The organism is Bradyrhizobium sp. AUGA SZCCT0182, assembly GCF_018130185.1.
Classification (GTDB): Bacteria; Pseudomonadota; Alphaproteobacteria; order Rhizobiales; family Xanthobacteraceae; genus Bradyrhizobium.
In genome coordinates this window covers 112,999-168,312 of record NZ_JAFCLY010000011.1, presented here as the reverse complement: position 1 = coordinate 168,312, position 55,314 = coordinate 112,999, and the positions used below count along the sequence as shown (strand labels likewise).

59 protein-coding genes (2 of these 59 cut by a window edge) are annotated in these 55,314 nt (G+C 61.9%); 12 read left to right on the top strand and 47 right to left on the bottom strand.

Annotated features, from left to right (window positions below; translation table 11 throughout):
* From JQ611_RS14830 to JQ611_RS14805, 6 genes are all read right to left on the bottom strand, one after another.
* Positions 1 to 128, bottom strand: partial view of a L,D-transpeptidase gene (locus tag JQ611_RS14830; protein WP_249133189.1) — the beginning only. 658 nt of this gene lie to the left of the window's left edge; 128 of the gene's 786 nt are visible here — the first part of the coding sequence; the start codon lies at positions 126 to 128; the stop codon falls past the left edge of the window.
* Positions 129 to 341: 213 nt separating this feature from the next.
* Complete coding sequence (locus JQ611_RS14825) at positions 342 to 1,103, bottom strand: ABC transporter permease (protein ID WP_212465839.1); 762 nt, start codon at positions 1,101 to 1,103, stop codon at positions 342 to 344.
* Complete coding sequence (locus JQ611_RS14820; protein ID WP_212465852.1) at positions 1,100 to 2,023, bottom strand: ABC transporter ATP-binding protein; 924 nt, start codon at positions 2,021 to 2,023, stop codon at positions 1,100 to 1,102. Before JQ611_RS14820 ends, JQ611_RS14825 begins: the two co-directional genes overlap by 4 nt.
* A 149-nt stretch (positions 2,024 to 2,172) precedes the next feature.
* A complete protein-coding gene (locus JQ611_RS14815; RefSeq protein WP_249133188.1) occupies positions 2,173 to 2,802 on the bottom strand; it encodes an OmpA family protein in 630 nt (209 codons plus the stop codon).
* 1,901 nt (positions 2,803 to 4,703) lie between these two features.
* Positions 4,704 to 4,910: a hypothetical protein gene (locus JQ611_RS14810; protein WP_212270330.1), complete on the bottom strand. Its 207-nt coding sequence runs from the start codon at positions 4,908 to 4,910 to the stop codon at positions 4,704 to 4,706.
* Between the two features lie 368 nt (positions 4,911 to 5,278).
* On the bottom strand, positions 5,279 to 6,589 hold the full coding sequence (locus JQ611_RS14805; RefSeq protein WP_212465838.1) for an adenylate/guanylate cyclase domain-containing protein: 1,311 nt from the start codon (positions 6,587 to 6,589) through the stop codon (positions 5,279 to 5,281).
* Positions 6,590 to 6,993: 404 nt separating this feature from the next.
* Between JQ611_RS14805 and JQ611_RS14800 the strand changes: the two genes are divergently transcribed.
* Entirely contained in the window at positions 6,994 to 8,205 is a 1,212-nt protein-coding gene (locus JQ611_RS14800; RefSeq protein ID WP_212465837.1) for an NAD(P)/FAD-dependent oxidoreductase, read from the top strand.
* Here JQ611_RS14800 and JQ611_RS14795 read toward each other — a convergent pair.
* Positions 8,202 to 9,866, bottom strand: a complete 1,665-nt coding sequence (locus tag JQ611_RS14795; RefSeq protein ID WP_212465836.1) for a thiamine pyrophosphate-binding protein — start codon at positions 9,864 to 9,866, stop codon at positions 8,202 to 8,204. The two genes, JQ611_RS14800 and JQ611_RS14795, sit on opposite strands and share 4 nt — an antisense overlap.
* A 203-nt stretch (positions 9,867 to 10,069) precedes the next feature.
* Between JQ611_RS14795 and JQ611_RS14790 the strand changes: the two genes are divergently transcribed.
* Entirely contained in the window at positions 10,070 to 10,327 is a 258-nt protein-coding gene (locus JQ611_RS14790; protein ID WP_212266353.1) for a hypothetical protein, read from the top strand.
* Between the two features lie 798 nt (positions 10,328 to 11,125).
* Here the strand turns inward: JQ611_RS14790 and JQ611_RS14785 are convergent.
* Positions 11,126 to 11,371, bottom strand: a complete 246-nt coding sequence (locus JQ611_RS14785) for a hypothetical protein (RefSeq protein WP_212389967.1) — start codon at positions 11,369 to 11,371, stop codon at positions 11,126 to 11,128.
* A 192-nt stretch (positions 11,372 to 11,563) separates the two neighbouring features.
* Between JQ611_RS14785 and JQ611_RS14780 the strand changes: the two genes are divergently transcribed.
* Positions 11,564 to 11,761, top strand: a complete 198-nt coding sequence (locus JQ611_RS14780) for a hypothetical protein (protein ID WP_212266357.1) — start codon at positions 11,564 to 11,566, stop codon at positions 11,759 to 11,761.
* 92 nt (positions 11,762 to 11,853) lie between these two features.
* On the opposite strand, the gene JQ611_RS14775 is transcribed toward JQ611_RS14780, so the two are convergent.
* Positions 11,854 to 12,693 (bottom strand): universal stress protein, encoded by an 840-nt coding sequence (locus tag JQ611_RS14775; protein WP_212465835.1) that lies wholly within the window; start codon positions 12,691 to 12,693, stop codon positions 11,854 to 11,856.
* Positions 12,694 to 12,939: 246 nt separating this feature from the next.
* Complete coding sequence (locus JQ611_RS14770; RefSeq protein WP_212465851.1) at positions 12,940 to 13,236, bottom strand: c-type cytochrome; 297 nt, start codon at positions 13,234 to 13,236, stop codon at positions 12,940 to 12,942.
* A 132-nt stretch (positions 13,237 to 13,368) separates the two neighbouring features.
* Between JQ611_RS14770 and JQ611_RS42715 the strand changes: the two genes are divergently transcribed.
* Positions 13,369 to 13,536 carry a hypothetical protein gene (locus tag JQ611_RS42715; protein WP_212266361.1) on the top strand — a complete coding sequence of 56 codons (168 nt, stop codon included), beginning with the start codon at positions 13,369 to 13,371 and terminating at the stop codon, positions 13,534 to 13,536.
* 61 nt (positions 13,537 to 13,597) lie between these two features.
* Here the strand turns inward: JQ611_RS42715 and JQ611_RS14760 are convergent, their stop codons facing one another.
* The 11 genes from JQ611_RS14760 to JQ611_RS14710 form a co-directional block, all read right to left on the bottom strand.
* Positions 13,598 to 13,816 (bottom strand): DUF6894 family protein, encoded by a 219-nt coding sequence (locus tag JQ611_RS14760; protein WP_212266363.1) that lies wholly within the window; start codon positions 13,814 to 13,816, stop codon positions 13,598 to 13,600.
* Positions 13,817 to 14,244: 428 nt separating this feature from the next.
* Entirely contained in the window at positions 14,245 to 14,469 is a 225-nt protein-coding gene (locus JQ611_RS14755) for a response regulator (protein ID WP_249133169.1), read from the bottom strand.
* 872 nt (positions 14,470 to 15,341) lie between these two features.
* Complete coding sequence (locus JQ611_RS14750; RefSeq protein ID WP_212266365.1) at positions 15,342 to 16,022, bottom strand: Crp/Fnr family transcriptional regulator; 681 nt, start codon at positions 16,020 to 16,022, stop codon at positions 15,342 to 15,344.
* Between the two features lie 83 nt (positions 16,023 to 16,105).
* On the bottom strand, positions 16,106 to 16,324 hold the full coding sequence (locus JQ611_RS14745) for a hypothetical protein (RefSeq protein ID WP_212465834.1): 219 nt from the start codon (positions 16,322 to 16,324) through the stop codon (positions 16,106 to 16,108).
* A 223-nt stretch (positions 16,325 to 16,547) separates the two neighbouring features.
* On the bottom strand, positions 16,548 to 16,919 hold the full coding sequence (locus JQ611_RS14740) for a nuclear transport factor 2 family protein (protein WP_212465833.1): 372 nt from the start codon (positions 16,917 to 16,919) through the stop codon (positions 16,548 to 16,550).
* Positions 16,920 to 16,962: 43 nt separating this feature from the next.
* Positions 16,963 to 17,520 carry a hypothetical protein gene (locus JQ611_RS14735; RefSeq protein ID WP_212465832.1) on the bottom strand — a complete coding sequence of 186 codons (558 nt, stop codon included), beginning with the start codon at positions 17,518 to 17,520 and terminating at the stop codon, positions 16,963 to 16,965.
* Between the two features lie 120 nt (positions 17,521 to 17,640).
* Entirely contained in the window at positions 17,641 to 19,230 is a 1,590-nt protein-coding gene (locus JQ611_RS14730) for a M48 family metallopeptidase (RefSeq protein ID WP_212465831.1), read from the bottom strand.
* Between the two features lie 290 nt (positions 19,231 to 19,520).
* Positions 19,521 to 20,186 (bottom strand): lytic transglycosylase domain-containing protein, encoded by a 666-nt coding sequence (locus JQ611_RS14725; RefSeq protein ID WP_312011966.1) that lies wholly within the window; start codon positions 20,184 to 20,186, stop codon positions 19,521 to 19,523.
* Positions 20,187 to 20,938: 752 nt separating this feature from the next.
* Positions 20,939 to 21,421, bottom strand: coding sequence for a hypothetical protein (locus tag JQ611_RS14720; RefSeq protein ID WP_212465830.1), 483 nt, complete (start codon positions 21,419 to 21,421; stop codon positions 20,939 to 20,941).
* Between the two features lie 455 nt (positions 21,422 to 21,876).
* Complete coding sequence (locus JQ611_RS14715) at positions 21,877 to 22,296, bottom strand: hypothetical protein (RefSeq protein WP_249133168.1); 420 nt, start codon at positions 22,294 to 22,296, stop codon at positions 21,877 to 21,879.
* A gap of 6 nt (positions 22,297 to 22,302) precedes the next feature.
* On the bottom strand, positions 22,303 to 22,524 hold the full coding sequence (locus JQ611_RS14710; RefSeq protein WP_212465829.1) for a hypothetical protein: 222 nt from the start codon (positions 22,522 to 22,524) through the stop codon (positions 22,303 to 22,305).
* A 372-nt stretch (positions 22,525 to 22,896) separates the two neighbouring features.
* On the opposite strand from JQ611_RS14710, the gene JQ611_RS14705 reads away from it, so the two are divergent.
* Positions 22,897 to 23,529, top strand: coding sequence for a LysE family translocator (locus JQ611_RS14705; protein WP_212266379.1), 633 nt, complete (start codon positions 22,897 to 22,899; stop codon positions 23,527 to 23,529).
* Between the two features lie 85 nt (positions 23,530 to 23,614).
* Here the strand turns inward: JQ611_RS14705 and JQ611_RS14700 are convergent, their stop codons facing one another.
* The 5 genes from JQ611_RS14700 to JQ611_RS42460 all read right to left on the bottom strand — a co-directional run bounded on the left by JQ611_RS14700 (position 23,615) and on the right by JQ611_RS42460 (position 29,990).
* Positions 23,615 to 24,091 carry a VOC family protein gene (locus tag JQ611_RS14700; protein WP_409411272.1) on the bottom strand — a complete coding sequence of 159 codons (477 nt, stop codon included), beginning with the start codon at positions 24,089 to 24,091 and terminating at the stop codon, positions 23,615 to 23,617.
* Positions 24,092 to 24,298: 207 nt separating this feature from the next.
* Positions 24,299 to 25,777, bottom strand: coding sequence for a UbiA family prenyltransferase (locus JQ611_RS14695; RefSeq protein ID WP_212465827.1), 1,479 nt, complete (start codon positions 25,775 to 25,777; stop codon positions 24,299 to 24,301).
* Between the two features lie 10 nt (positions 25,778 to 25,787).
* On the bottom strand, positions 25,788 to 27,467 hold the full coding sequence (locus JQ611_RS14690) for a hypothetical protein (protein ID WP_212266383.1): 1,680 nt from the start codon (positions 27,465 to 27,467) through the stop codon (positions 25,788 to 25,790).
* Positions 27,468 to 27,657: 190 nt separating this feature from the next.
* Entirely contained in the window at positions 27,658 to 29,415 is a 1,758-nt protein-coding gene (locus tag JQ611_RS14685; RefSeq protein ID WP_249133167.1) for a Spy/CpxP family protein refolding chaperone, read from the bottom strand.
* 440 nt (positions 29,416 to 29,855) lie between these two features.
* Entirely contained in the window at positions 29,856 to 29,990 is a 135-nt protein-coding gene (locus JQ611_RS42460; protein WP_283816754.1) for a hypothetical protein, read from the bottom strand.
* A gap of 66 nt (positions 29,991 to 30,056) precedes the next feature.
* Between JQ611_RS42460 and JQ611_RS14680 the strand changes: the two genes are divergently transcribed.
* Both JQ611_RS14680 and JQ611_RS14675 read left to right on the top strand, forming a co-directional pair.
* Positions 30,057 to 30,446, top strand: coding sequence for a hypothetical protein (locus JQ611_RS14680; protein ID WP_212465826.1), 390 nt, complete (start codon positions 30,057 to 30,059; stop codon positions 30,444 to 30,446).
* A 93-nt stretch (positions 30,447 to 30,539) separates the two neighbouring features.
* Positions 30,540 to 30,767 carry a cysteine rich repeat-containing protein gene (locus tag JQ611_RS14675; RefSeq protein ID WP_212266387.1) on the top strand — a complete coding sequence of 76 codons (228 nt, stop codon included), beginning with the start codon at positions 30,540 to 30,542 and terminating at the stop codon, positions 30,765 to 30,767.
* 70 nt (positions 30,768 to 30,837) lie between these two features.
* Here JQ611_RS14675 and JQ611_RS14670 read toward each other — a convergent pair whose 3' ends face one another.
* The 9 genes from JQ611_RS14670 to JQ611_RS14630 all read right to left on the bottom strand — a co-directional run bounded on the left by JQ611_RS14670 (position 30,838) and on the right by JQ611_RS14630 (position 41,126).
* Positions 30,838 to 31,257 (bottom strand): hypothetical protein, encoded by a 420-nt coding sequence (locus JQ611_RS14670; RefSeq protein ID WP_212266389.1) that lies wholly within the window; start codon positions 31,255 to 31,257, stop codon positions 30,838 to 30,840.
* 157 nt (positions 31,258 to 31,414) lie between these two features.
* Positions 31,415 to 32,443, bottom strand: coding sequence for an ABC transporter ATP-binding protein (locus tag JQ611_RS14665; protein WP_212266391.1), 1,029 nt, complete (start codon positions 32,441 to 32,443; stop codon positions 31,415 to 31,417).
* Complete coding sequence (locus JQ611_RS14660) at positions 32,436 to 33,416, bottom strand: ABC transporter ATP-binding protein (RefSeq protein ID WP_212266393.1); 981 nt, start codon at positions 33,414 to 33,416, stop codon at positions 32,436 to 32,438. The genes JQ611_RS14665 and JQ611_RS14660 overlap by 8 nt, the downstream gene beginning before the upstream one ends.
* Positions 33,413 to 34,234, bottom strand: coding sequence for an ABC transporter permease (locus tag JQ611_RS14655; protein WP_212266395.1), 822 nt, complete (start codon positions 34,232 to 34,234; stop codon positions 33,413 to 33,415). The genes JQ611_RS14660 and JQ611_RS14655 overlap by 4 nt, the downstream gene beginning before the upstream one ends.
* Positions 34,235 to 34,400: 166 nt before the next feature.
* Positions 34,401 to 35,336 carry an ABC transporter permease gene (locus JQ611_RS14650; protein WP_212266397.1) on the bottom strand — a complete coding sequence of 312 codons (936 nt, stop codon included), beginning with the start codon at positions 35,334 to 35,336 and terminating at the stop codon, positions 34,401 to 34,403.
* 95 nt (positions 35,337 to 35,431) lie between these two features.
* Positions 35,432 to 37,021, bottom strand: coding sequence for an ABC transporter substrate-binding protein (locus JQ611_RS14645; protein ID WP_212266399.1), 1,590 nt, complete (start codon positions 37,019 to 37,021; stop codon positions 35,432 to 35,434).
* 379 nt (positions 37,022 to 37,400) lie between these two features.
* Entirely contained in the window at positions 37,401 to 37,550 is a 150-nt protein-coding gene (locus JQ611_RS41730; RefSeq protein WP_212266644.1) for a type II toxin-antitoxin system HicA family toxin, read from the bottom strand.
* Positions 37,551 to 38,180 carry a L,D-transpeptidase gene (locus JQ611_RS14635; RefSeq protein WP_212266647.1) on the bottom strand — a complete coding sequence of 210 codons (630 nt, stop codon included), beginning with the start codon at positions 38,178 to 38,180 and terminating at the stop codon, positions 37,551 to 37,553.
* Positions 38,181 to 38,429: 249 nt separating this feature from the next.
* The gene (locus JQ611_RS14630; RefSeq protein WP_212266401.1) at positions 38,430 to 41,126 is read right to left on the bottom strand and encodes an ATP-dependent helicase; all 2,697 of its coding nucleotides are present in this window, start codon (positions 41,124 to 41,126) and stop codon (positions 38,430 to 38,432) included.
* A gap of 280 nt (positions 41,127 to 41,406) precedes the next feature.
* On the opposite strand from JQ611_RS14630, the gene JQ611_RS14625 reads away from it, so the two are divergent.
* A complete protein-coding gene (locus JQ611_RS14625; protein WP_212266403.1) occupies positions 41,407 to 41,580 on the top strand; it encodes a DUF1328 domain-containing protein in 174 nt (57 codons plus the stop codon).
* 22 nt (positions 41,581 to 41,602) lie between these two features.
* On the opposite strand, the gene JQ611_RS14620 is transcribed toward JQ611_RS14625, so the two are convergent.
* Positions 41,603 to 42,088, bottom strand: coding sequence for a thioesterase family protein (locus JQ611_RS14620; protein WP_212266650.1), 486 nt, complete (start codon positions 42,086 to 42,088; stop codon positions 41,603 to 41,605).
* Positions 42,089 to 42,215: 127 nt separating this feature from the next.
* Between JQ611_RS14620 and JQ611_RS14615 the strand changes: the two genes are divergently transcribed.
* Positions 42,216 to 43,628, top strand: coding sequence for an FAD-binding oxidoreductase (locus JQ611_RS14615; protein ID WP_249133182.1), 1,413 nt, complete (start codon positions 42,216 to 42,218; stop codon positions 43,626 to 43,628).
* Between the two features lie 105 nt (positions 43,629 to 43,733).
* Here the strand turns inward: JQ611_RS14615 and JQ611_RS41725 are convergent, their stop codons facing one another.
* Positions 43,734 to 44,081: a hypothetical protein gene (locus JQ611_RS41725; protein WP_249133166.1), complete on the bottom strand. Its 348-nt coding sequence runs from the start codon at positions 44,079 to 44,081 to the stop codon at positions 43,734 to 43,736.
* A gap of 3 nt (positions 44,082 to 44,084) precedes the next feature.
* Between JQ611_RS41725 and JQ611_RS14610 the strand changes: the two genes are divergently transcribed.
* Entirely contained in the window at positions 44,085 to 45,146 is a 1,062-nt protein-coding gene (locus tag JQ611_RS14610) for a Spy/CpxP family protein refolding chaperone (protein WP_249133165.1), read from the top strand.
* Positions 45,147 to 45,314: 168 nt separating this feature from the next.
* Entirely contained in the window at positions 45,315 to 45,707 is a 393-nt protein-coding gene (locus tag JQ611_RS14605; RefSeq protein ID WP_212389952.1) for a hypothetical protein, read from the top strand.
* 8 nt (positions 45,708 to 45,715) lie between these two features.
* On the opposite strand, the gene JQ611_RS14600 is transcribed toward JQ611_RS14605, so the two are convergent.
* The 10 genes from JQ611_RS14600 to JQ611_RS14555 all read right to left on the bottom strand — a co-directional run bounded on the left by JQ611_RS14600 (position 45,716) and on the right by JQ611_RS14555 (position 55,075).
* A complete protein-coding gene (locus JQ611_RS14600) occupies positions 45,716 to 46,705 on the bottom strand; it encodes a hypothetical protein (protein WP_249133164.1) in 990 nt (329 codons plus the stop codon).
* Positions 46,706 to 46,766: 61 nt separating this feature from the next.
* Complete coding sequence (locus tag JQ611_RS14595; RefSeq protein ID WP_212465824.1) at positions 46,767 to 47,549, bottom strand: DNA-binding domain-containing protein; 783 nt, start codon at positions 47,547 to 47,549, stop codon at positions 46,767 to 46,769.
* Positions 47,546 to 48,448, bottom strand: a complete 903-nt coding sequence (locus tag JQ611_RS14590; RefSeq protein ID WP_212465823.1) for a DUF692 domain-containing protein — start codon at positions 48,446 to 48,448, stop codon at positions 47,546 to 47,548. The genes JQ611_RS14595 and JQ611_RS14590 overlap by 4 nt, the downstream gene beginning before the upstream one ends.
* Before the next feature lie 122 nt (positions 48,449 to 48,570).
* Entirely contained in the window at positions 48,571 to 48,828 is a 258-nt protein-coding gene (locus tag JQ611_RS14585; protein ID WP_249133163.1) for a hypothetical protein, read from the bottom strand.
* Between the two features lie 219 nt (positions 48,829 to 49,047).
* Positions 49,048 to 49,311, bottom strand: a complete 264-nt coding sequence (locus tag JQ611_RS14580; RefSeq protein ID WP_212465822.1) for a hypothetical protein — start codon at positions 49,309 to 49,311, stop codon at positions 49,048 to 49,050.
* 427 nt (positions 49,312 to 49,738) lie between these two features.
* The gene (locus JQ611_RS14575; protein WP_212465821.1) at positions 49,739 to 50,617 is read right to left on the bottom strand and encodes a tetratricopeptide repeat protein; all 879 of its coding nucleotides are present in this window, start codon (positions 50,615 to 50,617) and stop codon (positions 49,739 to 49,741) included.
* Positions 50,618 to 50,672: 55 nt separating this feature from the next.
* Positions 50,673 to 51,722: a hypothetical protein gene (locus JQ611_RS14570; RefSeq protein WP_212465820.1), complete on the bottom strand. Its 1,050-nt coding sequence runs from the start codon at positions 51,720 to 51,722 to the stop codon at positions 50,673 to 50,675.
* A gap of 104 nt (positions 51,723 to 51,826) precedes the next feature.
* Positions 51,827 to 53,620, bottom strand: a complete 1,794-nt coding sequence (locus tag JQ611_RS14565) for a thioredoxin domain-containing protein (protein WP_212465819.1) — start codon at positions 53,618 to 53,620, stop codon at positions 51,827 to 51,829.
* Between the two features lie 111 nt (positions 53,621 to 53,731).
* Positions 53,732 to 54,196, bottom strand: a complete 465-nt coding sequence (locus tag JQ611_RS14560; protein ID WP_212465818.1) for a DoxX family protein — start codon at positions 54,194 to 54,196, stop codon at positions 53,732 to 53,734.
* 147 nt (positions 54,197 to 54,343) lie between these two features.
* The gene (locus tag JQ611_RS14555; protein ID WP_212465817.1) at positions 54,344 to 55,075 is read right to left on the bottom strand and encodes a cytochrome c biogenesis CcdA family protein; all 732 of its coding nucleotides are present in this window, start codon (positions 55,073 to 55,075) and stop codon (positions 54,344 to 54,346) included.
* A gap of 146 nt (positions 55,076 to 55,221) precedes the next feature.
* On the opposite strand from JQ611_RS14555, the gene JQ611_RS14550 reads away from it, so the two are divergent.
* Positions 55,222 to 55,314 carry the start of an adenylate/guanylate cyclase domain-containing protein gene (locus tag JQ611_RS14550; protein ID WP_312011964.1) on the top strand. It continues 2,013 nt past the right edge of the window, so 93 of the gene's 2,106 nt are visible here — the first part of the coding sequence; it begins with the start codon at positions 55,222 to 55,224; the stop codon falls past the right edge of the window.

Here is a 55,314-nt window from a genome sequence, read left to right as displayed (position 1 = left end):
CGCTCGACGCCGTCGACGGCGACGGTCATCTGCTGGCTATCCTTGTCGACGGTGATGGCGACTTTGGCCTGCGCGGCGCTGGTCATGAACAACATCAGGCCGGTGACGGCAACGAGGAAGGAACGCAATTTCACTTTGGCCTCCAGGCCGTTTTACCGCAGCGCCATGAATGCAAGCGAAGCGGCTCTCCGTCCCCCGGCATCCAATATGCCCGGAATCCGGTCGCCGTTCCAGCGGCCTGCGGACCCATCGTTAATGCGCCCCACGGCGCAAACAAGGCGGAGAGGGGGCTGAATCACGCTGATAGTGCTGACTTTTTCGCGAGCGGGCGGGGGAGTCCGTCAATTCTTGAGCCGATACCCCGTCCTGAAGATCCACCACACCATCACCATGCACACCGCGAGGAAGCCGAGCGTCATGCCGAGGCTCAGGGCGACGCTGACGTCGGCGATTTCGTAGAAACTCCAGCGGAAGCCGGAGATCAGATAGACCACCGGATTGAGCAGCGTGATGGTGCGCCAGCCCGACGGCAGCATGTTCACCGAATAGAAGCTGCCGCCGAGGAAGGTCAGCGGCGTCACCACCAGCATCGGGATCATCTGCAGCTTCTCGAAACCGTCGGCCCAGATGCCGATGATGAAGCCGAACAGGCTGAAGGTCACCGCCGTCAGCACCAGGAAGGTCAGCATCCACCAGGGATGCATGATGTGCAGCGGCACGAACAGGGCGGCGGTGGCGAGGATGATCAGGCCGAGGATGATCGATTTGGTGGCGGCGGCGCCGACGTAACCCAGCACGATCTCGAAATACGACACCGGCGCCGACAGCAGTTCATAGATCGTGCCGACGAATTTCGGAAAGTAGATGCCGAACGAAGCGTTGGCGATGCTCTGTGTCAAGACCGACAGCATCACCAGTCCCGGCACGATGAAGGTGCCGTAGCTGACGCCGTCGACCTCGGTGATGCGCGAGCCGATCGCGGCGCCGAACACCACGAAATACAGCGAGGTGGAAACGACCGGTGAGACGATGCTCTGCAGCAGCGTGCGCCAGGTGCGCGCCATTTCGAACAGATAGATGGCTTGAACGGCTCGCCAGTTCATGGTGCCCTCACCAGGCTGACGAAGATGTCTTCGAGCGACGATTGCGTGGTGTCGAGGTCGGAGATGCGGATGCCGGCGTTACGGAGGTCGCTGAGCAGGCTGGTGATGCCGGTGCGGTCGCCCTTGGTGTCGTAATTATAGGTCACCGCGCGGCCGTCCTCGGACAGTTCGAGATTGTAGGCGACAAGCGCCTCAGGGATCGCCTCGACCTTGCTCTGCAGATACAGCTTGAGATGCTTCTTGCCGAGTTTTTGCATCAGCCCGGCCTTGTCCTCGACCAGGATGATCTCGCCCTTGTTGATGACGCCGATGCGGTCGGCCATCTCCTCGGCCTCTTCGATATAATGCGTGGTCAGGATGATGGTGACGCCGGAGGCCTGCAGGGTGCGCACCACTTCCCACATGCCCTTGCGCAGTTCGACGTCGACGCCCGCGGTCGGCTCGTCGAGGAACAGGATCTGCGGCTCGTGCGACAGCGCCTTTGCGATCATGACGCGGCGCTTCATGCCGCCGGACAGCGTGACGATCTTGGAATCCTTCTTGTCCCACAGCGACAGGTCTTTGAGCACCTTCTCGATATGGGCGGGGTTCTTCGGCTTGCCGAACAGGCCGCGGCTGAAGCTCACGGTCGCCCACACCGATTCGAAGGCGTCGGTGTGCAGTTCCTGCGGCACCAGCCCGATCAGCGAGCGTGCGGCGCGGTAATCCTTGTTGATGTCGTGGCCGTCGACGGTGACGCGGCCTTCGCTCAAGTTCGCGATGCCGCAGATGATGCTGATCAGCGTGGTCTTGCCGGCGCCGTTCGGTCCCAGCAGCGCGAAAATCTCGCCGCGGCGGATATCCAGATTGATGCCGTTCAGCGCCTTGAAACCCGAACCATAGGTCTTGGACAGGTTGGCGACGGAAATGATCGGGGACATGGAGAGCATGGTCGCAGTCTGATCTGAAATTGTGGCAACTGAGATGGCGCAGCGCTGCGGCCGCGTTAGCGCGGGCGGGGGCAGCGGGAACTTTCAGATAGGAATGCGCGGGCCGCTTCGCAATCGGCGAATGGAATTATAATCTCTTGCTACTGCTTTTTCTTGGCCGGTTTTTTCGCAGCCGCGCCTTTTGCCGCCGCGGCCGGCTCGGCCTGCTCGGGCACCTTCGCCAGCGTCATGATCTGCGTCTGCGCATTGACGGGTCCATTGGGACGGGCGGGATCGAGCAGTTGCTCCTCGCCCAGTCCGACCGACTGCAGCCGCTTCGCCGATATCTTGAAGGTGTTGACCAGGATGTCGCGGATCGCGTCGGCGCGGCGCTGGCTGAGGAAGACGTTGTGGTCGCGCCTGCCGGTCGATTCGACATGGCCGACGATCAGGAACGTGTAGTTCAGCAGTGCGGAGTTGACCAGCGTATCGGCCAGCCGTCCGATGGTCTGATAGGATTCCGGCCGCACGATCGGGGTGTCGGTGTCGAACTGGATGTCGACATTGAAGCTCGGCAGCTTGCTCAGTTCGGGCGCGATCGGCGGCCGCTTGTTCGGCGGCGGCTCGTTCTTGCCCCGTTGCTTCGAGCGCTCGAGGACTTGCTGGCGCAGCGCGGGGATATCCAGCTCCAGCGGTGTTTCCAGCCCGCTGAGCTTGGTTGCGACGTCGTCCTGCGCCCGGTAGCCGACATCGGCGATGGACTTGGTGCATCGCGCGCTCACGGTCGGCAACGCCAGCAGGCAAGCCAGGGACTTGAACACCTCGCGTCCCTTGCCGCCGCACTTCTTGACCACTTCGAACTCGCACTCCCGCCCGACGGTGGCGCGCGCCGCGATGCGTTTCTGGATCGCATCGAACGCCCGGGGATAATCGGTCTTGCACGCCGCCGACATCACGTCCTGGTTGCGATAGAGACACTCCTTCAGGCGGGTGGAGTCGATGTTGACGCCGCGGCAATTGGCGGTGATGTCGGGGGCGCAGCTCTTGCCAAGAATGGCGGCCCCCTCGCCAAAGCTGATGGTCTGCGCCGACGCCAGCGACGGCGCCGTGAGCGCAAGGATCAGCAGGATGGATTTGCCCCGGAACATGGTTGCATCTCAACCGATGAATCCGCCGTTGGTCAAGGGCTTGGGCGAACAGAATGCCGTTCTGTCATATTGTCCGTTGTTCATAGTGTCTCCCTTCGCTCGGCAAGCCGGCTCGCCGTGGTCCCGGCTGGAATACGGGGCCCGGCAGGTCGAGCCCGATTGACCGGGCGCCCTTGGCGATTCGGACTTACATGTCGAACAGCGGAGGATGTGAATCCGCGTTCTCGCGGCGCGTTTGCGTCCGTTCGACCCTCCGAGGAATCAGAGGGCGCAGGGAATGCCGGATGCGCGCTGCACCCGCGGTCTCATGTGCGGTTAGCACAAAAAATGCTGCACATGAGCATACAGGGCAGCGGAGAACATCCGACATTCCCTGCGCAATGGCTTTACGGCTTATGCCGTGCTCTCCCCGGAGACGAGTTCTTGGTTGACTCCGTCACTGCCGTTTCCGCTCACGCCTCTCCGACAGCTTGACGCCTGCAACGGGCGCTAGGACCACACGGTTTTGCCGTACGCTTAATCCACGCCGTCGTCAGACGTGAACCATGCGTCCACCGCGACCCGCCCCTCGTTGTGACGATGGCCAACGCCCCTCTGAGTGGGACGGGATGGGTGGGAATGTGCCGGTGATTTGGATCGAAGGAAAGGCGAATATTTTTGATTTTCGGAAATTTAGGGCTTGACATGATTTCCGAAAACCAGAACTGATTTGCCCGTCGGGTTACTTTGTCGCAGCCGCCGTATCGAGATCGCTATTGCGTACGAGGCGACTCAGTTCGCGGAGCGCGTAGGTGAGTTAGGGCGTGAATCCAAGAATTCAGGATGGTCTACGGACGTCCGCTTTGCTGCGCATTCCGGACCCAAGTCGGGCATCGCGTGAGAGTTGGCCCGGCGCTCAAGCCGTATCTGCTGCAGATGGCGCGGACGTGTACCGGTCAGGTTGATCGGCTCGAAACCAAGCATTGAACAAGGACGGGTCGGCGTCTTCGCTGCAGCCCTGTCATCTCGGTCGCTTTTGATGCGCGCTGCTCATTGACGTCGTCTGCCTGTATAAAATTGACCACCTCGTCGCCGAATAGCTTCCCTGGCCGTTGGAACCTACTTGCAGACAGGAACGTTCCTTGTTGGAGCGCCGCGCTTTCATGCTGAAATCGCGCGTGCTTCAATAGGAGTACACCATGAACATTTTCTATATCATCGGCGTCATCGTCGTCATTCTCGTCGTCGCCAGCTTTCTCGGGCTGCGTTGAACGGGATAGTTGGTGGGCCTTGCGATTATGAGTTCAGGTCGCGAATTCTGAACCCAAGCACGGCGAGCGAGAGCGTTGCCCCGGTCGAATTGGCGAGACCCGATCGTCTTTTCGCAACGCCGTAAGCCGAAAGGCATAGACCGGTCGAAAGTGCCGCCAGCATTTTCAATGCCTGATCAGACTTGGAGTGTCGCGCTATCGTTTTCTGAAGCTGCGGTCGATGCGAAAGCGATGTCGATGCCGCTGCCAATACTCAAAGAATGTGGGCTCTGTATTGCACGGGACGGCAGGCCGCTAGCTCAAGCGACTTAGCGCTTCTTCGGTCACGATCCGCTCAAAATTCTCTTCCTTGCTCTTGACGCGATATCGAAGGCGCCCGTCGGCCTCCACGGGCAGCAGTGCGAGGATCGTATAGACATTGCTCTGCTCGACGACATCGCGGCCCTGCGGTCCGTCAACCTGGCGGAAGACATCGTCGTCGATATGATAAGCGTGTTGCATCATGTGCCTCGATTGCGAGAGTAGGCCGCAGCTTCGGATTTTCCTGCTGCTCAACGGATTTTGAATCGGCTGGGGACGATGCTGCAGCATCTATTCAGCGTGCGGGTTACCAAGGTTGCCGGATTTCTCCGCCCGACCTCGCCATAACTCCATGGCCGTAGTCCACGCTGCCCAGCCGAAATGTCGAAGCGGGAATCTGGTCTGATTGCTCGAAACCAACAGGCCGTAATGGCTAAGGTTCCCGGAACTTCCTCGCGCATGCGGTTGTTGAGCGGCTATTCCGTTGAGAATGGTTGCGGTGCGGTTGGCACGGAATGAATGGCGCGCCCGGGTAAAGTCTTCGATATAGCCGCAACCGCTTTGCACTACTAACGTTCGGCCGCGAACAATCTGACCGTTTCTGTGAGGCCTTTTAGGGAATGACTACCTTCGTCATGAAACCTGATGTTTGATCCTGCGACAAGATCACGGACTGTATTCGACACCAGAACTTGCCCGGGCTTTGCCATCGTCGCGACACGCGATGCAATGTGGACCGCAATTCCGCTCAGATCGTCATCGGCCATTTCGACCTCGCCGGTGTGAAGGCCGGCCCTTACCTGCAGTCCAAGAGCTTCAACGCCTTCATTGATCGCCAGAGCGCACCGGATTGACCGAGCCGGCCCGTCAAAGGTTGCCAGGAAGCCGTCTCCCATTGTTCTCACCTCATGCCCTCGATGTCGCGAAATCTCCCGCCGCACGAGCGCGTTGTGCCGATCCAGCACATCATGCCATGCACGATCTCCGATCGTCTCGGCACGCTTGGTTGAGTTCACAATGTCAGTGAACAGAACCGTCGCGAGCACGCGATCAGATTCGATTGCGGATCGCGAGCCTGTCAGAAACTCTTCAACCTCATCCAATATCCGTTCTGTTGCGCCGGTCCACAACATGTGATCGCTGCCGGGCAGCTCGAGATATTTCGCGTTTGGGATTTGCCGGGCCATGAACCGCCCCGCTTCAACGTTGACGCGAACGTCCCCTTGTCGATGAATAATGAACGTCGGCACCCGGATCGACGGAAGGATTGGACGAACATCGATTTCACTGTTCATTCGCATAAGCGCGACAACTGCGGAGGGGCTTGCACCCAGGCGTTCAAAACGCGCCCATGACAGCTTGAACGTCTCGTCTGATGCCACACTGGGAGCGAATAAACGGAGGCTCTCGCCGGTGCCCCAATTTTTCTCCAAGCGAGCCAGGGCGGCATCTATCATGTCCGGGGGTATAACCCACGAGAGGAAGTGGCCATAGGTGCCGTACAGGACCAACGCTCGGGTACGCTCTGGGTAGGTTGCCGCGAACAAGACTGACATCGCGCCACCTTCGGAGATGCCGAACAGGGCAGCCTGTTGCGAGCCCGCGGCATCCATGACCGCTCGAACATCGTCCATGCGCTCTTCGAGGGTTGGCACACCAACTGTTCTGTCGGAAAGCCCGGTGCCGCGCTTGTCGAACATGATCAGGCGGGCGAAGGCCGCCAAGCGGGTCCAAACCCGCGCCCGATATGGCTCCTCCCAGGCGACGTCGAGGTTCGAAATGAAACCAGGAACGAACACGAGGTCGAACGGCCCTTCGCCGACGACCTGATAGGCGATGCGAACATCACCGCTCTTTGCGTATTGGGTTTTCGGAACCATTGCGCATCACTTCACATAAAGTGGCGTGATCGGCTTCGTCGCATTCCGTGAGCAGGTTCGACCTAAATCTTACCAGTTTGCCGCGGTACGCGGAAGTCAAAACCGCGTAGCCCAGCCTCAGCATGCGGTAATCGGCTGCTGCCTCAATCAGGTATCACTCAAGCCAATTTGGATTTGCAGGTGAAGCTTGCCAGTCTGGGCGGCACGGCTCTTGGCGGATCCCCCGCCGATTCGCCAAACTAATCTCGGACTAGGTCAAGAAATGGAGGAAGGTGGTTTTGGCGGCCAACATCAAACGGGAATGAGTAGCAAGCGGAGTCGCCAAACTGACGGGATTTGGCCCAACACACTTGATTCCGCTTCTCTCACACGATTAGCTCAAGCCGAACGTTCGGGAAAACCAGATGCCGCGCATTGTTGTCCTTGGTGCTGGTTTTGCGGGGCTCTGGGCCGCCCTGGGTGCTGCACGCAAGCGCGACGAGATCGGCGCGGCGGCGGCGGATGTCGAGATACTGGTCGTCGACCGCAACCCCTACCACAACATCAGGGTTCGCAATTACGAGGTCGACATCGGCGAGGCGGCGATACCGCTCGCCGAACTGCTCGACCCGGTCGGCGTCGATCACAGGGTTGCCGAGGTGAGGGCGGTCGATCCCGTCAAGCAGCGCGTGAGCGTCACCACGAATGGCGGCAGCGAGGTCATCGCCTACGATCGGCTGGTGCTGACGCTCGGCAGCCAGCTCGCGCGCCCCGCGATACCGGGGCTGGCGGCCTGTGGCTTCGACGTGGACAGTTATGCGGCGGCCGTCCGGCTCGAGGCGCACCTTGCCGCATTGGGCGGGCAGGCGGATGCCGGAGGCTGCGCCACGGTGGTCGTCGTCGGCGCGGGTTTTACCGGCATCGAAGTCGCGACCGAGATGCCGGGCAAGCTTGAAAAGGCAGGCCTCACCGGCGAGCGACGCATTATTCTTGTTGATCCCAACCCCGTTGTTGGCGTGACACTCGGAGAACAAGCGCGCCCGATCGTCGGTGAAGCGCTGGCGGCGCTGGGTGTGGAAACGCGGCTCAACGTTAGAGTCACGGCGATCGATGCGAATACCGTCACGCTGAGCTCCGGCGAAGTCATCCCGACGCGGACGGTGGTGTGGTGCGGCGGGATGCGGGCAAGCCCGGTGGCGCAAACAATTGATGTCGAGCGGGATCGGCTCGGCCGCCTCCACGTGGATCAGTTCATGCGCCTCACCGGTGCGACAAACATCTTTGCCGCCGGCGACGTGGCTTCCTGCGTCGTGGACGGCGAACATGCCACCGTGATGTCCTGCCAGTTCGCGAGGCCGATGGGCCGCTTTGCCGGAAACAACGTTGTCGCCGATTTGCTTGGGCAGCCGATGCTTCCGCTTGACATCGATTGGTATGTCACCGTGCTGGACCTCGGAGCCTGGGGCGCGCTGCACACCGTCGGATGGGATCGCCAGCTGCACGCCTCCGGCGCGGCTGCCAAGGCGACCAAGCAGATTATCAATCGGCAGCGGATCTATCCGCCGCGGACCGGTGTGCGCGCGGACATTCTGGCTGCCGCCGCACCGACGGTGCAGAAGCCGCCGGCCGTGCGCTAGCGCTTTCCTTCGATGGCGATCTCGACAAGATAGGGACGATTTCCCGCAATGGCTCGCTCCATGACCGCGGCAATGTCGCCGGCCTTTTCGACCCGTGTGCCTTCGACGCCCATGCCGGCCGCCAGATGCACAAAATCGAGATCCGGTCCCGTCAGGTCCATCTGCTGATAGGGATGCTGCGTTCCCGCCTCGAAGTTCTGTCGCCAGACGTCCACGTTATGCTTGAGGATGCGATACTCCCGGTTTGAAAGAATGACGAACACGATCGCAAGCTTGTGGTGGGCTGCGGTCCACAGCGCCTGAATGCTGTACATCGCCGAGCCGTCGCCGGAGACGGCGACCACCGGGCGATCCGGCATCGCGACCTTCACCCCGATCGCGCCGGAAAATCCCTGACCGATGCCGCCGCCGCGCCCGCCGAAATAATCACCGAAGCCGCGATAATCGAACGACCGCGCCAGGTCGAGACTGGCGGTGATGCTTTCGTCCACGATGACGACATTGTCAGGCAGCCCCCGCCGAAGCTCGGCCGTCACCCGCGCCATCGAGCTTGGCTCGCGGTTCCAGGCTTTCTCCAGCCGCGCCCGGTACGCCTCCCGGTCGCGGGCGCTCGACTCGGCCAACGCCTGATTGCGGCGCTCTGCGGCGAGCCTGAATGCGGCGCTTTGCTGGCTGCTTATGATGTCAGCCAGTGAGGCGATGCTGGCCGCCATGTCGCCGACGATGCCGCTGTCGAGGCGGTGATTGAACGCCAGACGCTCGGGCGATTCCTCGATCTGGACAACGACGGCGCCGTCGGGGAAATGGCTGCCTTCCGCATACCAGATGTCCTCGAAGAACGGCCCGCCCAGCAGCAAGACGAGATCGGCATCCGACAAGGCTTTACGAACCTGCGCGGCGTCGGCCGGGAGCGATTGGCGATAACTCGGATGGCTGGTCGGAAACGGCGCATGGGCGCGCAACCCTTCGAACCACACCGGCGCGCCGATCGCCTCCGCCAGCGCGACGAGCGCTTGAGAGGCCCCTGATCGGGCGACGTCATCGCCGGCGACGATCGCGGGGCGCTGCGATTTCAGAAGAAGCGAGGCCAATTCCTCGATCCCGGCGGGGTCCGGTTGTGGCGAACGCCACAATTTATCTGACGCGATCGCCCCGACATTGGTTTCCTGCTCCAGCACGTCGATCGGAAGCGAGACGAAGACGGGTCCCCTGGGCGCATCGGTCGCGACCTTGAAAGCGCGCCGCAGCACGGGCGCGAGCTCATCCGCACGCTCCACCTGCACGCTCCATTTGGTGACCGGCGCCGCCATGGCGACGAGGTCGTGGCCCAGCACCGGGTTGGCCAGCCGCATGCGCGTATCCTGCTGGCCGGCGGTCACGACAAGCGGCGAATTGGCCTTGAGCGCGCCGTAGATCGCGCCGATGGCATTGCCGAGCCCCGGCGCGACGTGGAGATTGGCCACAGCCGCGCGGCCGGTGGCCTGCGCATGGAAACTCGCCGCGCCGACCGCCACGCCCTCATGGAGGGTCATGACATATTCGATCTGCGGATAGCTCATCAGACTGTCCAGCAACGGCGTTTCTGTCGTCCCGGGATTGCCGAAGATGTGGCTCACGCCGTTCGACACCAGCGAATCCATCACTACACGCCGTCCGCGCATTAACTTGCTCCCTTTCAGGCTCGTTTTTTTGGACGATAACACGCAGGCAGCGTCCTCAATACCGTTGTTTGTGGCGAGCGGCCGAGCGTGCGCCGTGAAGCGAGCTCCCGGGCGCGCATGTGGGTTCCTCCTGACGCCCTACGATTGTTGGAACAAACCTGGGGCAGGCTGGTTTCGTTTGCTCAATTGGAGAGAATGCACCGATGAAGAAGCTCTTCTTGACGGCGTTCGCTGCTGCGCTTGCAAGCAGCACTTTCGCGCTTGCTGATACCCCCGTGACACCGGCCGAGGCCGAGAAGATCAAGGCTGTCCTGGAAGGCCTTGGCTGCACGGGTGGCAAGATGGAAAAGGAAACCGAGGCCAGCAGCTACTTTGAAGTCGATGACGCCAAATGCAGGGATGGGCAGTACGACATCAAGCTCGACAAGGACTTCAAGCTGATCGCAATGATCCGCGACTAAGCGGGGCGGGACAGAGCTTTGGTGATTTGCCCGTCGGGTTGAAGTGGCCACGAGGTGACGCCGCCTAAATAGCCATCAAAAAGCTGGCGCCTGTGTCGCACCCCGCGCATTCGAACGTGCGCAGTTCGATGTGGGAGCTGCTTGGTTCGATGAGGGTCAGCTTCATCGGCTTGCCGCATGTGGCGCACGGCAGCTCCGTGGTTTGGAAATGGGTACAGCTCGGCGGTGGACGCGCGATTTTCATGGTTGCCTCTGTCGACCTCGCAAGCCTTGTTCAATCCTCCCGGCCGACGCCGCCAGCTCTGTTCAAGACGTCAAGGGCAGGGTTTGAATTATCCAAACCGCGCCCTGGTCAGAGCTTACTCTGCTCGACGACATCGCAGCCCTGCGGTCCGTCAACCTGGCGGAAGACACCGTCATCGATATGATAAACGTGTTCCATCATGTGCCTCGATTGCAAGACTCGATTGCAAGAATAGGCGCAGCTTCGTATTTTCCTGCTTCTCAACGGATTTTGAATCGGCTGGGGACGATGCTGCAGCACCTATTCAGCGTACGGGTTACCAAGGTTGCCGGATTTCTCCGCCCGACCTCGCCATAACTCTATGGCCGTAGTCCACGCTGCCCAGCCGAAGGTCGAAGAGGGAGTCTGGTCGGATTGCTCGAAACCAACAGACCGTTATGGCTAAGGTTCCCGGAATCCCCTGACAAAGGCCGGATTGATTTTCCAGACAGAGCGACATTGATCAGGGCGGCCGCCGACATATAGCCGTCCCAAAGCCGGGTCAGTTCGACGACTCAATCGTCGCGGGCGACCAAGCTGCCTTCGCTTGCGATCTGAATGGTGCGGTGGCCGAACATTTCAACCGCATACCGGAGCCCACCGGCCCGATCCTTGAATATCGCAACGACCGTTCCCTCGGCGTGGTTGCTGAATGCTTGATGGACCTTGTCACCGATTACGAATCTGGAAGCCATGGCGAATCCTCCACCCGACAGGCTTTGCCTCCAGTCAGGCTTATGTGCGGCTTCTTTGCGATCCATAAGTTGTCCCCGGCGATGTGAAGTGCCCGGGTTCGGTCCCAGGGGCAGACTCGGACATGGGCTAGAACTTCGCTCTTCAAATGGGGACTGACGGATTCAATTTTTTCGGATTCAATTTTTTCCGACTGAGCTAAATTGACCATGCGGTGTTGCCGAAGCAGGCCATACTCAGACCATGACCTGGAGGCGACAATGCTGACCCATCAAGAATTCGCATCGCTGCTTGCGGTTGGCCATACCGCCGTAAATGACCGTCCGGCGGTCATCCCTGCCGAACACAGCGCCCGACTGATCGCGTTAGGCTACATGGCCGATATCGATGGCAAGTTGCGCCTAACCACACCGGGCAGAAATCGGATTGCTGCCGGAATCGCAGCTTTGGCCTCGTAGCGGCGGTGCGTCCGGGCGCAGCTGTCACGTCGGGTATTCCGATCATCGCTCAATGTGGCGGTCAAGCAATGATAGCGCTGACGGGTTCGTCGTTAGTGCGAAAAGAGGATCGGCACGGGTGGCTGCGATAACAGGCTCTTGGTAGCGCCTCCGAGGATGAACTGCCTTAGCCTCGAGTGGCCATAAGCACCCATCACAAGCAAATCCACCCCGTGGGACAGCGAATACGATTCAAGGACGCTGCCAATCGGCTTGCCCTTGGCTTCGATCCTTTCCAGCACAACATCGATTTCGTGCCGAGCCAAGTTCTTTGCAAGTTGCTCAGCAGAATGCTTTGTGTCCATGTCCTTTTCATCGACAATTGTGACCACATGGACCTTTCTCGCTCTTTCAAGAAGCGGAAGAGCGTCCGATATCGCGCGGGCGGCAGCTCGGCTGAAATCCCAAGCCACAGCGATCGTGCCAAGCTCGAACGAACGTGACCGGGGAATTTTCGGCAAGGCCAGGGTAGGCTTACCTGATCCAAAAATAACCGCCTCCGCGTACATTTGATCGTCCGAGTCCATAACTGGCATGATGGTCAGATCGTGCAGCCGGGCATAGTCGACAAGCAGGTTCGGGACCTCAGTCGGGGTACATTTCTGAAGGATTGCTTCGTGAGGAACGCCAGCCCTTTCCGCGGCTTTGTCGCATGCCGCGAGCAGGGTCTGGGCATTGTGCCGGCTCTTGGCGCCTTCACCCGCAATGATCTCGGGAAGATTGGCGAACGAGCCCGAAAGGAAATGTCCGGGCACCTGAACGTGCGTTTCGCAGGACAGCGCTGCGAGATGCGCGCCGAGGACCGCAGCGATTGAAACCGCATCGTCGACTACCGATGAAGGAGACGGCTCGGGATAGCTGGTCAATGTCACGAGAATATCTTTGAAAGCCAAGACTTCCTCCTCATAGCAATGCAGCGATCGCCCAAATCCTGGGCGAGGTGCGCGATGATGATGGCGGGAGCGCCGTGGCTCTCAGTCACCGATAGCGGCGAACAACGACGCGATGATAACTCCTATATGGGCACCAGACTCGGGAAAGCGAGCTGAAGAGTCCATGTCCGAGATGGGTCAAATCGCCACTGGTCGCACGTTCGAGTTCAGACAGCGAGTTCTCGCTAACGCCGATCGTTGTACTGGCTAAGGCTCAAGCGATTTAAGGAAGCTGATGAAATCGCCAACTTGCCCGGGATCCAACCTGAACTCGGGCATATTCGCATGACCGGTGGAAAGCCCTTCGCCAAGCGCTTCTTCGAGCGACTCGACGGGATACCGCAGGTGGAGAGTTCGAAACGGCGGGGCAATGGCTAGGGCACTCAGGGTGAATTTATCGATGGAATGGCAATGCGAACAGTTGGCTTGTGCAAACGCCTTGCCCGCAGCGGCGTTGGGTTCGGCGCTGCATAAGGTTGCATTCACCAACACGCTTAGTGCGATAGCAACAGAGGATACGATACTCACCTTGAGTTGGTGTAAGTAAATCAAATACGACGCTCCCGGCCAACGTGCCTGTTATGTCTGTCCAGAGGCCCGTGACACCCTCTATGCTAACTGTGTCGGCGTTGCGGGATGAGCCGTTTTCGGATGGTGGTCGTGCAGGTACGACGCCAGATGTTTTCCGACGATAATGTCCCCGGCCATAGCGGTTTCGAAAAGGTTCTCCTGCACGTCGCGAGGGAGGTCCGGCCACAATGCGAGCGCGGCCTTGCCCAGCAAGCGCTCGAACTCGAGAGTTGAGTTAGCTATCATCATTGGACCACTCTATTTAACGCGGGCAGGGCAATCGGCCCTGCCGCCTTTATTCCGGTTCGCGGTGAACAAACTCGCGATAAATCTCTTTTCCACTTTCGTTGACAACCAATATCTCAAGGTCCTGATCGTCCCGCAGGCTGTTGTCGCGGAAGTCCTGCGCGATCTCCTTGCAGTGCCTGATCGCTTCGGCATTGGTGTTGAACTCGATGCCGATGCGGTCTCTCATCGGGACGCCGTCTTTCATGTCAAAAAAGAACTTTTGCATGGTCAATGCTCGATTGCAGGGATCGTGGCCAATCAAACGCGCTACTTCGGTATCAGGCGCCCATCATGAACTTCGTGAGTGGCCACGTGTTCGCGGCGGGCGTCGATGGCGCGTTGATGCCATACGATTGCTTCGTCGATCCAGTAGTCATGACGTGTTGGATCCTCGTGCGCGTTCTCACGACAGGTTGACGCTTTGGCGATGCACTCGTGGCGCCGATACATCAGGCTATCAATCCGCCACGTTCCAACCATGCATCAGTCACCGCGCTTTCGATGATGTGCTGTTGAACCCTCCTGCAATGCGGGCAAGTAAACGTCCGCAGGTCCTGGCCCGCATCGCTCGGTTCGATAGCGGTCAACTTCATGGGAGAACCACAAGCCGTGCATTGTGGACCCTGGCTTTGTCTTTGGAGCATGGACGTTACCTCAGTTCGGTGTTCTGAGTTCTCCCCCGAGCCATCCGACCACCTTCGACTTCAAGGGATCCGACACAATGACGCTTGTCTGCACGCGATCGCATTTAGGGCATTCGAACAGCCGGTGCTCGAAGCCGATCGGCCCCGGCCAAACGCGCTCCAGCATCATCCGCGTTTGGCAGTGGAGACAGCGCGGACGCTCGATCGCGATCAGAAATTGTTGGGATGAAGTCATGATGCTTCCCTGAATTGGGCGGGAGCGTTCCAGAACTCTCAGTCACCGGTAGATGCCGAAGCGGGCCGGTGATGGAACCAGCTTGGCACTCCCCCGGTCCCCCCGTCTGTTCCATTTTGCTCACATTCCGAAAGTTAATGAGTTGGAGGCCTTCCAAAATGGCGATGCACAAGCGTCGCGTCGGGGCCGTCCCAATCAGGACCCGGCATATCTGTTTCGCATAGTGGTCAAAATTGAGCAGCGCCAAAGGCAGGGATGTGCTGACATTTGCATAGGACGGGTGCGCCATTCGGCTGCGCCCGGCTCTCAAAGACCGGCCCCAGCAGGAAGCCAGCCCCTGGCTGGGGCCGCTCTCATCGCGGCGCGCCGGCCGATCACATCGCCATTGCGATCACCAGAAATCAACGAGGCCGCATCGCGGCGCGACGTCGTTTCACGTTCACGGTCGAACGTGGTGAACTTGGACAGAATGACCCCGGCGCTTGGGCTTGGGGGCTGGTCCGCGCCGGGGCCACGCTTGGAAACGTCGCCGTTGCGGACAGCGACGTTCGGCTTCAAGCCGATCACATTCGCTGCGGCGGCGCTGTTCTCTTTTGCTCACTTCCAACTATGGGGACCAGAAATCCGGCAACGTTGACCGTTCCGAAAGGTCCTGGAACTTGTGCGAGGGGCGGCGGTTGGTCCGCTCACAGGAGAGTTCAATGCATAAGGATGGAAAGCAAATAGTCGAGACAGCGGTGGAGGCCAGAGGTGGTCTCTTGGGCAGACCCGTTCTCCTGGTGCTCATCGTGAGCTGCGTTCTGGCAGTTGCCGCACTTGTCGTGACGTATTCAGGGGCGTGAAGAGGGCCGTTGAAGCGACGCGCTCGATCGTTACGGCTCGCGCTTGATCTCGGGTTTGTCGTACAGGACCGCATTCAACAATGAACTATTGACCTCAATTTTTCCGTTGTAGCTGATGAAGCCGAGCTTGCGGAATTTGTTCATGAAGAAGCTCACCCGGGACCGGGTGGTGCCGATCATCTCGGCCAGGGTCTCCTGGCTGATATTTGGGATGATCGGCTGGGGACTGCCTTCCTTGCCGAAATTCGCCAGCAGAAGCAGCAGGCGCGCCAACCGCTTTTCGCTGGAGTTGAAGAGCTGATCGATCAGGTCTTCCTCAATGCGGCTGTTGCGGGTCAACAGATAGGCCATGAACATCTCGGAAAACTTCGGTTGATCGTGAAGGGCCGCGAGCATTGCGGCCTTCGTGATAGTGGTGACCAGACAGTCTTCCATCGCGGTCGTGGTCGCGATCCGCACCGAATGGCCGTTCATGCAGCCTTCGCCAAAGAACTGGCCGGCTCCAAAAATCCCGACCACCGCCTCTTTGCCTTGCTCAGATATGACAACAACCTTGACCCGTCCGCTTTGAATGTAAAAGACGGTGTCTGCCGCGTCGCCCTGGGCGAAGACGACCTGATCCTTATGAAATTCAAGGATCGTTTTGCCCTCGCCCACGACGGCGAGAAACGCCTTGGGATCAAAGGCAATCTGATTGGTGTTGTTAGCCATGTCCGGTTTGATCCCGCGGCAGGACATCTACCTTAGCCGTTTTGGCCGTAGCGGTCCGGAATTTAACTACGTCCGAGGCGGCCCTACTTATGGCCATCCACGGCATGGGCGGCCAGCCACTTTTTGTCGCAGGCGAGCGAGCGCATCGAAGCCGCAATCTGCCGGTGCTCATTGCGGACTGGCCCGGGCGGCATGGAGCGCGAGTGCCTGATAAGTAGCCGGCGCAGTTCGTAAAGCTCCGCCATCGTGTAGCGCTTGGTTTCGACGGCGTTATTTTCCACAAGCTCGCGAGCCCATGTCATCTGCCTGATCTTCCGATGTGGGGTGACGATAGCATCATGCCGCGTCGCAACACCGACTCGCTGGTCAAAATTGCTCACATTGCCAAATAACGGGAAGGGGAACCCCTTTCGGGGCATCCGCGGCGGCTCACTTCGGAGATTGCAGGTGAACGAGGCGTGAACCGACAAATTCAAAGTGGTCCACGGCGGTTCGCGTTGCTCCGAAAGTGCCCAAACCGTACGCTCAATCCACGATTTTCCAGTACGAGTCCTTGCGGATCACCTTGCCGTCGCGGAACGTATAGAAGTCACAACCCTGGACCTCTTTTCGCGCGCCCTCGCGGGTGGTGCCCGTGAGGGTCCATTTTGAGATGCCGGTGTCGGCAGCCGCGTCCACAAAATGCGCTTCGTTGCCGTAATGGACATCGGGCAAGCCTTCAAAGCGCGTTGCCAGCGCTTCCCGTACATTCCGTTTGCCCTCGAAACGGGAGCCCCACGGGCTGCTTCCCCTCGGCATCTCCAGCACACAATCCTCAGAAAAACACGCCATGATGCGATCGAGGTCGTGCGCGTTGAAGGCTTCACACAGCTCCTTCAGTGCGGCGCGAATGTCCATTTGCCGTCTCCATCCCGTTTGGACAGTCTTGCCTGCACTCACATCAGAGGCCAAGCGTGACCTCGGCCCAGCGCATCACCCTATCGCCGTTGAGGAACTCGATCACGCTTCGCTCGGTCGCCGCCGGCCGGTCGTCGCCGAGCACAGCGGTTGCGGCGATCATGTCGCAGCGTTCGTTGAAGACGACCGATATCGCCGTTTTGCCGGGCGGATTGCGCGCGTTGAGCGTGTAGGCGCGGCTGCGGCCTTTCATCCACGCAATGTTGACCGGACGACCGGCGCCGAGCGGCGCAACGTCGCCGACGAGAACAAGATCTCCCATGCGATCCAGATCTTCATCATCGGCGACGCCGGTCGTGCAATTGCAGAACCCGATCTTGGCACGCAGATAGAGGCTCACCTCGGCGCCGCAGTCAGCCGCCTTGCAGCGGAACGCTTTGCCCTTTCCCCACTGATCGATGGGAAAGGGCCAGGCCACCTCGGTCCATACCGGCGCGGTCGCAGTTGCCGCCGCGTGCCGGGGCAGACCGAACCACGCCAACGCCGCCGCGAGTACGCATCCCAGCGAGGCTGCTGCGACGGCGATAGCTACCCTTTTCATTGCACCACCGTTCTGGTCGCTGGAGCAGGATGACTTTTCTTCGAATCGTCATCCGGCTCTATCTTTTTGTTTGAGCATGATCTTTTCGGAAAACCGGTGCCCACTTTTGCGGATCATGCTCTAGTTGCTGGCGAGATACGTCTTTGCCGCCGCTACCTCGCGCCGCTCGGTGTCGGCGTTCGCCGCGAGCGCCATGAGTTGCTGATAGTTCTGTCGCGCCGCCGCCTTGTCACCGAGCGTGTCGGCGGCCTTGGCTGCACCGGCGTAGCCCTGGAAGCGGTTCGGCTCCTTGGCCTTGGTGGCCTCGAATGCCACAAGCGCCTCCTTGGCCATGCCGCGATCGAGCAGCATGGAGCCGTAGAGCTCGCGCGCCGGCGCCATCGGACCTGGCGTGACCACATGCTTCTCGGTCAGGTCCTCGGCGTCCGCTGCCGCACTCATGGCCTTGAGAGCCTCGTCGTACTTGCCCTCCGAGTGAAGCACCCAGGCAACGGCGACCTGATGCTGGATGTCGACGATCTGCGACCAATAATTATCCTTGGCGTCGCGTAACTTGTCGCGCAATTCCGCGAGCTTCTGGACATCAGCCTTGGCGGCTTCCGGCTTGCCGGAGCGCGCCGCGCCGAGCGCGCGTGCGAAATGCGAGATCGCCATCGCGTAGTTCAGGCCGCTCGGCCTGACGGATAGTTGCGAGGCCGCGTCCCAGTCGCCGCGGTCGATCGCATAACGGGCCGGCGAGGCCGCCAGCGCGTAGTCGGCGGCCGCGACCGTCACCTTGAAGTCGGTCTCTTTGATCATGTCGTCTATGACGGCGCGCGCCTGCTGGTCCTGGGCGAGCTGAAGATGGGCATAAACCATGTAATCCTGCGCGTGCAGGTAATTGCCCACCGACTTCTCGGACTTCGCGGCTTTCACGGAGGCGGCGTTGGAGACGATCGATTCCTTCCAATAGCCGACGCGGGTGTAGATGTGCGACGGCATGTGCTGGGCGTGCGGCGCGGCCGGCGCGATCTTGGCGTAGCGGTTGGCGGCGTCGAGGCCTTTTTGCGCAGTCGCCGGATAGTCGTAGAGGTGGATCAGGTAGTGCGTCACGCCCGGATGCTGCGGCAGCCGTACGGACATCGGCTCCAGGATTGCGGCGCCCTTGGTCTGCTGCGCGTAGGTCTTGTCTTTCAAATCCGCCGAGGTGTTGAGCGTGATGGCGTAGGCAATCTGGGCCTCGTCATCGTCTGGATATTTCGCTGCGATGTCGGCCTGTTTGTCGCGCAGCGCGCGCATGCGCTGGGCATGGGGGATCGTTTCGTGGTCTGCATACATCACCATCATCGCATCGATATAGTCGCGTTCGCGCTCGGTCTTGGCTCCGATCTCCCTGGCTTTGGTGATCGCGGCGAGGCCGGGCGCAAGATTCGGCCGCGGAATTGCGGCGTGCGGATTGTCCATCATCGTGAGCGCGATGCCCCAATACGCCATGGCGCATGTCGGATCAGCCTTGACGGCCTCCTCAAAGATCTCCTTGGCATTGGTGTACCAGAACGAGTGCTGGTAGCGCATCGCGCGATCGAAGCGACGCTGCGCAACATCGTTGCAAGAGGTTTTGAAGCTCACGTTACCGAGCTGCTGATCCACGTCGTCTTGCGCGGCGACCAGCGGCTGAGACGTAGAAAGCATAAGAGCCGCGACGGCGACACCGAATGGAGACTTCCGCATGGATTTGCTCCCTCTGGCTCATCTGGCAAGAATGGATGCCACTATACGACTTTCGGTCCTTTGCCGGAACCACCCGCATCATGGCAGTGTAATTGACCTTTCGGTCCCTCCGGGCATTCGGCGTAGATGCGTCCCGGCGAGTTGCTTTTGGGCTTCACTCGATCAGCTGGTCCGCGAGCACAAGGATTGTCGGCGGGAATGTGAGCCCGAGAGTCCGCGCAACCCTGACATTGGCGATCAGTTCGGTCGTTCCATAGCGGCGAATGGCCAGATGTCGGCAATTGGGCGATCTAGATGCCACGCATCTTGTGATCGGCCCAGTTCTTGAGATCGCGTACCGTTAGGACCTCGAGGAACGGGTTAGCCCTGACAAGTTTCTGGCGGGTGGTTCGACCGGTCGCGTCAGCGGCCGCCATGACGGACGCGGCGTCGGCATGTTCGGCGCCGGACAGCAGAGCGACGGCGCCAGCCGGTCCGGCAAAATAGGCCAGATAAAGCGAACCGGACGTGAGGGGCAGACCGCGCTTATTCAGTGTCCTGGCATATTGCTCAAGCAGCCGCGCAATGATCTCCCGCGTAAGTTCTGCGTCCTGCCGTAGCTCCAGGAGTTCCTTATCGCTGCGGCCCTTGATCAGATCGCGGCGATGCTTTCGGATGGCTTCGAGCCATGTGTCATCGAGAAATTGACCAGCCCCTGTGGCGCTGGAAAGCTTGTTCTTTTTGTTCGCAATTCCCGCCGATTCGACTTTGATGATGCGCTCCACCAGAGCCTTGACGTCGATTGACTCGATTGTCTGCCGGTTTGAATAAGTACTGCGAAAGATGTAGGCGCCTGCGATAACAGCCAACGCAATCGCCGCTGCTAACACGATCGCGACGATTGCCACGTTGAACGGATCTCGCGATCTGTCAGGTGCGCCCCGCTCGTCCGGGCGAGGCGGCCTGATTTCGTCCACACGGGCTCCGCCCCCAGATCTACGAGCGAGGTCGGCCGGTTCGGCGCCGGCCAACGCGACATTGCACGAAGGCCATTGCGCTAGGTCTGGCATCGGGAGGACAAGTTCAATGCTTGAAGAAGACCATCGAAAGCATTCGGACGACACGGCCTGGCCGCGACCGTCGGCTTCGGCCGGGCCATCCTTGCAGCTTTGTTGGGATTTGTGGATTGAGGCTCGGGTTTGTCAGGCTCCGTGTATTTGGATCCAGGTCGTAACTTCCCGGCAACGTGCTTTTTGCCGCCTGTAGCGCTCCCGACAGTGCTCGGCTCCTTTTCTGGAGTTAAAGCCGTTGCATCCGGCGGCGGTGTTGGTTCGACGGATGAGATCGGCTGAACCGGTGCTTCATGCTGCAAACGGTGGACTTCGCGCCGGTCAGCCGTCTCCAGGGTGTCACCTGATACGCTGACGCCGATGGTCAGTTGCTCGAACCGATCTGGCGCAGTTGTCTTGGTGCGTCGCGGTGTCCCCAGCTCCATGATGGTCAGAGCGCTGAGGCCGACAACGAGGAGACCTGCCCTCATCATGATCTGCTCTTCCAGAACGAAGGTGCTTGCCCCGAATAGGGGGAAATAGTTTGCCCAACGTCGCAGAACGATTTCTAGGATCCAATGCGGCGGGTTAGCGGCAGAATTGACTTGCGCGCAGGAGCGACGAAGTAAGTCTGACAACAGGGTTAATGCACGGAGGCGCGAGTGTCTCTGCGCAGGGGCTCAATGAAGGTTGAACAGCTCTCTCACCAGCTGCCCGGAAATGATGTTCGCGAACGACAACCTGGTGGGCGCTGCGACCGGTGCCGGGCTGCTACTCGCGACCACAGGCGTTTTGATTTGCGTATGGGGCGATGACGGGTGTCTGGCTGCAGCCTCCTTCACCAGTCTCTTCGTGGCTTTTGGCTTGCTTTTTTCCACGCCAGTAACCGACGCATGAGAAGTTATCGGCGCGTATGATTGTGCTTGCGCGGGCGGCTCGTCCGGCATGGCATCGGCGGGCGCGGGCGGCGGAACGATCGTCGGAAGGTTGGTGTCGATGACGATCCGCTCCGGCGGCTGCTGCAGAGAAGCGATCCGGATGACCGGCCTGTTAACTTCGTCACCGGCGGGCTCCGCCGAGGGTTGCGGAAAGAACCAGTTGGCCACGAACAGCAACACAAGCAACGATGCGCCGACCCAGGCTATGTATCGTCCGAGAGGCATGACCATCTCCGCCACAGAACCTGACGAGAGCAAACGCCGTAATTCCTGACAGTCCGTAACTGAACGTGGTTACTGCCGGAATTGCTGTTGCCGAGTTCGATCACGAACTTCCGTGAGCTACTCGGTGTAGATTTGATGGGAGTTCGGCAGGTCCGGGAATTGACTGCCTGCTACCGATGAACCGGCATACGCGCATACCGCGATGACGAGCGCCCTGATGATCGTGAACATTTGCTGCCTCTTGCTGTTGGAGGCAGCCTAGAGCGGATTTGTTTCGGACGGCTTAGGGAAGGTGGTTTTCACGTCATTGACCGACTTGGTAAACAGTCTGCTTGTATCCATTTTCCGTAGAGACGCCGTCGGCGCAGCCCGTGCTGCACCGCATCAGGACCGCCAGCGCTTCTCCTGCCCGTGCAGCGCAGTGGACCTCGGCCCCTCAGACGTGCCAGGTCTTTTCAATGCCAAGTCGGCCTGAACGATTTAGCCACCGCCAGCGCAGCCCACTCGTCGGTTTCCAAAGCAATTTTCTGTGCGAGCATGACGTCGCCGGGCACCAGTGGCTGGTTTGGCACAAAACACCAACCGGCTTTCGGGCGCCCATATTGGTCAAGTTCATGAATATTTGTCGCTGTGCCATAACAGATCCGGTATCGCTTGCCGGTCTGGCAGCCCGTGACTTCGAAGTACCCGTATTTGTTGAACTGAACCAGTTGTTCGGGCGATAGCCACGCTTGCAGCAACCTTATGCCGCGCACCTCCCTTTGAGGGCAGCCCAATTCCCGATACTGAGCCCGCAGCAATTGCCAGCGGTTCGCGCTATCCGCCAGCAATTGCCTGATGTTACGGACCGCATTCCGTAGCGTTGTCTGCAACATGAGACGCTAACCGCCGACTAGCCTTGGATAAAACAGGGTTTCTTCGGCTTTCGGATCGAATCTGCGCGTTACCGTCGGATCGCCAGAGGAATTTCTGACTGCCGCTGTGAAGCCGGCGCCTGTGAGCTGTTCGAAGCGCTTTTCCGCTTCAAACAACGCCTTCGCGTCGTTCGCATCAAACTCATGGCGGGTATCGCCAGTGTGGTCCATAACGATGTGGGTTGCCATTGCAAACACTCCTTGGGGTTCGCACCATCAGCAAATCTGCAATGGCAGAAGTTCCGAAAAGTTCCAAAGGCTCGCCAAAATACAATTGCCGCCCGCCGGCGAGCTCAAAAATGGGCGATTCATTTTCGAAATGCGGGCAGGATGCAATTTTCCGCCGCGCTGGTCGAAATTGCTCACATTCCGAACCGGGATAGGGCCGCTCAGGGTAATCCGCGTCGCTTTTGGTACAAGTATGGGCTGGGTGGGCGGCTACCCAACTGCTAATGAAATAGGCCTGCCTCCGTCGTAACCATCACCGGCTGGCACACCCGACAGGGTGTCGCTTGACCTCACTCCGCGCGCTTAACCTCACCACGCATATGGATGCGAATAATGACCCTGACGACCTACTTGCTGTACCTGGCCGCCGTAGCCGTGTTGGTGCTGTCACCCGGCCCAACCATGCTCACTTGCATGACGACGGCGCTGAACGAAGGCAAGTCAGGCGCGCTGGCAGCTGCGGTTGGCAGCATCAGCGCGGTCCTCGGAGTCATGGCGCTTTCGGCGCTGGGCCTCGGTGCATTGCTCGCGGCATCGGAGCTTGCCTTCACCGTGGTCAAGGTGATCGGTGCGATCTATCTCATCTGGCTCGGCATCAAGACGTTCGGCAGCACCGCTGAAGCCGTCGATATCAAGAGGGCTCCAGCGGACAGCGGCCGGCGCTTGCGCACGCACTATGTCAGGGGCTTCCTGGTCGGGTCGAGCAATCCCAAGGCCATCCTGTTCTTCACCGCGTTCTTCCCGCAGTTCCTGAACCCGGTCGAGCCGTTCGCGCCGCAATATGCCATCCTCGCCGTTACCTTCATCGCATGCGAATTCAGCGTGCTGGCGATGTGTGCCTTCGGCGTCTCCGCGATCGCCCCCGTCCTGCGCTCCAGCTGGCACATGCGCTGGATCAACAGGGCAACAGGAGGGCTGTTCGCAACGATGGGTGGCCTGTTGTTGTTCAGCCGGCGTCACGCCTGATACTGAAAATTCAGTGAGGCCGGTCCACGTCCGCTTTGCACCCGCGACGACCGAGCCCGGGCCAGCCACTTCTACCCGGCGAACATCAACCGCGCCGCGCCGCTTCGATCGCGGCTACGTCGATTTTCTGCATGGTCATCATGGCATCGAAGGCGCGCTTGGCTTCGGCGCCGCCGGCCGCCATCGCGTCCGTCAGCACGCGCGGCGTGATTTGCCAGGAAACGCCCCATTTGTCCTTGCACCAGCCGCATGCACTCTCCTGGCCGCCATTGCCGACGATGGCGTTCCAGTAGCGGTCGGTCTCTTCCTGGTCGTCGGTGGCGATCTGAAACGAAAACGCTTCGGTTTGCTTGAACATGGGGCCACCGTTGAGGCCGATGCAGGGAATGCCGGCAACCTTGAAGTCGACGGTCAGCACGTCGCCCTTCTTGCCCGAGGGGTAGTCACTCGGTGCGCGGTAGACGGCGTGCACGGCGCTGTCGGGAAAGACTTCGGCGTAAAAGCGAGCAGCCGCCTCGGCGTCCTTGTCGTACCATACGCAAATCGTGTTCTTGGCAGTCATCTTGGCCATTTCTCATCCTTTCGCTTCGCTTGGTGCCGCTTGCGGTGTCCAGGCCGGTCCGATCGGCGTGGCGAAACGACGAACGGGGTCGGCCGAATCCGACATCGTCCTGTGGTTTTTTTTGGGTTGTTTTACAGGGCGCCAACCTGTGTCTTCCACGTCCGACGACGCGGAACCTCCGGGCGTCGATACGCAAGTGGCGGCATGTCAGCCAAACACGCCCGACCATGCCAGTCCGAAGCACACCATCAGGGCGCCGCCGAGCGCCAGGCTCGGCCGATCGGTGACGGCAAACGCCACGGGATCGTCGTGCAGTTCGCTGCGTCCGCATTTCAGCCAGATCCGGCACACGAACAGGAACAGGATGGCCGGAAAAGCCCAGAGCCAGGCGGTGTTGCCATAAAAGCTCTGCCGGAAGGCGTCATTGATGATGTAGAGCACCATGATGAGCACGGCGGCGACCCCGGTCGCCATGCCGATTCCCATGATGAGCGGCAGGTCGATGGACTTGTAGCCGCGGCCACGGACTTCGGTTCCGCCGCGCTCGATGACGCGGGCGACCTCGGTGTGGCGTTTTGCGAAGCTGAGCGAGGCGAACAGGAACATCGCGAACACCAGCAGCCAGGGCGACGGCGGCGCGCCTGACGCCACGATGCCGGCGCCGAGCCGCAGCGTGAATAATCCGGCGAGAACAAAACCGTCGAGAATGGGGATGCGCTTGAGCGCGAACGAATAGAGCAGGGTGACGGCCAGATACAGCAGCACGACGGCAACGGTCGCCGGTCCGGCCAGCGCCGCAACGGCGATGCCTGCGAACAATCCGATCGGAACGGCTGCGATCGCCGTTGCAAGCGGCAGGCGTCCGCTTGCCAGCGGCCGGTTTCGCTTCGACCAGTGGCTGCGGTCGTCGGTCAGGTCCCAGATATCGTTGACGAGATAGGTGGATGAGGCGACCAGGCCGAGGGCAAGGAACGCGCATGTCGTCGCGTAGACGGCGTCCACATGAGAGACCAGTCCGGCGAGGATGAGCGGCACGAAAACCAGCGCGTTCTTCGCCCATTGGTGCGGACGCATGCTGCGCACCAATGCACGGATTCGGGACGGTCGCGGGAACACCCTGGCGACGGTCGCAACGCCTGCGGCGGCGTGCTCGACCGAACTTGCCGCTTCGACGACGATGGCATTTTCGGCTACGCGCCAGATCGGAATATCGGCGCGCGCATCGCCGGCGTAGTCGAATCCGTCAGGGAATCGTTCGGCGAGAACCTGTGCCTTTGCTTCGCCTTTCAGGTTGCGCAAGCCGTCGCTGCCGATGACGCCGCGAATGAAGGCGATCCGCCGCACGACCTTTTCCGCGACTTTGGCGTCGGCGGCGGTGGCGACATAGACCGGCCGTCCGCTGGCCGCGATATCGGCCGCGTAGGCGAGCAGTTCTTCATTGAACGGCAGAACGTCCGGCTCGATGTTGGTTTCCTCGGCGAGACGGCGCTTGAGATAGGCGCGGCCACGCAGCATCCACAGCCCGATCTCGAACAACCGCCACGGCGCGGCTCGAAGCAGCGCGAGCACGGTTTCAAGCAGCATGTCGGCGCGCACCAGCGTACCATCGAGATCGAGGATCAGCGGCCGCGGTTGCGGCGCCTCGCGCGGATCGGAGAGTGCAAGCGGCAGGGGTAAGGTGGACATGCGGGCCCTTTCAGCGGGTACGGCTGTAGAAATCCCAGCAGGGATGCAGCTTGTGGCGCGTGAACTCCCGTTCCAGCACGGTTCGGAAGGTCGCTGGATTGGTGTCGGTCGCGCCGGGGAGAACACAGGTACGGAAGAACACACCGTCCGCGTCCGCCAGATAGGCCGACGCTTCGGTCACGGAAAACGCAGGCACCGTGCGCCGGAAATCCATCGCCAGGGTGGTGCCGCGCGCGGGCGTCAGGCCGAGCAGCCGCGGAAAGGATTCGGCGAAATCGATGGTCGTATAGCGCTGCGCCTTGGTCGCGTAGCCGAGCCGCTGAAAGTTCGCTCCGGCCTCGGCAACGCTGACAGCCCACGCCGCGCGCGTCGCCGGGCTCGTGCTGCCGGGATCGCCGTCGAGGTCAAAGCCGTTGTTGGCGGTCTCGTCGAGGAAGGGCAGCCATTCGGATTGCAGGCGCGTCATCAGCCGGGAGCCGGCGAGGGTGGCTGTTGGTACGCGCATGCCCGGAAGGAATGTTGAAAAGCCGTGGTCGGTCGTGCCCTGCTTTTCCCTTACAAAGGTCGAGACGACGCGCTTTTCGACGACGTCGGCCATCGGCAGCACGAGCGTCGCGCCGAGTACCGCTGCGGCGATCAGGCGCCAGCCACGGGTAGTGCGCAGGCTCGGGTGGAAAAGTACGGCCGCGGCGGCAATCAATCCGACGCCGCCGGTGTTCTGACTCTCCGCGGCCAGCGCTACAGCGACCAGCAGCGCTGCGTCCACGACGAAGGCTTCCCGGGCGATGGTCTCGCGCACGAAATTGAGCGGGCGCCTGACCGCCGCGATGAAATCGAGTTCGCGGGCCGCGAGCACGACGATCGTGATCGTGACCACAAGCGGCAGCCAATTGCGCGCCGAGGAGGCGGCGAGCCGGAAAACGGCGCCGCCCCGGTTCAAGGCACTCATCGAGACGATGTCGTGCAGGTAGCCGGAGACGAGCCCTCCGGTCGCCAGTTCGACCAGTCCCGCCAACGCTGCGGTAACGAACAGCATGGCGAACAGCGCGGCGGGTCGCGCGCGTCCGAGCAGCACGGCCGCGACGACGAGGCCGAGCATTGCGATAGCGGCGGTGATCTTGATGAAGATCAGGGCGGTCAGCAGGTAACCCAGCAACACGCCGTCGCCACGGGCCTTCGGCAGTACATACCAGAGTGCTGCCAGGAACAGGATCGCGGTGGCGAAGCGGTTATAGGTGGCAAAATAGCTGATCTCGGAGAGCATGCTGGAGTCGAGCGTGTAGGGCACGAGAACCACCACCGCGAGAACCGCGAAGCTGGCGAAAAATCCCCAGGGCGATTGAATGCGCGACGCGATGACGGCGAACGGCGGCACCACCATGAGCCACGCCAGCGCGTGCAGGCCGATGAACGGCTGTCCGCCGGGAAAAAGCCGTTCGGCAAAATGGGTCAGGTAAAGCGTGAGCGGGCCGATCGGCGAAGCAAAGTCGACGTGCGGAACTTGCCCGACACCGATGCGATAGGCGCCATCGAGGATGAAGACGAAATCCCATACCGCCCGGCCGTAAGGCACGACGTGGACCAATGCCGCAACGGCCACGACCAAAACCGTGAACGCAGCAATCGCAGTGATCCGCCAATTGAAAGATGCTGCCCGGGACCTGATGAGATCGTAACTTGCTTCCGTCATATCGAACCCTCAGCTATCGCGCTTTGGTCGATATGGTCTTTTGGAGCGAGAGCAAACTCGTTTTAAAAGTTACGGTAACTATTTAAGATGAACGTTCATCGCACTGCTTTTCGGGCGTTTCAGAGTGACGCTGTTGGCACAACAGTGTCGATCATTGGCACACAAATTTCGGGCGATCGGTCGCTTGCAATCAGCGGCCCGCAAACCGCCCCAGCGTGTTGAAGCGCGCCTTCTGCTCGCTGGCCAGCGTGGCATAGAAATCATCGAGCGCCGGCTGCACCAGTTTGGCCGACTGCATCATGGCCTCTAACCGCTTCTCCATCGCCTCCAGCCGCCCGACCGGCGTAAGCGGTACGTCCACCGGACAGGCAGCTTGCAGCGTCTGAACGGCCTTCTCTGTGGCCTCGCGCAGGCGGTCGAGCGCTTCCTTCTGTTTGCCCGCCGGACGTATCACCGTTTCGATCCGCTCGATCGGCAGGTTGGTCAGGCTGGGCTTTGGCTCGCCGCAGCTATCCGGCTGCGCGTTCGCTTCCTGCTGCGGCTGCGGTTGCGAACGTTCGCTGATGTCGGGGCCGAGCGCGTTGAAGCGGGCCTGTTGCTCGTCGCTGAGCGAGCTGTAGAATTTCTCCAGGGCCGGCCGCACGATCCGCACGGACTCGAGCGTGGCGCTGAGGCGGTTCATCATCGCCCGCAAGCGGCCGGGCGGTGTCATCGCAAACGAGTCGACGCAAGATTCCTTGAACGCATCGGCGGCCATTGCTGCCGCGTTCTTCAAATCGTCAAGCACTGCGCGCTGTTCGGGCGTCGGCCGCACCGCCTCCTCGATCGAAGCGATCGGCCAGGCGGTGATACCCTTTTCGGGCTCCTTGCACAGTTGCTTGAGAGCCTGTGGACTCATGCCCGCGCTTTCGCGCGGCCGGGAGCCGCCGATTGCGCCGTCGCTCTCCCGGGAATCAGTCGAGCCGAGCCTGGCATAGGCGGAATACGGACTATCCGCGCCCCAGAACACGGTATCGACGAAGTCATCGTAGGCGTAAGCCCAGTATCCGACGTCGTAGCCGGAGGGCCAGAACGTGTATTCGAAAATGTCGGAATAGGCATAGGGCCAGAACACGTGGCCGGCCCACGGCACAAACGCCGCGCGCAGGCCACGCTTCCAGGCGTGGCGGGGAGCCCAGCCGTGCCGCCCGCCCTCGAGCGCCGCCTGGACGCGCGGATCAGGATTGCTGCGGAAGCGCTCGGCAAACCGCCCGCGGGCGGCGGCCTGCACCGCGGCAGCGGCGGTCTCGGCCTGCCTGCCGGAAGGCGGCATTCCCAGTTCCTGCCGGCGCGCCAGGTCGCGTTGCTGCAGGCGCTGCTCATGCTGGAGCTGTCGCTGCTCGGTTTGCAGCAATCGTTGCTGCGCGCGTTGTGCCCGCACGCCATCCGGCTGTCGCGACTGCAGCTCCTGCACGCGCCGCTGCAGTCGATCGATGCGCTGCTCGCGTTGCGCGCTTTCTCGCGTGAGCGTATCGCGCTGCCGTTCCTGCGCGGTTTGCTGGAGCCGCTGCAGACGCTCTTCACGCTGCAGCTGCCGCTGTTCGGTTTGCAGCAACCGTTGCTGCGCGCGTTGCGCGCGCCGGCCTTCCGGCTGTTGGGACTTCAAATCCTGCACGCGCTGCTGCAACCGGTCGATGCGCTCCCGGCGCTGCGCGTTTTGGGGCGAAAGCCCGTCGCGCTGCCGCTCCTGCATCGCCTGCTGCGGCGGCTGAATGCGCTGCTCGCGCTGGCCGATCCGATCCTGCCGGGATGGGCTCGCGACAGCCGGTGCGCTGGGGCGCGACGGTGCTGCTACTCTCGGAGCGACGGGGCGCGGTGGCGCGGCGATCTGTGGCGCCGGACGGGGCGCCATCGCCGGCCGCTGCTGCGGCGCGGCCGGACGGAACGCTGGCGCGGCGGGCCGCGCCATAGCGGGCGGCGGGGCAGGGCGCGCCATCGCGGGAGGTGGGGCAGGCCGCGCCATGGCGGGGGGCGGTGCAGGCCGCGCCATGGCGGGGGGCGGTGCAGGGCGCGCCATGGCAGGAGGCGGTGCAGGGTGAGCCATGCCGGGCGGCGGTCCCGCAGGCCGGCCCGCGGCCGCAGGCGGTCCATGCCTTTTCTCCTGGGCGGCGGAAGAGCCCACGCTCGCCGCTACCATCGAAACGCCGAGAAGAAATGCTGATAGGCGAAGGCTGGGTGCAAGCATGATCGTCGCTACCTGGCAGCTCGTTAGTCGCCCGTCACTCTCAACGCGCGAGCGCGGCAATCGATCTAAAATTCTCATTGCGGCGTTGCGACGCAGGCTGCCGACGCACAAGCCTGACGAAACTCAAAAACCTGACCAAATTCAAGATCGGCGCAAGACCGTTTTTACGGTTGGCGGGTCGATTGCACGTCGAGCCGCTCGGCCTCAGCGGTCGCAACCACCGCCGCTGTCGCAGTCACGGCCAGGGCCACGATTGCAAAGGCAAGTCCGATGAATCTCAAGCCTCGCCTGTCCGCCATCGCTCAGGTCCTTATCCAAATGCATACCGAAGCGACGTTGCGACGCCGGCCGCCATGAGAGTTGCAATGGCGGCCAGCGTCCAATCCGGTCGCGCGCTTTGTGTGGCGAGTCCGCTCAGGGTCTTTGCAAAGCTTGCCATCATGCCTTCACCAACTCTCGGATCCGAGGCGATCCAGATACGAAAGTCCGGAGCATGTCAGTTCTTCGGGATCGCTTTCACCAGCTTGCCATTTTCCGCTCAGGTACCTCTCAAGCGAGCAACGACGCGGATCGGCCGCGTCAACATCATCGTGCGTGGCCAGGTGCACGGTCCAGGCTCGATCAACGGCAGTCTTCAGCGGAAACTCGTCATCCATTTTGAACTCCCAATCTTTCGCGCTTGCTTTCAATTCGATCGGGCGAAAAAAGTTGCCGCTTTTTCCCGAAAATATGATTCGTCCCGGCGGGCCGGATAAAGGCCCGCCGCTGCCAGGCCCACCGGGTATGTCGATCGAGGAACCGCAGACGGGGAGCAACGTTTTGTTCCCGTCAACACACGGAGAATCGTCATGCGTTCAATCGTCCTCGTTCTAATCATCTTGCTGACCGAGACTTCGCTGTCGTTTGCACAGGGTCAGAAGGGTACACCGCAGGAACAGCAGGCCTGCACACGAGATGCACAGCGCTTTTGCCGGCAGCAATTGGGCGATGACGGGGCGGTTCAAACATGCCTGCAACAGAACAGGGCCAAGCTGAGCACGGGCTGCCAAAAGGTATTTGCCAGCCGCGGCATGTGAGGCGCTGTGTTCTCGCCAAGTCGGGTTTGGACCGTAGCGCACTTGCGGGCGCTATTGTTTGCTCAGCGGATCACCCAGCCGGTCCCGGAATGAAGCAGCGCAACATAGGGATCATACTTCCTCGGGTGTCGAAGCGCGGCCACCACCAAACCATCGCGATGCCGCTGAGGTTCGGCTGGTCGATCACGACGGAGTATGGCACGTCGAACCATTGCCCCGGTTCGGTTGGCCGATGCGGATGCTTCAGCAGGACCCTATAGCCACCTTTGGCCATATCCCACTCGGCCTCCACGTGCTGGCCATCTCCGGAGTCACAACACCCTACGCCCGCCTTGTTCTTGAGACTCTTGAACCACGTGTTGAGTTCTGGCCGCATCGCGTCATGTGGATAGGCTGTGCTGATCCCGAGAAAAGCAGCCGCACTCAATCCTGCCACGCGAGCTGCGATCAACCGATAGAAACGCGTCGGTCGTCCATTGGAGTTGGTCATGGAAACCTCCGTTTCCCCCAAACCCGCTTTTGTAAGTCATCGAGCCTACGCGGCCTTTCAACCGGAGGCGTCGCCACCTGGGGGTACTCCGTATGGCTGACCTGACCGGGAACAAGTGGCAGTTGGGCTGTCGTGCGGGACAACGCTGCTGGGGATCTCAGCTTTCGGTCGAGGCCAGCGCCGCCTGACCGGCAATCTCGTCGGCTCGCCAGCAGCGGACCGCGTGTCCGTCGGGACGCGCTTCAAGCGATGGCCGGGGCTCGCGACGACACACGGCTTCGGCATAACGACAGCGCGGACTGAACGCACAGCCGTCCGGTGGATTGAGCGGATTGGGAAGCTCGCCCGGTGTCGTAGCGAGCGGCGCGCGGCGCAGCGGATCGGGAATGGCTGATATAAGGGTCTGCGTATATGGGTGCGCCGGCCGTTCGAAGATCTCGCGCCAGTGGCCGGTCTCCACAATGCGGCCGAGATACATGACGGCGACCCGGTCGCTCATGTGCTCGACGACGCCGAGGTCGTGGCTGATCATGATGTAGGAGAGGCCGAGCGTTTCCTTCAGTTCCAGCAGCAGGTTGATGATCTGGGCGCGGATCGAGACATCCAGCGCCGATACGGGTTCGTCACAGATGACAATCCTGGGATTGAGGATCAGCGCGCGGGCGATGCCGATGCGCTGACGCTGGCCGCCCGAGAATTCATGCGGGTAGCGGCCGGCTTGCTCGGGCCGCAGGCCGACATGCCTGAGCATCGCCGCAACGCGTGCGTCGATTTCGCTTTTGGCGGTTACGCCGTGCAGGCGCAGCGGGTCTTCCAGCGTGCGGCGAACGGTCTGGCGTGGATTGAGCGAGGCGTAGGGATCCTGAAACACGATTTGCACGATGCGGGCCAATGCCTTTCGATCGCCCGATTGCCGGCCCGTCACGACCTGGCCGTCCAGCACGATGCGGCCCCGCGTCGGCGCCTGCAGGCCCAGTATCGAAAGCGCCACCGTCGACTTGCCGCATCCGGATTCGCCGACCAGACCGAGGCATTCACCGCGCTTCAGTTCGAGATCGACGCCGTCGACCGCACGGAGCAGCCGCCGGCCGCCGCCCAGCAAGCCGCCACCGACGGGAAAATGGACCGCGAGATCCTCCACGCTGAGGATGACATCGTCGCCGGACCTCGCCGCAGGTTCATGCATGGTGATGGCACCTGACTAACCCGCCTGCACCGAGCCAGGTCGTCTCCGGCTCGGTTGTCCGGCAAATGTCGGTCGCCCGCGCGCAACGCGGATTGAACCGGCAGCCGTCCGGGAAATCCGTGATCGCCGGGACGACGCCCGCGATCTCCGTCAGCCGCGTCCGGCCAAGGGCAGCGCGGCTCCCCAGCCGCGGCAGCGAGTCGACCAGGCCTTGCGTATAGGGATGCGCGCTGGCGCGGAAGATGTCGTCCGAGCCGCGCTCCTCGACGATGCGGCCGGCATACATGACGGCGACGCGGCGGCAGACATTGGCGACCAGGCCGAGATCGTGGCTGATCATCAAAATGGCGGTGCCTCGCTCGGCGCATAGATTGCGCATCAGCTCGATTATCTCCGCCTGCACGGTGACGTCGAGCGCGGTTGTCGGCTCGTCGGCGATCAGAAGATCCGGCCCGCATGCGAGTGCGATGGCGATCATCACGCGCTGACGCATGCCGCCTGAAAGCTGGTGCGGGTAATCCTTCACCCGCCGTTCGGGCGCGGGGACGCGGACGCTCGCCAGCGCCTCGACCGCCAGCTGGTTGGCTTCCCGCCAGTCCTTGCCCTGGTGCAGCACGAACATCTCGGCGATCTGCCGGCCCACGGGCGAGACCGGATTGAGCGCCGTCATCGGCTCCTGGAAGATCATGGCGATGCGATTGCCGCGCAGCGCGCGTTGCTCGGCCGCCGAAAGTCTCTGGATCTCCCGGCCGTCAAATCGTATGGCGCCGGCGCCGATCGAAAGCGGCTGGCGCAACAGGCCGATCAAAGCGAGCGCCGTAATACTCTTGCCGCAGCCGGATTCACCGACAAGGCCGAAGGTCTCGCCACGGTCGATGCGGAATGAAACGCCCTCGACCGCCGCGACATGGCTGGATCGATAGTTGAGATCGATACGCAGATTCTCGACCTCGAGCAAAGGAGAGCCCGTCATGTGCGCCGGCTCCGCGACTGTGGATCGAGAATGTCACGCAAGCCATCGCCGAGCAGGTTGAGGCCTAGCACCGTCAGGAAGATGGCGAGGCCGGGGAAGATCGAGAGCCACGGCGCCGTCGTGATCTGGTCGCGGGCCTCCGAAAGCATGCTGCCCCAGCTTGGATAGGGCGGGCGGACCCCGAGGCCAAGGAACGAAAGCGCGGCTTCGGCCAGTATCGCGCCGCCCATGCCGAGCGTGCCGATGACGATGATGGGGCCGACCATGTTCGGCAGCAGCTGCGTGATCATGATGCGCAAATCGCCGTAGCCAAGCACCCGTGCGGCCTGCACATAACCCTGGCTCTTGAGCGACAGCGTCGATGCCCGTGCGATCCGGCAGGTGAAGGACCAGTTGGTCAACCCGAGCGCGATCAGCAGGCTGGTCAGGCCGGGTCCAAGGACCGCCATGATGGCAAGCGCGAAGATCAACGACGGGATCGCGAGCATGAGATTGGTCAGCCCGTTGACGAAATCGTCCCACCAGCCGCCCCAATAGCCCGCGGTCAGGCCCAGTGTCACGCCGATGACGCTGTTGACGAGTTGCGAGACGATGCCGACCGTCAGCGAGATGCGCGCGCCGTGCACGACGCGGGAATAGATGTCGCGGCCCTGCGCGTCGGTGCCGAACCACCAGATCCAGCTCGGCGGCTCCTCGGCATTCAAAAGGTTGGCATCCATGACGGGATCGGTATGCGCCAGCCAGGGCGCGAGCAGGCCGACGAAGATCGCAAGCGCGAACAACGCCCCGCCGATGACGAGATTGGCGCCGAGCTTCATCGCGGCGACCCCGCCGCAGGCGGTACAGTCAATCGTTCGCAGGCGTGCTCGGGCCGGCTAGAGCTTTTTCCGTTCCGATGGAATCGGAACGGAGCTCCAGATTCTTGATTTGACGCGTTTTCTTCACGCGAACCGGCGTCCACTTCGCTGGAAAACGCTCTAGTGCTCATGCGTATCTGATCCTGGGATCGATCACGGCGTAGAGCAGGTCGATCATCGTATTGATGGTCAGGAAGAACAGCACCACGACGAGGATGGAGCCCTGGACGGCAGGAAGGTCGCGCTGCAGGACACTGTCGACGAGCAGCGAGCCGATGCCCGGCCAGGAGAACAGTTTCTCGACGACGACCGCCTGTCCCATCAACGCGCCGAATTGCAGGCCGATCGTGGTGAGGATGAGGACGAGCGCGTTGCGCATCACATGCCACTTCACGACCCGGGTCTCGCTCATGCCCTTCGAGCGCGCGGTGCGGACAAAATCCGCGGTCATGATCTCGAGAACCGCGGCGCGCGTCGTCCGCGCCAGCAGCGCCATCGGCGAGACACCGAGCGTCACGGCAGGCAGGACCAGATATTTTAGCCCCCCGTCGCCGTAGCCGAAACTCGGCAGCCAGCCGAGTTTCAACGCGAACAGGTACATCAGCAGCAGCCCGAGCCAGAATTTGGCCATTGAAAGCCCGGACACCGCCAGGACCATCGAGAGCGTGTCGACGAAGCTGCCCGGCCGCAGCGCTGCGATGAAACCCAGCGGTACCCCGATCACGATCGCAAACGTCATCGACGCGAAAATCAATTGCAGCGTCGGCCACATCCGTTTGGCGAGCATCGTCGTGACCGGCTCACGGGTCCGGAACGACGTCCCGAAATCGCCGGTCGCGAGCTTGGCGACGTAGGAGCTGAAGCGGATATAGACGGGATCGTCGAGGCCGAGCTGTTTCTTCATGCGCTCCACGACCTGCGGGTCCGTCGGACCCCGTCCGTCATCGTTCATGCTCGATATGATGCTGCCCGGCACGACGCTGAACAGCACGAAGATCACCAGCACGACAGCCAGCACGGTCGGAACGGTTTGCAGGATTCGACGGATAGCGAACGAGAGCATCAGACCTGTTCCTCCCTCCCTCTATCGTTTTTTGTGTTTTTGCGATGGAGGGAGGGCGAGAGCGCGTGTCACTTGTAGGTCACTTGTAGGTCAAGTCACTTGGCGGGGGAGGTCTCGTCGACCCAGAGGTCTTCGACGTTCTGATGCGTCAGTTCGGTCGCGTTCAACTGAATCCCCTTCAGCCACGGCTGTACCGCCATGACCGCCTTGTTGTAGTTGAAGAACCAGACCGGCGCTTCGTCATAGAGCAGGGCATTGGCCTTTTGCAGCAGCTGGACGCGCTTGGCGGCGTCGTCGGTCTGCCCGGCTTCATCGAGCAGCTTGTCGAAATCCGCGTTCTTGAAAGCCGTGTAGTTGCAGGCGGATTGCGGCGTCGCCGAGTGGAAGCATTTCAGCGCGGCCTGAGGGTCCGGGCCGGTGGCCTGGGAATAGATGAAGGCCTGGAATTCGCCCTTGCGGGCGACCTCCGCCAGCACGGCGGTCTCGACCTGCTTGACCTTCACCTTGATGCCCACCCTGTCGAGCATCGGGATGATGGCCTCGACGATCGGCAGGCCCCAGCTTTCATTCTGGCTCGCCGTCCATTCGAATTCAAAGCCGGTGGGATAGCCCGCCTCCGCGAGCAACTGTTTTGCTTTCGCGGGATCGAAGGCGTACGGCTTCATGGTCTTGTCGTAGGCGGGTGAGGTCAAAGGCAGCCAGCTGGTGGCGCGATAGGCCTTGTTCTTGACCAGCTTGCTGATGATCAGATCGGCATCGATCGCATGGTTGATGGCCTGCCGCACCCGCTTGTCGGAGAACGGTTTGAATGAAGGATTGATGCCCATGTAGCGCGTGAAGACCTCGGCGACTTCGACGATGGTACCCTTGAGGGCGGGGTCGGCCTGATAGGCGACGTACTGCGCGGGCCCGAGCACCGAGGTGTCGATTTCCTTGTTGCGGAAGGCGACATCGCGCGCCGCGGCTTCGCCCATGATCGACACGATCATTTTGTCGGCGTACGGCTTGCCGGGCTTGTAGAACTTGTCAAACCGCTCCAGCACGACGCGCGATCCCGGCACGTGCTCGACGAACTTGAACGGCCCAAGGCCGATCGGCTTCTGGATGAAGCTGTCCTTGGCACCCTCGTCGGCCGGATAGATCGAAGTCAGCGCGGTGAAGAAGTAGAAACCCGGATCGACCTTCTCGGTCAGCTTCATTTCGAGCGTGAAATCGTCGATTTTCTTCAGGCCGGAGATTTCCTTGGCTTTGCCCTTCTCGACCTCGGAGGCGCCCTCGATCATTCGGACAAAACGCGCGCCGGGATAGGCCTTCGCGCCGTCCATGATGCGGTTGTAGCTCCAGATGACGTCGTCAGCCGTCATCTTGCGACCATGGTGGAAATAAGCGTCGTCGCGCAGCTTGAAGGTATAAACAAGACCGCCGCCCGAGACGATGGCCTCCTTGGCAAGCTCCGGAACCGGCTTACCCTCGGCCGAGTCCCAAATGTAGAGCGACCGATGCAGGCCCTTGGCGACGATCTCGTCCTGGGCGCGTTGCGTCGTATGAATGTCCATGCTGGTGAAACTCGAGCCATAGGGCGCCGTCATCCGAATGGTGCCGCCCTTGCGCGGCGTCTGGGCCTCCGCCGTGACTGATAACGCCAGTCCCAAACCAGCCACGATCGCAATCTTCTTGAACATCATGTTTTTCTCCAACCGTGCAGGAGCATTCCGGTCCGAGAGTTGATCACTCGCGGCATATCGAGCGCAAGGTCCTCGTTTCGTGTTGCTGACGATCTTGCAGCCTCAAGGCGAGAAGGGACGACCGCAGGAAGACAGCACGCGGTGCGCCATCTGGTCCGGGATGTCTTCGCGTTCTCCGGAATCGATTTGACCGCTCCCGCTCCCTGGCGCGCAACTTGCGCGGGCGTGTAAGCGATTGCGATTGAATGGATTTTTGGTTCCGTGCTGGGCCCGTAAAGCCGGGGTTCCGAAAGACGAAATAACCGTCGTAAGCCTTGATGCCGGTTCCTGATGGCGGTCCACCCGGGCCGGCGCCATCACCAAGCCAGAAATCTCAAGACTAACCGCCGCTCATCGCGAACTCCCAATACTTGTCCCAGCCGACCTGCCGGTAGATCGCGCGGACTGTGCCAACTGGCATATCCCGCTTCGGATGAGTGATGATGGTGATCTTGTTCGATACCGGATGACGAAACTTGTGATGTGGAATTTATGCACTCCGGCCCGGTGGGAGGACGACGACGATCGCGCCTGGCTTCACCCGATTCACGAGATCAATGACGTCCTCATTGGTCATGCGGATGCAGCCGGACGAGATGGCATGGCCGATATATTCCGGCTGGTTGGTGCCGTGGATGCGGTACAGCGTGTCCTTGTTGCCTTCGTAAAGGTAGATGGCCCGCGCGCCCAGCGGATTGGCCGGGCCTCCGGCAACGCGCTTGGGATAAGGGCCGAGCCTGGCTTGGATCTCCGCCGTCGGAATCCAGTCCGGCCATTCAGCCATACGGCCAACAGTAGCGACGCCGGACCAGGCCAGCGCTTCCTCGCCCACCGTCACGCCGTAGCGGATAGCCTTGCCTCCCGGCAAAACGTAATACAGAAAGCGTGCGTTGGTATCGACCAGGATCGTGCCCGGCTGCTCTTTTCGCATGTAGTCGACAATATGCCGGCGATAGGTCTCCGGAATACTCGCCTGCGCATAAGGCGCGTCGGCCAGCAACTGCCGGTCCCTCTGGGTCAAGCTGGCATTCGACGACGGAGCGAGCGTCGCTTGCATGCAGCTGCTGAGTAAAAACCCAAGCAACCCTACTAGGATCAACGCCAGTCCGGATCTCGGCACCGCGACCCCCAAAGCGCTAGACCGATCTATTTGCAGCTCAAATAGTGCTAAAATAATGGCGTCGTTGGAAAGCAACCCCGCGATAACGGGGGGCAACCATCGAGTTCCGCGCTCGAATCGTCGACCTGCGTGCACTTGCGGATCGTGAAGCCGAGTCTCAGACTCTCGTCGAACTTTCGAATGCTCCGCTCGAAGATCGGCAATGTCCGATGAGATGGTCAGGGCCTGGACGAACAGAAAGCCCTTGGTTCACACCCGCTCGACAAAACTGTCGACCACCTTCTTCTCGCCGGCCTTCTCGAAGGCGATGGTGAGCTTGTTGCCGTCGATCTTCACGACGTTGCCGTACCCGAATTTCTGGTGGAAGACGCGGTCATCCAGTGAAAACTCCGAAACGGTGCCGGTGGATTTGGCGACCAGTTCGCCCTCGATCACCATCGGTCCGCGCTTGGTGCGGGAGAAGCCGCCGCCGAAGGAGGTATCGCTGCGCGAACCAGAGGTTTCGCCGCGCGAACCTGAGGTATCGCTACGCGAACCCGAAAATGGCGACTGGCTTTCCTCAAAACCGTCGCGGGTCTGGCCGTGACGGCCGCCCTGATTGTTGCGCGCGCGATTGGCCTGCGCGCGCTGCCAGCCCGGCGTGGTGTAGCTGGAGCCGAAGGATTCCATGTTGTCGAAGCGCGAGGCGCCGTAGCCGCCGCTGCCGCCCCAGCCCGAGCCGCCCTTGGATTCCGTGATCTCGACATTCGGCGCGGGCAATTCGTCGAGGAAGCGCGACGGGATCGTGGTCGTCCAGGTGCCGTGAATGCGGCGGTTGGTGGCGAAGTACAATTTGGCGCGGCGGCGGGCGCGGGTCAGCCCGACATGGGCGAGACGACGTTCTTCTTCGAGGCCGGCGCGGCCCTGTTCGTCGAGCGTGCGCTGGCTCGGAAACAGGCCTTCCTCCCAGCCGGGCAGGAATACGTTGTCGAACTCCAGACCCTTGGCCGAGTGCAGCGTCATCAGCGAAACGGCCTCTTCCTCGGCGCCGCCGTCGCGGTCCATCACCAGCGAGATGTGTTCGAGGAAGCCCTGCAGGTTCTCGAACTCCTCCATCGAGCGCACCAGCTCTTTGAGGTTATCGAGCCGACCGGCGGCATCCGCGGAGCGGTCCTTCTGCCACATCTCGGTATAGCCGCTCTCGTCGAGCACGATTTCGGCGAGCTCCGTATGCGCGGTCACCTCGCGCTGGGCGCGCCAGCGGTCGAAATGCAGGATCAGATCGCGCAAGGACCCGCGCGCCTTCGGCTTCAGCTCGTCGGTCTCGACCACGGCGCGGGCGGCCTCGAACAAGGGGATGCGGCGCTTGCGGGCGTGGTCGTGCAGCATCTGCACGGTGGCATCGCCGAGCCCGCGCTTGGGTACGTTGACGATGCGCTCGAAGGCAAGATCGTCGGCCGGCGAATTGATCACGCGCAAATAAGCCAGCGCGTCGCGGATTTCGGCGCGCTCATAAAACCTTGGACCGCCGATCACGCGATAGGGCAGGCCGAGCGTGACAAAACGATCTTCGAACTCGCGCATCTGGAACGAGGCCCGCACCAGGATCGCGACCTCGTTGAGGTTGTCGCCGGCGCGCTGCAGTTCCTCGATCTCCTCGCCGATGGCGCGGGCTTCCTCTTCGGAATCCCAGGAGCCGGTCACGGTGACCTTCTCGCCGTCGACATCCTCGGTGCGCAGCGTCTTGCCGAGCCGGCCTTCATTATGCGCGATCAGATGCGAGGCGGCGGCGAGGATATGACCGGTGGAGCGGTAATTGCGTTCGAGACGAATGACTTTCGCGCCGGGGAAATCGTGCTCGAAGCGCAGGATGTTGTCGACCTCGGCACCGCGCCAGCCATAGATCGACTGGTCGTCGTCGCCGACGCAGCAGATGTTTTTCGGCGCGGTCATCGCGGGAAGGGCGCCTCGCTCGTCATTCCGGGGCGCACCGCCAGGTGCGAACCCGGAATCTCGAGGTGAGTCCTCTTCACTTCTAGATTCTGGGTTCGCGTCTTCGACGCGCCCCGGAATGACGGAGGAGGTCGCCCCCGGAATGACGGGCGTATCGATGGCCCCCGGAATAACGGAAGAAAGCGGCACGCTTGGCTTGCTCGGCGCCTGCGACAGCAGCCGCAGCCACAGATACTGCGCGACGTTGGTGTCCTGATATTCGTCGACCAGGATGAATTTGAACCGGCTCTGGTATTGCCGGAGCACATCCGGGTGCTCGCGGAACAGGCGGATGTTCTCGAGCAACAGATCGCCGAAATCGGCTGCGTTGAGGATCTTCAGCCGCTCCTGATAGCTGGCGTACAGCTTGCCGCCCTTGCCGTTGCCAAACACGGCGGCTTCGCCCGCCGGCACCTGCGGCGGCGTCAGGCCGCGGTTCTTCCAGCCGTCGATCAGCCCGGCCAGCATCCGCGCCGGCCAGCGCTTGTCGTCGATGTTCTCGGCCTGCAGCAATTGCTTCAGCAGGCGGACCTGGTCGTCGACGTCGAGCACGGTGAAATTGGATTTCAGCTGCACCAGTTCGGCGTGGTAGCGCAGGATGCGTCCGCCGATCGAGTGGAAGGTGCCGAGCCACGGCATGCCCTCGACGGCCTGGCCGAGCATCTGGCCGAGCCGCAGCTTCATTTCGCGTGCGGCCTTGTTGGTGAAGGTCACGGAGAGGATTTCATGCGGGCGCGCCCGGCCCTGGCTCAGGATATGGGCGATGCGGGTGGTGAGCACGCGCGTCTTGCCGGTGCCGGCGCCGGCCAATACCAGCACCGGGCCGTCCAGCGTCACGACGGCGTCGCGCTGCTCCGGATTTAGCCCGTTGAGATATTGCGGGGCCGCCGTGGCGCGCGCACGCGCGGCGATGCCGCCAGCTGCGGGCTGGTGCTCGGGAACGCCGTGATGGGGCAGCTTGCTCGGCTCTGTCATGCGAATCGTCTTGTCCCCACGATGGCACCGTGAGGCGGTGAAGGGGAGCCTTCTTAGCAGGGATTAAGCGCCATATAGGGCCTGTCCGGCCGTTTTGACAGGTTTAATCCGGCGTTATCCCGGGACCGTTTTTCGCAGGCCTCCGCGATTTTGTTCCGCCTTATTGACAAATATTCCCGGTTTCGCACCCAGGAACCATCGCTGCCGGGACGGATTGTTTTGGCATGAGCTGGCGCGATCCTCTTAACCGCGCCGATCGCAACCAAACAGAGGTCGTGTCATGCTAAGCTGGGTCGTTACGTTTCTGGTCGTCGCATTGATCGCAGGTATTTTGGGCTTCGGTGGTATCGCCGGCGCCTCCATCGAAATCGCCAAGGCGATCTTCTTCATCGCCATCATCCTGTTCCTGGTCTCGGCGGTGGTCGGTCTGGTGCGTGGACGCACGCGGGTTTAGCCGCCAGCGTTACTTCCAGGCGCTATTTCGAGGGCATCGCCACTTTCCGGCCGGTGCCCTCGGGACGTGGAACGGCCGCATGGCTATCCACCACAGCCTGGATGCGGGCGCGGATATCGGGCGGAAACGGCGCGGCCTTGCGCGCGTTCATGTCGATGTGAATGGTCATGTTCTCCGAAGTCGCGGAGATCCAGCCCTCGGTGGCGTGGCGCAGCTCTTCAAACGTATGAATGCGCTTCTCGTCGGCCGCGAGCAGATAGACCGTGACCTGCACGGGATCGCCGAGGTGAATCTCGCGCAAATACCGCACATGGCATTCGGCGGTGAAGGTCGAGCCGTGGCGCTCCTTCATGTACGCAGGGCCGATCCCGAGATGCAGCCACATTTCATCGATCGCGCGGTCCATCATCACGTTGTAATAGGCCATGTTGAGATGGCCGTTGTAATCGATCCATTGCGGCTCGATCTGCATCACCGACGACAGGAATGGCGCAGAAGGCAGGGGCATATCGGATAGCTTGTCTTTGGCGGCTGAAGCTGAAGTCATCATCCATCCCTGTTTGGCCGATCTCTCTTGACCCCTCATATATCCTTTGCCACGGTCCGCTCAAAGCCGGGAGGAATTTTGCGTGGCGATGACGATATCGGGCAATGAGAAGCGGCCGGAACCGCAGGCGCTGGCAAGCGCGCTTGAGGCGCTGGCGGCGCGGTTCGGCAACCGGCTGATCACCTCGCAGGCGGTGCGTGAACAGCATGCCCATACCACCACATGGCTGCCGACCCAGCCGCCCGACGCTGTCGTGATGGCGCAGGAAACCGCCGATATCCAGGATGTGGTGCGGATCTGCGCCAAGCATACCGTTCCCGTGATTGCGTTCGGCACCGGCACCTCGCTGGAGGGGCAGGTCAATGCGCCGGCCGGCGGCATCTGCATCGATCTGCACGACATGAGCAAGGTGCTGGAGGTCCATGCCGACGACCTCGACTGCGTGATCCAACCCGGCGTGACCCGCAAGGCGCTGAACGAACATTTGCGCGACCAGGGCGTGTTCTTCCCGATCGATCCGGGCGCCGACGCCTCGCTCGGCGGCATGGCCTCGACCCGCGCCTCCGGCACCAACGCGGTGCGCTACGGCACCATGCGCGACAACGTGCTGGCGCTGAAGGTCGTGCGCGGCGACGGCGAAATCATCACCACGGGCACGCGGGCCAAGAAATCCTCCGCCGGTTACGATCTGACGCATCTGTTCGTCGGCGCCGAGGGAACGCTCGGCATCATCTCCGAGCTCACCATCAAGCTGCGCGGCATTCCCGAGACGATTGCGGCCGCCGCCTGCTCGTTCGAGACCGTGCGCGGCGCCTGCCAGGCGACGATCCTTGCAATCCAGACCGGCATTCCCGTTGCGCGCATCGAACTGCTCAACGCCGAGCAGGTGCGCGCCTGCAATTCCTATTCGAAACTGACGCTGCCGGAGACGCCGTTGTTGCTGCTGGAATTCCACGGCAGCGCCAATGAGGTCGCGGAGCAGTCGAAGAACTTCAAGGAAATCGCCGGCGAATGCGGCGGCGGTGATTTCACCTGGACCACCAAACCGGAGGACCGCACCAAACTCTGGCAGGCGCGGCACGACGCCTACTGGTCGGTGAAGGCGCTGCGTCCCGGCGCCGGCGTGGTGGCGACCGACGTCTGCGTGCCGATCTCGCGGCTGGCCGATTGCGTCACCGAGACCGAGGAGGATCTGAAGCGGCTCAACCTGCTGTCGCCGATCGTCGGTCACGTAGGCGACGGCAATTTCCACTGCTCGCTGGTCTGCGACGTCGACAACGCCGACGAGATGGCCCGCGGCGAGGATTTCATGCACCGCCTGGTCGAACGCGCGCAGGCGATGGGCGGCACCTGCACCGGCGAACACGGCATCGGGCAGGGCAAGCAGAAATACCTGAAGGCCGAACTCGGTGATGAGGCGATCGACGCCATGCGCGCGCTGAAGAAGGCGCTCGATCCGCAAAACATCTTCAATCCCGGGAAGATCGTGCCGGCGGTTTAGGGCCGGGCGCAAATTCTCCCGCGAATTCCCTGAAGGCTCGTCCACTTGCCGCCTCGCAAGTGGAACTTTTGCTCCCCGTCGGCGTCAGTCTGTTGCCGCAAAACGTCAGCGAGTGGCGCAAGGGAGCGTGCCATGCCCAAACCGGCAATCGGAATTGTGGTCTTTGTTCTGGCGGCCCTGCTTTCGAGCGTGGCGATCGGCAAAGGTGGAGGTCACGGTGGGGGCCACGGCGGTGGTCATGGCCACGGGCATGGCGGGGGTCACCATGGCCGGGCCCACGGTGGCGGGCACGGGCATTTCGGCGGGCATCACCGTCATTTTCGTGGTCACCACGGCGGCGGCAAGTTCGCCATATCCCGTTCGTATTCGCGGGGCAGTTTTCGCGGCCATCGCTTCGCCCCGAATCTCAGCCAGATCCGCAACGCTTCGGTACGATCCGGAAACTTCCGCCATGCGATGAATTCGCTGTCGCGCGCCAGTGGGTTGCGTGGCGGGCGTCTGCTCAGCAATCCCATGGCGCGGGCACAGATCGCCGCCGGTCTCGCCGTCGCGGGCTGGCATCAGGGCCGCGGCGGAGGCGGGTGGTGGCAACACGGTAATGGCGGCTACGGGTGGGTTGGTCCGCTGTTCTGGCCGTTCGCCTATCACGACATCTACGATTACACGATCTGGGGAGACCGCAGCGGCTTCTGGGACTACGGCTACACCGATATTTACGCCGGAATATTCGCGCCCTACGGCTACGATGCGTTGACCGGCTATCTGGCACAGCGGCCGTCCGGCCGCAGACATCGCGGGCCCGCCCCGCTGGCGCAAATGTGCGGTGACGACAGGCGCGCCATCGCCGGGCTACCCATCGATCAAATCCAGCTCACCGTTCTGCCGACCGAAACGCAATTTGCCGCGCTCGACGAACTCGGCAACGCATCGATCGCGGCTGCGCAGAACATTCGAGCGGCATGCCCGTCGCAAATCGTATTGACGGCTCCGGGCCGGCTCAGCGCCATGCAGCAGCGGATCGAGGCGATGATTTCGGCGGTCGCCACGGTGCGGCCACCGCTGGAGAAATTCTATGGAATGCTGGACGACGAGCAGAAGGCCCGCTTCAACGCGCTCGCGCAGGACCAGCGCAGGATATCCGTGGCCAACAATGCGAGGAACCAATCTGTCCAGGTGCCTGCGCAAGGGACTGCACAGGGCTGTGGCGTGGCGCAGTCTGCCGCCATGGCATGGCCAGCCGGCGAGATCGAAACCAGGTTGCGTCCGAACGAGACCCAGCGCTCCACCCTGCAAGTGCTTCAGGATACCAGCGCCGAGGCCGCCGAGATATTGAAGGCGGCCTGTCAGCCGGGCGATGTGATGACGCCGCCAGCGCGGTTCGCCGCCATCGCCAAGCGGCTCGATACCATGCTGCAAGCCGTCAAGCAGGTGCGCGCTGCGCTGGAGGATTTTTACGCCACGCTGGACGATGAACAGAAGGCGCAGTTCGAGGCGATCGGACCAAGGCGACCATCGTAGACGGTCGCCCGAGATCATGGAGGCCGGCTGCACGCCACGAGCAACGAACCGGATTTGCAAACCTCTGTTGCCGGAATGTCACCACCGATTGATTTTCCCGGATGAGAATGCGGCCGCTGATCGCACGATCGCATTGTTTGTCCTGAAAACGCGCTGGCTGTTGATACCATGCAATGGTTCAAAAACGACGCACCCAAGGAGAAGGAGATCTGGGACGAGCCCATCGAGGGGCCGATCGGCGATATCCAGGCTGCGCACAAGATACGGGAAATCTGCCGTTCTGCGGCCAGCAGTGCGGAAAAGATCAGCGGTGCTGCCGACCGTTCGCACGCGAAAATCAAGTCCGAAGTCGAACGTTATGAGCGCGCGGCGAAAGTCGCTATGGAAATCGCCATGAAGATTTCCGATGGTCTGTTGCGTGACACCGCAGTGCGCCAGATCCTCGAACTGTGCCTTCAGGCCAATCACACCACGACCGCGCAAACGCTGTTTCGCGCCATCCAGTCCAAATCGATCAGTGACGACGTGCTGAAGCAGCATCCTATTCTGGGCACGGCGTAGCAGCACCGCTATTTCGCGCGCGGCGAAGTGATGGCTTTGCGGATCGCCGCCAGCGGCGCAGCGTCGTCGAATTCGAGGCTTTCGCCCTGCGGCTTCAGGCCGAGGTCGCGCCACAGGCCCGCGAGATCGGGCGTCACGGGCTTTGAACCCATCTCGCCATGAAGCGTAGCCAGAACGTCGACGCCGACGGCCTTGTCGGCGGTGGAGAGAATGCGATCGAGCGGCCAATCCTTTTCATGATTGCCGCCCGCGGCGAGGACGCCGCGCATGGCGTCCTGCAGGCCGAGGCGATTATTCGTTCGCTTGCGGATTTCAATGTCCGCGAGCAGGCAGAACAGCGCGCCGCCCCAATATCTCCGGCCCCAGGTGTCGGTATTGTCGAGGCCCTGATCGCCGGCCTGCGGCAGGCCCTTCGGCATGTCGCGCATCATCGCCTGCCAGATCTCCGCTGCCGTGAGGTCCCCGGCCTGCACCCGTGCCACCGGCTCGATATAGACGGCAAGACCTTCCGACAGCCACGTGTGGCGATGGTTCAGATCGGGCAGGGCGGTGTGCACCATCTCGTGCACCATCACCCAGTCGCGCCGCAAAACCTCTTCGGTGGAATCGCGGCCGAGCGGAATGCGGATCGCGGCGCCGCGATAGCCCCATGTCGTGCCGCCGCGAATGCGGGCGCCGTCGACCGGCACCAGCAGCAGCCGCAGTTGTTCGACGGGAAACCGTCCATAATAGGTGGCGACTGCCTTCGCCGACATCCGGACCCAACCCAGCACCTTTTCTCGCGGCAGCGTCATCTCGCCGGGCGCGAAGCCGACATGGATGGTGCTGCCTTCGATTTCGATATCGGTCTTGGGCATCCGGTCGAACGCGTCATACGGCATCCGGTCGCCGCGCATATAGTCCGACTGCGCATCGGCGCGGCACGAAATCAGGCTTGCCGGCATGGCGGTGAGGACGGCGGTCAACACGATCCAGCTGATGCCGCCGAGCGTTTTCATCGTGACACGCTTCTGGTCGTAACGGATCGATCGGTATCGGTGCCCATGTCTCGGGCCCTTTTTAATCGGCGGAAACCGCCGTCAAGGTTGCTGATGTGATCCAGCCGTGCAGATATCCGGCGCCGCGCGCCGCCGCACCATCGGGATCGTCATAGGTCGCGAGCATCTCGCAGAGCACGCCGAACGGAATGCCGTTCGCGGCCTCGTCCCACATCATCGCCTCTTCAGCGGGGAGTTCGCGGAACATCGGCGTGGTGTCCTGGCGCCAGACCAGGATGCGCGCCGGTTCTTCCAGCGTGGCCGCGTCCGGTGGCGTCTCGTTGTTCTTGAGCGCCATCCAGACCGCGGATGCGTTGGTCGACAAATCGAGCCTGGCCGCGCTCGGATGCGGCCGGAATGTGAGGTCGTTCCATTGCTCCGGCGCAAACGCGGCCATGGCGGTGAGGTCAAGCAGCTCACCTTCCGCGGCGTCGAAGGCGTCGTTGAGCGCTTTCTCCAGCGCTGCGAGATCAGCGAGAACAGGATGGTTGCAATAGGGTTCTGCCGATCTCAAAAACTCCGGCAGGCCTTGCGAGAACCAGCGCAGGTTCGGATGTTCTGAGGGGCGCGCCTTGACATAGGCATGACCCATCTCGTCGAACGTCTCATCGCCGAGATACGAATGCAGCAGCTCATGGTCGTTACGAAGCGCCTCCACCAGCCGCGAGCCATAGGCATAGCGATAGACGCCGTACAGCGTCTCGCGTTTCTCGCGGGGGCTGTCGAGGATTTCGGCGAGCGCCGTGTCGTCGCCGGTCAGGATGCCGCGCTGGAAATCAGCCTGCTGCCGCGCAAAGTCGCTCATCCCGCCTGCTTGCCCAAGGGCGGCAAGACCTTCTTCGCGATCTCGCGAGTGCGGTTTACTTCCAGAACAAGCTCGTCGAGCGGCGGGATGTTGTCGTCGCGCTCGATCATGGTCGAGACCCGGCCGAAGCGCTTGATGGCCGCGACATAGAGATCCCAGACGTCTTCGCAGACGGGATGATCGTGGGTGTCGATGATGTGGGTGCCCATGTGGCTGTGGCCGGCCATGTGGAATTGCACGACGCGATCCGCAGGAATCCCGTTAAGGAAGGTCATGGGGTCATAGCCGTGGTTGAAGGCGCTGACATAGACGTTGTTGATGTCGAACAGCAGCCAGCACCCGGAGCGGCGCGACAATTCCGCAAGGAATTCCCATTCCGTCATTTCGGAATTGTTGAACTGGACATAGGTCGAGACGTTTTCGAGCACGATGGCGCGGCCGAGGAAATCCTGCACCAGCTGCACGCGGCTGACCACGTGGTCGAGCGCCTCTGATGTATAGGGGATCGGCAAGAGATCGTGCAGGTTCTTGCCGTGGACGCCGGTCCAGCACAAATGGTCGGAAATCCATTTTGGTTCGACGCGCCTGGCGAGATCTTTCAGGCCCTGCAGATATTCGAAATTCGGCGGCGCGGTCGATGCGATCGACAGCGACACGCCGTGCATCACGACGGGATAGCGTTCGCAAATCCGGTCAAGTACGCGCAGCGGCTGGCCGCCGGGCAGCATGTAGTTTTCGCTGATGACTTCGAACCAGTCGATCGGCGGGTTTCCGCCGAGGATCTCGTCGTAGTGTTGCGCGCGCAGGCCGAGCCCGAAGCCAAGGAGGGGTGGCTTATCCGACTGCAACGGACGCTCAAGCGCCGCCGGGGAGTTGGGCAATCTGCTTGCGACGTTCATGTCGTCTCCGCTTCGCGCATCGCGATCAGGCGATGGGTATTGCCTCAAATTACCATGGAAAGGGGACCCGGCATACACCGGGCCCCGTTCCCGGAACGGAGCCCCGTTCCGGATTACCTCGATCAGGCGGGCGAATACTTGCCCTTGGCGGCGTCGCACTTCTCCTTGGTCATGGCGGAGAAGCCCTGACCCTTGCAGGCGTTCTGCCCCTTGCAGGCGCTCGCGCCGCCCTTGCAGGCGCTCTGGCCCTTGCAGGCGTTGGCGCCGACGCATTTGCCTTCGCCGGCGGCGTAGGTGACGGTCGACATCGTCGCGCCAGCCAGGAACAGAGTGGCTGCAGCGGCGGCAATCGTGGCGCCGGATTTGGAAGTCATCTTCATGGACGTCTCCTCGAGAAAGAAGTGTGAAGGTGCACCACCCGCAAGCCACTGACATCAGGACCGACAGATGGTACCCGGGGATAAATACGCGGCGGGTTTGGCCAGGTTACACGGCGAGCGAAATTTATTTCAATGATCGGCGGGCTTAAGTGAAACATTCCTGGGCTGGACTTGAAGGCCCAGCATGAAGCCGGGCCTCTTCGCGTCAATTCGGGACGATCAGCCCTTGACGAACTTTGCGCCCATGGCGGCGCAGGCCTTTTCAGAGGCCTGCGAGAAGCCGGTGCCCTTGCAGGCATTCTGACCCTTGCAGGCATTGGACCCGCCCTTGCAGGCGCTCTGGCCCTTGCAGGCGTTGCCGGCCATGCACTTGCCGGCCGCGGCGTTTGCGGAGGTCGACCCGGTCGACACAACCGCGCCGGCGAGGAACAAAGTGGCAGCGGCGGCTGCGAGCGTCGCACCGGATTTTGTATTCAACTTCATGACGTTCTCCTCGATGATTGTTTTGACGACAATAGGACGCCGTGAGCGTTCGATGACCTGAAATCATCGAGCCGCACAACGCTTAAGGAAACAACGGATGCCAATCAGATCGCGGTGGCTCGCGAAGGCCGTTAGCCTCCGTGATTTGAGTGCTCATCCGGACACAGCTACGAGGCATCGGGCGATTTGGTTACAGAGTTTCGAAAGAAATTTTTCTTTTCTTGGATTTGGATGACCCGTCCATGTCCAACCCCCGATGCATTGGGAGTATTTCGTTGCGCGGCAGAATGGCAACAGAGGCCGTTCGCGCGGGAAAATCGGTAAGCTTCAATGACCGGTGGCGGCAAATCTCGTTGCGTTGCACAACGGGAATGTTGGCTGCTGCGCGAGCGTGTGCTCCATAAGACGCCGGCGTGCGGCCGCGACCTCAGACGGCGGCGCCGAGCTGAGCGAGCAACTCTCCGATCAGCTTGCGCCCGTCGGCGTCCTGCGTCATCGCCAACGCATTGCGATAGTCCGCGATCGCAAGGTCGAACCGCCGCATCATTCGGTAGGTCAGCGCGCGGTTGCGCAGAAAGGCGGGATTTGCGGGATTGATCTCGATCGCCTGCGTGAAGTCGGCGATGGCAAGGTCGTATTTGCGCAAGGTATGATGGAGCTGGCCGCGGTTGCTGAGGGCGCCGGCGTGTCGCGGCGCGATCTGCAGCACCTTGCCGTATTCCGCGATGGCCAGCTCTTCGAAGCGGCCCTCGTTGACGAAGGCGTCGAAATCGGAGCCGGCCTTCTGCTGCAACGCCGCTGCCCGGCCGAAGTAAGCGTTGACCCACTTTGGATTGAGCACGATCGCGGCGTCGTAGTCCTGCATCGCGCGGTCGGTGCGGCCCTTGTCCCGGTAGGCGTCGCCGCGGTTGGTGAGAGCAAGGGGATCGTTAGGATTGAGCCGGATTGCAGAATCGAACTCCGTGATGGCGCGGTCGAGCTGCTTCTGGCGCAGGAACGCGACACCGCGGCTGTTGAACGGGCCAGGGGCGGTCGGGTGGGCCCTCGTCGCCGCGTCGAAATCCGCCACCGCCCGGTCGTAGACGCCGAGGGCCAGATTGGCGTTGCCGCGGATGAGGTAGACACGGGCCAGTTCCCTGGCCTCGGCGGGCGGCGCATTCGTGATGACGAATGAGCAGGCCGCAGCCCTCGGGGCGGGCGGGGTGGCATTGTCCAGGCACATGCGCTGCTGCGCTTCGGCCTGCGCGCCTGCCGGCGCCAGGATGACCGTGGCGGCGGTGAGAAGCACACTGGCAAGGACCCGCATTGCGCGCTCCATGTTTCCTGACTGTCCCGTTGCTGGCCGCTGCGTCGCTTTCATGTCACGAGCGTCCCGGCTGGCGCGCGATCGTGTCGGAAGCCGTCTGGGGCGGGGACTTGGCACGCGCTTCGTCCAGCAGACGCCGGTTGGTCTCGGCGTTGCGGCGTATGAGCGTGTCTATTGCCCGCGCGATTTCGTCGTCGTGCCGGCCGAGCACGCAGCCGCCCATCGCGATCGCGCCATAGTCGAGCACCGCGTGACGCTTCGGGTCGGTGGCTTCGACGAGGAGGTGGGGGACCACATGGCCGGCCTGTCGCAGGGTCTGCACCATGGGCGTCTGCTGAACGGCGGTCGGCACTTGCTGGTCGTTCGGGTCGCTGATAACCATCATGCGCAAGGCGCGGTTCTGCGCGAGCCATTGCACCTTGCCCGTGATGTCGAAATAGGTCCTTGCGGGATCGCCGGGCCTTGCGGGACCCCGGGTCACGATCTGTCCCGAGCCGGAAATCAGGCAGGCGACGTCGCGCCGCATCTCGGCCAAGCCGAACACCAGCCGGCCTCCGCCGGACTCTCCGAACAGATGGAAGCCTTCGAACTGGTAGCGTTGCCGGAGCGCCTCGAGCGCCATGTCCATCAGGTGCAGCTCGACGAGGGTCTTGCGTGACAGATGGGTGCCGGACGTGCCTTCGACGCCGATGCGTCCAAGATAGATCGCCGTGGTCTTCGCCATCTTCGAAAAATGGTCGGCGATAGCGACGAGTTTGTCGGTGTTGACGTCACTGGCCTTGGACGGATCCGCCCAGGTCCAACGGGTCGGATCAACCGGACCGTTGTGATCGCCGTTCAGAATGATGACCGGGCGCGAGCCCTGGCCTCCGGCGGTGGAAAGATAATAGCGGACGCAGAAATCCTGGCTGTAGACGTTGAGCCAGAAGGTCTGCGGTTTCGCGGCGCACTCCTCGCGCGTCATCGTGATCCCGCGCAGCGAGTCTTCCTTCCTGATAATCTCCGCGCCGGCAGGGTCGGCCGCAAACACCGAAACGGCCAACAACAAAGCTGCGAGCGAGCCGCGCGCCACATTCGACCAGCAAGCATATTTTGAGCAAGCCATGACGACCAACACCGGTTCATTCCTGTTGGCCGTTTGTCGCTTGAAGCGGGTGGAGGTGCTGTGATGCCGGTCACACTGTGCGTTTCACGGGGCGGGCATCCCGCCTAGTTCATCGCGGCGCGCGAAGGTTTCAGCTTTGCCATCTGTTTCACCGTGGCCTGCAGTTCCTCGGCATTGAACGAGGGGAACGAGCAGATCCGGTTGCTGCAGGCGAACGCGGCGGGCTCGCCGAGATCGGGATATTCGACGTCGGGATTGGGCAGCTTGCCTTCGCGCAGGTCCAGCCACTCCAGGCGCTTGTAGCGGGCCGGCAGCGCCCGCGCGAGCGTATGCAGGGCCTGCGCGCGGGGCGCATCCTTGTGGCCGACGATCGTCATATGGGTCGGCTCGATCGCGAGTTCTTCGTCGGCGAGCAGCACGCCGGGCAGCGGGCGCATCATCTCGGCCGAGGCGCTGCTCGCATAGCGCATCGCATGTGAGGCGTGCTCGCGATAGGTTTCGTCGCCGTAGTAGCGGTTGAGCAGGTTCATGAAGCGCGCAACCTGCACCTGGTCATCAAGCAGCTTTGCCGGTTTGGCCAATACGCCGGTTTTGCCTTCCGCTGTCCTCGAGGTCACGAAGCCACCGGCCTCGTCGCGAAAAGTCGCGACGAAATCGCCGGCCTTGGCCGCTGAGGTGAGCCACTCGCGGTTGCCGGTGGCGGCGTAGAGATCGAGGAGGGCCTGGCCCATCGCCAGCGTGTCGCCGAGGAAGGGGCCGCCGCGATCCTTCTCGCCATGGCTGAATCCGCCGTTCGGCAGCGCGCGGTTGGCGTTGACCCATTTCGCCGCGCGTTCGGCCATCGCCAGCGCTTTTGCGTCGTTGGTGACGTTGTAATAGGCGGCGAGAGCCGAGATCGCCCAGCCGTTCTCGCGCGCGTACAGATTCCTGTCGATGCGTGGCATGCCGAGTTTGCGGCGCCCGGCATCATCAAGCGCATAATATTTGTGCCCGTCGGTGTCGTGATCGAGATCGGCATCCTGGCTGACATAGAACGCGCCCTCGGGGCCCGAGAGAAAGGCCGCAAGATAGCGCTCGATATCGCGGGCGGCCTTGAGATATTTCGGGTCCTTCCAGAGCGCATAGGCTTGGCTGTACTGCCGCAGATACTGCGCCTGGAACGACATGATCTTTTCGAAATGCTGTTTGCTCCAGGAGCCGGCTTCGGAATATTGATACACGCCACCCCAGACTGGATCGATCAGTGCGATCGCAGCATCCAGCGTCTGCCGCGCGCGCTTGATCGCGATGGCATCGCCGGCCTCGGCACGGGTGATTGCAAGATCCAGGCTGTCGGCATCGATGAATTTCTGGTTCTCGCCCCAGCCGCCGAGTTTTTCGTCGTAGGATTCGTCGAAATTTTTCGTCAGCTCCGCGCGCTGCTGCTTGCTGAGAAAGGCCGAGGCCGAAGGTTTGACTTCAAAGGCCTCGCCGACCGAAGGCCCGGGCGAGGGATCGTCGATGATGGCCTTGAGCAGCGCCTGCATTCGCTCCGGCTCGATGTAGCCCCGGAGCTTGGCAATCTCGGTTCCATCGGGTCCGAACACGATCGTCGCCGGCCAGCCCCAATCGCCATAGCGGCTCGACAGGTCCGGATTGGCGTCCTGGTCGACACGCACCGGCAGATATTTCGAGGCCAGCAGATCCTTGACCTGCGGATCGGCATAGGTGGTCTTTTCCATGACGTGGCACCAGTGGCACCACACCGCCTCGAGATCGAGAATGACAAAACGCTGTTCGGCGGCGGCGCGGGTGAACAGATCGTCGCTCCATTCGCTCCATTTGACGCCATCGGATGCGTGGGCCGAACCTGCCGCGAGCGCGGCAACGGCGAAGACGGCGAGGCGGACGAGTTTCATGGCGGCTTTCCGGAAGCGCTGGTGTCTCGACAGCTACACGCGCGCCAAAATCCGGGCTCAGACTTATCCGCGATGTCACGGCATTGTGAGCGCGCGGGGGCTGCCCGATCCTCAGGCTGGCACCTCGTTGTACCCGGCGGATTTCATCAGCAGCCGGTCGAGGGAGGCGGCACCAGGGCCTGCGATCGCGAGCCACGTGAAGGCGGCGAAGTAGGTCATTTCCTCGAAGCCGAGCAGCGTTTGCAGCGAATCGACGTCGCCCCATTTGGCCGACTTGATCGCGACGAGCATGGTCACCGCCAGCATCGCGGCCGGGATCCGGGTGAACAGGCCGAGGATCAGCATGGCTCCGCCAAAGCACTCGACGCCTGATACGAGAGGGGTGAGGATTTTCGGAAACGGAATGCCCCAGCCGATAAAATTCTCGGTGACCTGCGGCAAATTGGTGAGCTTGCCCCAGCCGGCCAGCATGAAGGTGTAACCGACGACCAGCCGCATGATCAGCGGGCCGGCCCAGGAGAAATATGAGGCGATCTGCGCCGGCAACAGGATCAGAAGATTGACGATGAAATTCATGCGGGCCCCCTCCAATTATTATCGTGACGCGAGGCCGCACCGGCGGCCTCTCAAATCAAGTGCGCGCGAAAAACGCTGCGGCCGCGCAGGGCGGCAATCTGGTCATGGCAGGAGTTTCGCAACGGATAGCCCGCTTGTTACGGGGCGTTAGCCGAAATTTTGCAGTGCGGGGAACGTTTCCAGCAGCCAGATGCTGACGCTGGTGACGGCGCCGGTCAAGAAACCGATGCCGGTAATGACCATCAATACACCCATGGCGCGCTCGACGGTGGTGAGATGCCGCTTCATCCGCGCGAACAGCTCGGAGAATTGTTCGATCATGAAGGCGGCCAGCAGGAACGGAATTCCAAGCCCGAGGGAATAGACCGCGAGCAGGCCCGCGCCCTTGGTCACCGTGGCTTCGGCGGCGGCGATCGACAGGATCGCTGCGAGTATCGGCCCGATGCAAGGGGTCCAGCCGAACGCAAACGCAAGTCCCATGACATAAGCGCCCCACAGCCCGACTGGCTTCGGCGCGGTCAGCCGTCCCTCGCGCATCAACAGCCCGATGCGGGTCAGCCCCAGGAAATGCAGGCCCATGATGATGATGATGATGCCGGCGAGAATCGAGAGTTCTGCCGACCAGGCGCGGATCAGGCCGCCGATGATGGAAGCGCTGGCACCGAGCGCCACGAACACGGTGCTAAAGCCGAGCACGAACATCAGCGCCGCGGCCATCACCGCGCGTTTCGAGGCCTTCGTCGCCCCGTCATTGTTGACCTGCTCGATGGTCGCGCCGGTCAGGTAGATCAGATACGGAGGCACCAGCGGCAGCACGCAGGGCGACAGGAAGCTGACAAGTCCGGCAATCAGGGCCGCCGGGATGGAAACATCGTGCATTGCATGACCTTCGAGAACCGCCGCAAGGCATAGCGCCGTCTTGGCTTGTACGGAACAGGCAATCGGTAAGTTTCGTCGGCTTCCGGCTCAACTCTGGTCACAGAGCCGTGTCCAAGGCATATGAACACGCCGGGATAGCCTCGCCGGTGAAACAGACGCTAGTATCGTTCCGTATTGCGGTAACCGACCCCGCGAACCAGGACCCCGCAATGCGCATCGGCATTCGCAACGCCATCTCG

Excerpts from the sequence above, each read along its gene's own strand:
- JQ611_RS14590 (WP_212465823.1), bottom strand. The coding sequence starts at position 48,448 with ATGAACGTCGCAAGCAGATTGCCCAACTCCCCGGCGGCGCTTGAGCGT.
- JQ611_RS14660 (WP_212266393.1), bottom strand. The coding sequence starts at position 33,416 with ATGACGGGCTCTCCTTTGCTCGAGGTCGAGAATCTGCGTATCGATCTC.
- JQ611_RS14665 (WP_212266391.1), bottom strand. The coding sequence starts at position 32,443 with ATGCATGAACCTGCGGCGAGGTCCGGCGACGATGTCATCCTCAGCGTG.
- JQ611_RS14585 (WP_249133163.1), bottom strand. The coding sequence starts at position 48,828 with ATGAAGATGACTTCCAAATCCGGCGCCACGATTGCCGCCGCTGCAGCC.
- JQ611_RS14745 (WP_212465834.1), bottom strand. The coding sequence starts at position 16,324 with ATGACATGGGCTCGCGAGCTTGTGGAAAATAACGCCGTCGAAACCAAG.
- JQ611_RS14740 (WP_212465833.1), bottom strand. The coding sequence starts at position 16,919 with ATGGACATTCGCGCCGCACTGAAGGAGCTGTGTGAAGCCTTCAACGCG.
- JQ611_RS14690 (WP_212266383.1), bottom strand. The coding sequence starts at position 27,467 with ATGACGGAAGCAAGTTACGATCTCATCAGGTCCCGGGCAGCATCTTTC.
- JQ611_RS14620 (WP_212266650.1), bottom strand. The coding sequence starts at position 42,088 with ATGCCCCTGCCTTCTGCGCCATTCCTGTCGTCGGTGATGCAGATCGAG.
- JQ611_RS14565 (WP_212465819.1), bottom strand. The coding sequence starts at position 53,620 with ATGAAACTCGTCCGCCTCGCCGTCTTCGCCGTTGCCGCGCTCGCGGCA.
- JQ611_RS14755 (WP_249133169.1), bottom strand. The coding sequence starts at position 14,469 with ATGACTTCATCCCAACAATTTCTGATCGCGATCGAGCGTCCGCGCTGT.
- JQ611_RS14685 (WP_249133167.1), bottom strand. The coding sequence starts at position 29,415 with ATGGCGCGGCCCGCCGCGCCAGCGTTCCGTCCGGCCGCGCCGCAGCAG.
- JQ611_RS14670 (WP_212266389.1), bottom strand. The coding sequence starts at position 31,257 with ATGACCAACTCCAATGGACGACCGACGCGTTTCTATCGGTTGATCGCA.
- JQ611_RS42715 (WP_212266361.1), top strand. The coding sequence starts at position 13,369 with ATGAGCCGTTTTCGGATGGTGGTCGTGCAGGTACGACGCCAGATGTTT.
- JQ611_RS14795 (WP_212465836.1), bottom strand. The coding sequence starts at position 9,866 with ATGCGCGGACGGCGTGTAGTGATGGATTCGCTGGTGTCGAACGGCGTG.
- JQ611_RS14555 (WP_212465817.1), bottom strand. The coding sequence starts at position 55,075 with ATGCACGATGTTTCCATCCCGGCGGCCCTGATTGCCGGACTTGTCAGC.
- JQ611_RS14570 (WP_212465820.1), bottom strand. The coding sequence starts at position 51,722 with ATGGCTTGCTCAAAATATGCTTGCTGGTCGAATGTGGCGCGCGGCTCG.
- JQ611_RS14695 (WP_212465827.1), bottom strand. The coding sequence starts at position 25,777 with ATGTCCACCTTACCCCTGCCGCTTGCACTCTCCGATCCGCGCGAGGCG.
- JQ611_RS14630 (WP_212266401.1), bottom strand. The coding sequence starts at position 41,126 with ATGACAGAGCCGAGCAAGCTGCCCCATCACGGCGTTCCCGAGCACCAG.
- JQ611_RS14760 (WP_212266363.1), bottom strand. The coding sequence starts at position 13,816 with ATGCAAAAGTTCTTTTTTGACATGAAAGACGGCGTCCCGATGAGAGAC.
- JQ611_RS14575 (WP_212465821.1), bottom strand. The coding sequence starts at position 50,617 with ATGCGGGTCCTTGCCAGTGTGCTTCTCACCGCCGCCACGGTCATCCTG.
- JQ611_RS14615 (WP_249133182.1), top strand. The coding sequence starts at position 42,216 with ATGACGATATCGGGCAATGAGAAGCGGCCGGAACCGCAGGCGCTGGCA.
- JQ611_RS14790 (WP_212266353.1), top strand. The coding sequence starts at position 10,070 with ATGAAGAAGCTCTTCTTGACGGCGTTCGCTGCTGCGCTTGCAAGCAGC.
- JQ611_RS14810 (WP_212270330.1), bottom strand. The coding sequence starts at position 4,910 with ATGCAACACGCTTATCATATCGACGACGATGTCTTCCGCCAGGTTGAC.
- JQ611_RS41725 (WP_249133166.1), bottom strand. The coding sequence starts at position 44,081 with ATGGCGGAAGTTTCCGGATCGTACCGAAGCGTTGCGGATCTGGCTGAG.
- JQ611_RS14675 (WP_212266387.1), top strand. The coding sequence starts at position 30,540 with ATGCGTTCAATCGTCCTCGTTCTAATCATCTTGCTGACCGAGACTTCG.
- JQ611_RS14750 (WP_212266365.1), bottom strand. The coding sequence starts at position 16,022 with ATGGCTAACAACACCAATCAGATTGCCTTTGATCCCAAGGCGTTTCTC.
- JQ611_RS14820 (WP_212465852.1), bottom strand. The coding sequence starts at position 2,023 with ATGTCCCCGATCATTTCCGTCGCCAACCTGTCCAAGACCTATGGTTCG.
- JQ611_RS14825 (WP_212465839.1), bottom strand. The coding sequence starts at position 1,103 with ATGAACTGGCGAGCCGTTCAAGCCATCTATCTGTTCGAAATGGCGCGC.
- JQ611_RS14610 (WP_249133165.1), top strand. The coding sequence starts at position 44,085 with ATGAATTCGCTGTCGCGCGCCAGTGGGTTGCGTGGCGGGCGTCTGCTC.
- JQ611_RS14560 (WP_212465818.1), bottom strand. The coding sequence starts at position 54,196 with ATGAATTTCATCGTCAATCTTCTGATCCTGTTGCCGGCGCAGATCGCC.
- JQ611_RS14700 (WP_409411272.1), bottom strand. The coding sequence starts at position 24,091 with ATGACTGCCAAGAACACGATTTGCGTATGGTACGACAAGGACGCCGAG.
- JQ611_RS14645 (WP_212266399.1), bottom strand. The coding sequence starts at position 37,021 with ATGATGTTCAAGAAGATTGCGATCGTGGCTGGTTTGGGACTGGCGTTA.
- JQ611_RS14650 (WP_212266397.1), bottom strand. The coding sequence starts at position 35,336 with ATGCTCTCGTTCGCTATCCGTCGAATCCTGCAAACCGTTCCGACCGTG.
- JQ611_RS14625 (WP_212266403.1), top strand. The coding sequence starts at position 41,407 with ATGCTAAGCTGGGTCGTTACGTTTCTGGTCGTCGCATTGATCGCAGGT.
- JQ611_RS14780 (WP_212266357.1), top strand. The coding sequence starts at position 11,564 with ATGCTGACCCATCAAGAATTCGCATCGCTGCTTGCGGTTGGCCATACC.
- JQ611_RS14705 (WP_212266379.1), top strand. The coding sequence starts at position 22,897 with ATGACCCTGACGACCTACTTGCTGTACCTGGCCGCCGTAGCCGTGTTG.
- JQ611_RS14595 (WP_212465824.1), bottom strand. The coding sequence starts at position 47,549 with ATGAGCGACTTTGCGCGGCAGCAGGCTGATTTCCAGCGCGGCATCCTG.
- JQ611_RS14785 (WP_212389967.1), bottom strand. The coding sequence starts at position 11,371 with ATGGATCGCAAAGAAGCCGCACATAAGCCTGACTGGAGGCAAAGCCTG.
- JQ611_RS14580 (WP_212465822.1), bottom strand. The coding sequence starts at position 49,311 with ATGAAGTTGAATACAAAATCCGGTGCGACGCTCGCAGCCGCCGCTGCC.
- JQ611_RS14720 (WP_212465830.1), bottom strand. The coding sequence starts at position 21,421 with ATGCCTCTCGGACGATACATAGCCTGGGTCGGCGCATCGTTGCTTGTG.
- JQ611_RS14605 (WP_212389952.1), top strand. The coding sequence starts at position 45,315 with ATGCAATGGTTCAAAAACGACGCACCCAAGGAGAAGGAGATCTGGGAC.
- JQ611_RS14680 (WP_212465826.1), top strand. The coding sequence starts at position 30,057 with ATGGCGGCCAGCGTCCAATCCGGTCGCGCGCTTTGTGTGGCGAGTCCG.
- JQ611_RS42460 (WP_283816754.1), bottom strand. The coding sequence starts at position 29,990 with ATGGCGGACAGGCGAGGCTTGAGATTCATCGGACTTGCCTTTGCAATC.
- JQ611_RS14800 (WP_212465837.1), top strand. The coding sequence starts at position 6,994 with ATGCCGCGCATTGTTGTCCTTGGTGCTGGTTTTGCGGGGCTCTGGGCC.
- JQ611_RS14805 (WP_212465838.1), bottom strand. The coding sequence starts at position 6,589 with ATGGTTCCGAAAACCCAATACGCAAAGAGCGGTGATGTTCGCATCGCC.
- JQ611_RS14715 (WP_249133168.1), bottom strand. The coding sequence starts at position 22,296 with ATGTTGCAGACAACGCTACGGAATGCGGTCCGTAACATCAGGCAATTG.
- JQ611_RS14730 (WP_212465831.1), bottom strand. The coding sequence starts at position 19,230 with ATGCGGAAGTCTCCATTCGGTGTCGCCGTCGCGGCTCTTATGCTTTCT.
- JQ611_RS14710 (WP_212465829.1), bottom strand. The coding sequence starts at position 22,524 with ATGGCAACCCACATCGTTATGGACCACACTGGCGATACCCGCCATGAG.
- JQ611_RS14735 (WP_212465832.1), bottom strand. The coding sequence starts at position 17,520 with ATGAAAAGGGTAGCTATCGCCGTCGCAGCAGCCTCGCTGGGATGCGTA.
- JQ611_RS14600 (WP_249133164.1), bottom strand. The coding sequence starts at position 46,705 with ATGAAAACGCTCGGCGGCATCAGCTGGATCGTGTTGACCGCCGTCCTC.
- JQ611_RS14655 (WP_212266395.1), bottom strand. The coding sequence starts at position 34,234 with ATGAAGCTCGGCGCCAATCTCGTCATCGGCGGGGCGTTGTTCGCGCTT.